The organism is uncultured Thiothrix sp., from assembly GCF_937876535.1.
Classification (GTDB): Bacteria; Pseudomonadota; Gammaproteobacteria; order Thiotrichales; family Thiotrichaceae; genus Thiolinea.
This window is the reverse complement of record NZ_CALFHZ010000013.1, coordinates 114,953-172,211: the sequence shown is the minus strand read 5'-3', so window position 1 is coordinate 172,211 and position 57,259 is coordinate 114,953. Positions and strand designations below refer to the sequence as shown.

Below are 57,259 nucleotides of genomic sequence, written 5' to 3'. Positions count from 1 at the left end.
AATTGGAAGCCACTCATCGGTCAAAAACTTGATAGTTTGTATTATTCCTATTGGGTGAAGTTCCCTGAGAATTTCGATCCGGTTTTAGGCGGAAAATTACCGGGCATTGGTAATGATAATGCGCGCACAGGCGGTGGCAAACCCACAGGGCATGATGGCTGGAGTGTGCGTGTCATGTGGGATCGACATGGAACCTTAGGCCAATATGTCTACCACATGGATCAACGGAGTCATTTTGGTGACTTTTTTGAATGGGATGGTGCTGAGATTCAAAAAGGTAAATGGCAGCAAATTAAAACTTTTGTGAAGCTGAATTCTGCGGGTAAAAATGATGGTGTGATTAAAACTTGGTTGGATGGCAAAGAGGTTTTAGATAAACACGATTTGCGCTTTCAGTCTGGCGATGATTTAAAAATCGAACGCTTCTTGTTTTCGGTGTTTTATGGAGGCTCAGGGCCAGAGTGGGCGCCCGCTTTCGATAATGTGATTTATTTGGATGATTTCACTTTATCAGTGCAGCCTTTATAAGTTTAAGGTAGTTTAGAAAGAAAAAAGCCAGCATCAAGCTGGCTTTTTTGTGTGCTAGAGATTCAACCGCCTTTCGGCCCCGCAACGAACCAAACAATTAAACCAATCAGCGGGAAGAATAAGATAAACAGAATCCACAGCAATTTACTGATACCGCTGGCTGAGCTTTGTGCCACTTTAATAATCGCCCAAATTGCCACGATTAAATGGATTAAGCCGAGTAAACCACCGACTTCAATACCCATGTAGAACTCCTTTACTAGCTATTAGCAGCGTGCTTGGTTTCTAAAAAAAATTATTTAAACTGCCTGCTAGCTTACCTGAGGATGAATTGGGGGTCTAAAAACCGCATTTCCTTTAGAGGGTTTGGCGTGAAGTAGCTTATTTTGCTACTGGCAGCCGCGCACTTTTCTACTTCTTGGGTTAGCTTTGCTTAGTCTGCGGTAGCGCTTTAAGCTTAGATCCATCAACTAACCGCAACCCCCAATGAGGTCAAAATGGAAAACAACAATATCGCCTTACCAAGTTCAACGAGCTGGGTGCTCTTTGTCAAAATCACCTTTGTGGTTGCTTTACTCGCGATGGGAGCGTTTGTGTTTTTCTTAGAAGGCAGCTTATTAACCAAAGGTTATCTGGCTTTAAATTCCTTATTCTTAGTTAGCTCCACCATTATGCTCTCGAAGACTTTACGCGATGAATACGAGGCTGAGCGTTTACTCAATAAAATTAATGAAGCAAAAACTAACAAAATCTTAAAAGAGTACGGTGCTTAATTCAGCGAGGAGTGAAGGCATGTTTTATTTATTAGATAAATTAGCCACTGCTTTACGCGGTGGCACGCGTGAAGTCTTAGAGTCAGCGGTGGATGCAAATGCGCTTCGGATTTTAGCTCAGGAAATTTATGAAGCAGAAGCGGGTGTACGTCAAGCCAAGCAGCATTTAGCTCAAGTAATGGCGAATAAATTAAAGATGCAGCGCCAGTTAGAGCAAAGCCGCCAACGCTTAGCCGCGGAAGAGGACACGATTCGTGAGCATTTAGAGCGTCAAGAGGAACAACAAGCGAGTGCTTTAGCAGAAGATTTAGTCGTGCAGGAAGAGTTAGTCACGCAGCAAACCGAGCAACTGAAGCAACTAGAAGCTTATGAGCAACGTTTGCTGCAAACTCTGAAGCTGACGGCTAGCAAGTTAGAGCATTATCGAGCGCAGTTAGCGATGGCACAAACGACACAACAGGCTCAACAAGCAGCGGGGAAATTGGCGCAACAAAGCAATCGGCATAGTAATAGCTTTGAACGCATGCAAGATAGTTTAGACCGAATTCAAACTCAGCAGTCTGGCTTTGAGGATCATTTGCTAGCGATGGAGCAAATTGATCGTTACCTCAAAACTGGCTCTCAGCGAGGGAATAATAAAGATAAAAAAATCCAAGCAGCTTTAGAGCGTTTGCGCCCGAAAGCTGCTTAATTGATGAGTGAGCTAGGCTAATTGCTGCACTATTTTCGCCAGTGCCGAGGAGTCTAGCTCACCATTGCCTTGTGCTACTAACTGATGCATATAGTGAATCGCCAATTGTGAACTCGGCAGATTCAAACTCAAACTCTGAATGGTATTCGCTGCAATCCGCATATCTTTATCATGCAATTTCGCTTTAAAACCAGGGGTGTAATTATCTTCAATAATGCGTTTCGCATGTACCTCCATTACTTTAGAACCCGCAAAACCACCGGCTAAGGCAGTACGCATTTTCTCCAAATCTACGCCTGAGGCTTGTGCCAGCGCAAAGGCTTCACTGACCGCAATTACGGTTTGCGCAATAATCAAGTTATTACAAGCTTTCACGACTTGCCCCGCGCCATGATCGCCAATCAAGGTAATAGTTTTACCTAAGGCCGAAAGAATAGGGAGCGCTTCTGCAAAATCAGCAGCTTGTCCACCAACCATAATGGTTAGAGTGCCTGCGATTGCACCGGCTTCGCCACCTGAAACCGGTGCATCCAGCATCCGTAAGCCTCGATCTGCTAAACGTTGCGCCATGTCTTTAGTCGTTACGGGGGAAATGGTGCTCATATCAATGATGAGTAAGCCGGCTTGAGCGCCTTGGACAATCCCCTCTGTGCCAAAGACGACAGCCTCCACATCCGGTGTATCTGAAACCATGGTAATAATGACATCAGTTTCAGCAGCTAAGCCAGCGGTATTCGAGTATAGCTTCGCGCCTGAATTGACTAGATCAGTTGCTGTTTCAGGGCGGCGCGCATATACACCTAGGGAATAACCTGCTTTTAACAGATTTAAGCCCATCGGTTTACCCATGATGCCAGCGCCCACTAAACCAATACGTGGCAAATTCGCAGTAGACATAGCCGTTCCAGTGACTTAACAAAGTAAGAAGTTTAACAAAGCTTAGTGAAAACTGCTCTTATATCCCGTTTGGAAAGGCTGCCTTATTTGGGAGCGTGCCGGCTCTCATGTAGAATTAGCACCTAATAAAACTGTTGAGGAGCTATGCATGGAACTAACGCGCAACCAAGTCGAAGCACAATTAGCGAGTATCCAAGATCGATATCTAGGCCAAGATCTCATGGCTGCCAAAATGCTGAAAGAGCTTACTGTAGCTGGCGATCAGGTTACGCTAAAACTTGTGCAAGGCTATCCAGCAGGTGCTTATAAAGCGGAGTTACAAGCAGAGGTCACTCAGAAGCTTCAGCAAGTAGGAGCCACAAGCGTTAAGGTACAGATTGATACTGTCATTAGTGCACATGCGGTGCAGAAAACGGTTAAGCGCCATGATGGGATTAAAAATATTATTGCAGTGGCTTCCGGCAAAGGTGGAGTAGGGAAGTCGACTACTGCAGTGAATTTAGCTTTAGCTTTATTAGCAGATGGTGCCAAGGTGGGGATTTTAGATGCGGATATTTATGGCCCTAGTCAACCACGCATGTTAGGTATTTCTGGGCAGCCAGTCTCTGAAGATGGCCGCAGTTTGCAGCCGATGCAAAATCATGGTCTGAAAGCGATGTCGATTGGTTTTCTAATTGAAGAAGATACCCCAATGATTTGGCGCGGCCCGATGGTCACTCAAGCTTTAGAACAGCTATTGAATGATACCCAATGGGGTGATTTAGACTATTTAGTGGTCGATTTGCCACCCGGCACGGGGGATATTCAATTGACTTTATCGCAGAAAATTCCTGTTTCCGGTGCAATTATTGTTACCACACCACAAGATATTGCACTCCTCGATGCACGCAAAGGCTTAAAAATGTTTGAAAAGGTCGAAGTGCCAATTCTGGGTGTAGTAGAAAATATGAGTATGCATGTCTGTAGTAATTGTGGCCATGTGGAGCATATTTTCGGTTCGGGTGGTGGTGAAGCGATGGCGGAGCAGTATCAAGTAACTTATTTAGGTGGCCTGCCGTTAGATATTCAAATTCGCGAGCAAGCGGATAGTGGTAATCCAAGCGTAGTTGCTGACCCACAGGGTAAAGTGGCTGGTTTGTATCATGAGATTGCCCGTAAAGCTTCAGCCCGCTTAGCACGCCAATCCAAAGACTATAGTGCTAAATTCCCAACGATTAAGATTCAAAACGTCTAGAGCTGTTAATCTTACAGCTCTCCGGCCACGGTTTGCGCCGTGGCCTTTTTGTTTTAGTATGCCTTGAAAAATCAACTGGAAAGCATGTATGAGCATTAAGTCTGATCATTGGATACGGCGTATGGCCGAGCAACAACAAATGATTGAACCCTTTGAACCCAATCAAGTGCGTTCAGTCAACGGTGAAAAAATTATCTCTTATGGTACCTCCAGCTATGGCTATGATGTGCGTTGTGCGAATGAATTTAAAATTTTTACTAATATTAATTCAGCCATTGTTGACCCTAAACACTTCGATGCAAATAGCTTTGTTGATTTTGTCGGTGATGTTTGCATTATTCCGCCTAATTCCTTCGCACTCGCCCGCACCGTTGAATATTTCCGGATTCCGCGTTCAGTTCTGACGATTTGTTTAGGAAAATCCACCTATGCACGTTGCGGAATTATTGTAAACGTCACACCTCTAGAGCCAGAGTGGGAAGGGCATGTCACTTTAGAATTTTCTAATACCACGACCTTGCCAGCTAAAATTTATGCGAATGAGGGTGTGGCGCAAATGCTATTTTTAGAATCCGATGAGGTATGCAGTACCTCATACAAAGATCGTGGGGGCAAATATCAAGGGCAAAGAGGTGTCACTTTGCCACGTACCTAATCAGCGAAAAATGCGCCTACTCCCAGGGGAGAGAGCAGACGCAAGTTGAACCTAAAAAAATGCAACTCCCTGCGCGTTCTTAGTTTTCCTACCAAGATGAGTCGTGGTTCAAAGCTATTTGGTTCAATGATGGATAAATTAATTTTAACGGCCTTTTATTTTAAAAAAAATACCATTTATTTGGTCTTGGCAGGAAAAGAAACAGAAAATTCCCTTATAACTACCTTTTATCTGCTTTCACTGGCAGCTGGTCTGTGATGACAAGAAGCTGAACCCTAGATTAACTAACTTACAAGGAGATGCAGAAAGCTTGAGGCTAGCTTGCATCGGTTTCAATAAAAATTACAGGAGTTCATAATTATGTCGTTTGATATTTCCAAAGGAGCTGGCATTTCTGGTAGCTATGGCGCCGATTTTTCTGCTCAAAATGTCACTCCGATGTCTACCCCTGCGTCTGCTGATATTCAAAAATTCAATGCAGCGATGGGCAAATCATCAGAGTTCTCGATCACCTCTAGTAATGGGGACAGTGCCAGTTTCAGTAGCAGTTTTGGCAGTAATATGTCTACAGCTGATCAAGTAAGCCAAATGAATCAAGCAGGTGCCAGTAATTCAGCTTCAGGCAGTAATAGTGGTAGCACCAATGATTCTAGTAATAACCAGAATCTACAGTCTTTATTGAGTAGTCTAATGAGCTTGCTGTCGCAAATCATTAGTCAGATGCAAGGTGAGAAAAATTCTAGCGGCTCAGGTCAAGAGGGTAGTGCTGGTAATCAAAGTAATACGGGATCGAGTGGCAAATCAGGGTCAAGTGAAGGCAACAAAGGTGCTGGTCAAGCTTCTAATGCCAGCAATAATGGAGCTAACCATGCTAGCTCAAATAGTGCAGCTGCCAATAAAGGTAGTTGTGATTGCAGTAGTACTGATAACACTGATGCGGCTAATAATGCTTCTGCAACTACACCAGTGGCTAATCAAGCTGCTTCTAATAACAGTACGGGAGGTAGCACTAACTCCACGCAAAGTGATCAATTAGCACAATTATTACCCGTTATCATGCAGTTGATTCAAATGTTAGTTCAACAAATGTCGAGCAGTGCAGGTTCTAGCGGCTCATCCTCCTTATCTGCAGGGGCAGGTTTTGGGGCTAATGTAAGTTTCTAAGGTGGCTCACTAGGGCTTAGAAGAAGTCAGTATAATTATAAGTCACTCAACGAATCTGACCTAGTAAGCGCTGCAGTTCTCTTAAGAGGCTGCTGCGCTGCCTCAACTCACTGGCATAGCATAAAGTTTGATAAGTTTGGGTAAAAGCCATGATGTGTTCGGCTTGCTGTGGCAACATCTGTATAGCTAATTGAGCATATTCAGTGGGTGTTTGATCTAAACGCCGTTCACAACCCTTTTTAGCCAAGCGTTCAGTGAAGCGCCGATACAAACGATGCTCCAAGGCTTCAGGATTCGTTTTCCGTGTTAAACCCAGCCATACCATCCAAACCATCACTAAGCAGCCGAATAAGGCCAGTACCAATAAAGCAATTTTAGTAAAGCTTAGTTCGCCTAGCATTTTGCTCAAGAATTGAGTCTGGGTTTCACTGTCATAACTTAAAACCCAACGTTGCCAACCATATTGCATGCTATCTAATTGCTTACGAATACTATTCAGCCAAGCAAATTTACGACTTGAGAACACTGAGTGCTCAAGGAAAGTACCTTCTTTTTTCAAGGCAGCTTCTAAGTTCTGCTCAGTGCGTTCAGGTGCGACCATGCTGGTGGGATCAAAGCGTACCCAACCTTGACCTGATAACCACACCTCAGCCCACGCATGTGCATCGAATTGATGTACAGCGAGGTATTTGCCTGACTCATTCCACTCGCCACCTTGATAGCCAATCACCACGCGGGCTGGAATTCCGACTGCACGCATTAAGAATACAAAACTCCCTGCATAATGCGAACAGAAGCCACGCTGCGAGTCAAACAAGAAGCCATCAATCGTGTCTTTTTCACCCAACAAAGGTGGATGTAAAGTGTAGAAGAATGGTTGTTCTCGAAAGCGATTCAGCACCGTTTGAATATAAGCACGCTCATCACCAGCCTCTGCATATAAACCTTGAGCTAATTGACGGCTACGTATATCGCCTTGCTGGGGCAGTTGTAGAGCTAAATCTTGTAATTTAGGCGCAAGGGTAAGATCGCGAATCGACTCAGGGCGACTCACCGCTCGGATTAACATGGGGCTGTGTAAAGGTTGCTTGGCCATCACCCGATAGTCGGCTGCGCGCAAAACATCGCCTTGGACTTCAGTGCTTGGTGTTAAAGTAAATAACCAAGGCTGCCCAGATTGCTCATAAACCGCTTCATATTCATAGCGTTCACCTTGAATCTTTAGGTTTTGTGGATCATAGGCATAGTCTTGTTTAATTGACCACTGTAACTCTTCTGCAGACTGTTCATTCGCAAACTGCCGCCATTCACGTCCATCGAAATAATTTAAGACTAGACCCTGCCAATACAATTTCGATTGAGCTGGGCGCTCACCTTTAAAGCTCACCCGAAAAGCTAAATCATCTGATTGGCTGAGTTTTTCAATATCCCCCGGAGCCATCCGGTCAGAAATGCCGCGAGTGTTTTGCTCCATCGGCATAGGCAAAGTCCAAAAAGGTTGAAAACGTGGTGCAAAGACGAAAATTAAAACCATTAAGGGCAAGCATTGCAGCAGGATTTGTCCTGCTACCCAAAAGTTAAAGCGTACTTGCTGTGCTGGGGTAAACTCTTCAATGGTTTGCTGCACCCCAACTAGAGCACCCGTAAGAACAATTAGCGATAGAGTTCCATAAAGCCCTGCAATAATCGTTTGGCTATAGAGAAAGTTCAGTGCGACTAGAAAATAGCCGGTGAAAATAACGACTAAGGCATCGCGGCGCTTGACTGCTTCTACGGCTTTAAATGCAAAGCCGAGGAGCAATAAAGCAGACATAGCTTCTAATGAGGGCAAACGTAAACCACTCAGAAAGATAGCTGCAATCCCCATCAATAATAAAGCGGCTTTGATTAGTGTATTGGGTTGTGTGGCTTTACCGGATAAAACCCGTAAACGCCAACCTGCGGCGAAGATCACCACCACAATTAACCAAGCTGGCAGGCTAGTCGTAAACGGCAACATGACAATGAGCTGTGCAGCTAATAGCCAAATCATGCCTGTATAAGTAATAAAATTTTGGGTCTGAGCGGTATGAATTTTAAACATGCTCTACCCCAAACAGAGCTAAAGCTTGTAAGCAGCGTACTTGATGTGCTTCACCTTTAGCAGGCGTAATCGTAATTCCTGGGAGCTTTAAGCCATATTGCTGCTGGGCTTGATGGGCATCCAACACTTGGCGGCATAACTGCGATAAACGTGCTTCAATCCCAGGTAAGTTAAGGCTATCCCAATCTAACCATAAATCGTGACTAGCATAATCAACAAACACTTTAGTATTGAGCTTGCCAGTTTTCGCGTATTGGCCCCAATGAATACGTTTCGGGGTATCACCCGCTTGGTAGCTACGAATCCCACCAAAATCATTAGTTCCGCCACTTAACTCTTTGCCTGATTGTTGCTGATCGGCTGCGGTATTGTGGCTATGCTCGGTGCTTTGATTTTTTGGCGCAGGCGTGGGATACACTAAACCACTCATATCAACCGTTACATAAGACCAGGCCACAGCTAGACCTGTGGGATAATGGGTGGAAATATGAATACGTGGTGGGGTAAAGCGTCCACGTTGTTGGGTGCTATGCGATAGTTTCAGGCGTGTGGTTTGTGTTGCAACCAAATTCACTTGGATCGCATCTTCCTGCGGCCAAGCTAACTCAATAGCGAATTTTTGCTGCTTTGGATCGCAAGCCAGTTCTAATTCAAGTACCGCTTTTTCGCCCGCAAAACAAGGTTGAATATGAATCGCAGTAATACTTAATCTGCTTAAGTTCCGCCATGTATGTAATACATTCACTACTAGCATGGCCAACAACCAAAAACACACGGCATATACCAGCGAATTTTGGAAGTTAATCCCCAGCAAGAACAGCACGATAATCATTACCAGCAAAGCTAAAGCTGTTTTGCTAGGAACAATGAAAATCTTACTTTGATCTAAGACTGTGGTACGCGCACTCGGTAAACGCTGTTTGACCATCTGTTCAAAATAAGCAGGTAGAGTGTCAAACATGCCTTGATCCGATTACATCAACCTTAGATAAAATATGCCGCGCTAATTGTTCACCTTGGGTTTCATGGCGCCCCACTAAGCGATGACCTGCGACTGCAGCGAACACAGCTTGTACATCCTCAGGCAATACATGGGTGCGACCTTGGAGTAAAGCCCAACTTTGTGCACTACGTACTAAGGCTTGTGCGCCACGTGGGGATAGACCTAAATGACATTCTTCACTTTGCCGAGTGTAAGCAATCAAGCGCTGTACATAATCGAGCAGTGTATCGCTGAGCTTAACTTGTGGAACTAAGCTTTGTAGTCCTTGAAGGCGGTTTGGATTTAAAACTGGTTTGAGGCTACTGAGTAAACTGCGGCCATTGCGGCCTTTTAACATTTCGCGCTCAGCTAAAGGATCAGGGTAGCCCAAAGAAATACGTAACAAGAAGCGGTCTAATTGCGATTCTGGCAATGGAAACGTACCAGATTGGCTCTGTGGATTTTGGGTAGCAATCACAAAGAAAGGTTGAGGCAGTTGGTAAGTTTGCCGATCCACGCTTACTTGTTGTTCTTCCATCGCTTCAAGCAAGGCGCTTTGTGCTTTAGGGGTAGCGCGATTTAATTCATCAGCGAGCACTACTTGACTGAATAAAGGGCCTTGATGAAAGCGGAAATTGCCATTTGCGGGTTCAAAAATTGAGGCACCAATTAAATCGGCAGGAAGAAGGTCGCTGGTAAATTGCACCCGTTGATATTCTAAGCCACAGACCTGTGCGAGAGCATGCGCCAAGGTGGTTTTACCCATGCCGGGTAAGTCCTCTAGTAGCAAATGACCATCCGCTAATAAGCAGGTCAGGGCTAGTTTAACTGTATGCTCTTTGCCCAAAATAACAGCATTTAATTGCTGAAGGGCGGCCTGAATTAATTGTGGGGTCGCAGTTGTCATGGGGTTTTATTATTGTTGTGATAAAACCGACTCTAACTGATGAGTGCAAATTTTCCTAGCAGGAGGCGATGATAGGTTGATTCAGTTTGGAGGGCTTCCCTGAGAGGGATCAGCTACTTGCTGGAGTAGCTGATCTGAGGAGGATTTTTATTCTAAAACTGCTTCACCCATTAGGCTTGGGTCACGCCAAACTTCTTCAACGCGGCTAAACCAGGCAAGTTTGCCATCGCGCATGCCGCCGTTATCATCATCGCTCACTTGTACTTCAAGGCCAATCCGATGACCAGGACGTGGGGTAATTTGGATCGATTCCCAGTCGACTGCTAAATCTAAGACATAACGCCCATCAATATATTGACTACGATAATCCACTTTGGCACGTGCTGAGTTTTTGCCGAAAGTAATTTCCCGATCTTTCCAACGATAGAAAATATGCAAATCATCGCGTCCATCGTAGTGGTGCAATTGACTAGCATCCCCATCGAGGAAAATCTCTAAACTATCATCATCCCAAACATTGGGTGAATCCAGTTTCAGTTGGTCATCAGCCACTGCAACTCGTAAATATAAACGCTTAGCATCCCAGCTGGCTTGCCAAATCGCGGCTAAATCCCGGGAATTATCGACTTGGCCTACAATCACTTTACGCAGTTGATAAGCTGAGGCATCTGCCATTGGGTTGGCTGGATCACGAGCTTGAGGAATGACGGCTTTATTACCAAACACATATTTTTCCTGCGCTGGATTATTCATAGACACCAAGACCGGCTGTGAACGCACGGGGGGGATACTTGGCAAATCGGGAGCAGTAGTGTTCGGGGTACTCGGCGTTGTAGTGGGTTTTGGTGGTTCACTAAACGGATCAATTTGTGGGATATTGCCAACAATATCAGTGCCTTCTTTTTCTTCTTGGCTATTTGGTAACGCGGTAGGCATATCACCAGTTAAACGTGATAACTCTGCCGTACTCAAAGCGCGCGGTTTTTGTATCCGTGCTATGGTACTGCTTGAGCAGCTTGGCCACCAACAAGGATTTGCACTAATAAACTGAGTCAGCGCTAAATATTTCGGAGCCTCTTTATCCGGTTGAGTAATATATTCTTTGGTGCCCTTGCTACCAAAGCGGTTGTAAGTCCGTGGTGAGGAGAAATGCACAAATAATTTGCCACCCGCTTGTTTCCATCCATCTAATAGCTGTTTATAGATTTTGCCCATTTCTGGACTACGGTTAGCTGCATAAAATAACTTATTCGGATGTTGGTCATCGGTTTTAGTCTTATCATCAATCAGATGTTGACCACCTTCATAAGCAATCAAATCCACCCCAAATTGGCGCGTTACATCGGCTTGTTTACGTACAGCTTCTAGCACTTTTGGTAAAGAGTGATTGGCATTTTTATTAGTCATTGCGCGGAAAATATCATTCACATTAGAAGCACGCCGCAATTCATTAATATCGCCAAACACATAAGGTGCGACCGCATAAGCATCGGTTTGTTTATAAGCATCACGGAAGGACAACATGGTGGCAGTCATGCCCGGATTACCGTTAAGACCTGCCATTAAACGCACTAAACGTTGTTTGCCGCCAAATACTTGTTCAAAAATATTGAAGATTTCGACGGAGCGTAGTGAATAGAATTTATAGCCCGCTACATAATCGACCGGATCTAGATTGAGCTGTTTGCCGCCTTGTTTCATATAGGCGTGTTGGCTAAAGATCCCATTCCAAGTCTCATTGCTGTATTCAATATAAACTTTCAAATCAGGGTCAAGATTAGCACGTATATATTCAGCGTAACGACGTACAAAATCATTATCAGCGGCATGCGGAATCGTAAACCAAGGGTCAGCATGCAGGCGATTCGCTAGTTCAACCATGACTTCTAATGGAGCACCCCGTACTCCTTCTGCACCGCCCCAAGTGGCTTGTTCAACTAAAGAGCGATCCGACCAATGCTGGATAGGATTACGCGTAATGCCACTCATATTCATGAAGCGCACTACTTTATAATCCTTCATGAATTTCAAATAATCGGGGTTAAAAATAATTTTTTCGTGATTACGTTCAAAATCTAAGAAATCACCCCGAGTACATTGTGAAGCGCCATTGACACGCTGAAAGGGGTTACTCGCGCAAATCCCTCCTTGGGGAATCACATGAATATTGCGAATGTAGTTATCGGGGTTAGTCGCTTTAATTTCTAGTTTGACACTGTATTCATTGTCTTTGCCCGGATCAATCAAGATTACATCCCGTCCGGGTTGGGCTTCTACTAAGCTTGCATCCAAGCCGTATTCAATTTTGCCTTGACCCTCATAGAGAACCGTGTAATAGCCACGGGGAATAGTATTTGCAGGTAGCTTATTGACTAGGCGCGTACCTGCTTGTGCACCGGGTGCAATCGAAGTTGGCCAACCAAAGCGATCGTATTGAACTTGTCCCTTGGTTAAAAAGGGTGCTGCTTCACGGAAAGGTAGAGAGGTTTTAAACAAATCCAGAAAGGGTGCACTGGAGTCATATTCCAGTACTTCATTGGTATTAGTTCCAAGCGGTGAATTAGCATTGTAATAAGCTTGTACCGCAGAGGTTGGCAGTTGCAGTAAAGCCAGCAATGCCGATGCAATGAGGCGATTTCCCCTGAAGAATCGCATTATCATAGTTATTAGCCCCAATGTTTTTATTAGTTCTTTTCATCCGCTTGCTTATTTCGACCCCGCAGCAAGCGGATGATGCGTCCATACTATTAAAATTATAAATGCCCAGAGCTTAGCAATAACTGAAAGCTTGGCTGCTTAATATCACTAATTTAGAGTAATTTGCCTAACCTAAGTTCAAAAGCAATTAGTTTTTTTGATAAATGGTGCTAGCGTGGATAGTTAGGGTAGCTCGGATAATGTGGTGTATTCGGATAGTACTCATACTGCACACTGCCACCTTGTTGGAGCATTTGATCCAAAATACCGCTGGTTTCTAAGTAATAGCCCAAACCAATCATTAAGATCAAAATGGTAATAATCAAAGAGACTATTTTCACTATGCTATAAGGACGTTCGCCCTGAGTCCGTCCGTTACGCCCATTGATGACAAAGCGATAAGTTTGCCCTTGATACCGAAACGCTGCTGACCAGACAGGTAATAAAATATGTTTAAAAGTGGTGTCTGAATAACGCGTATCTAAAGCAGTAATCTGCTGCTGATCTCCGCCAATGTCACGCCGTACCGCTTGTTGGATTGCTTGCTCCATCAATTCACGTGCTTGGTTGAAGCCTTCATCCAAGTCCACTTGGTAGATTTCGCTTTGAAAACCGCTGAGGTAAGCCTCGTTATAATTGACTAAGTTATCTAAATCCCAAGGCTGAATATTATCTAAAATTTTCCGAGGTAGAGAACGCGTCGCACCCACTAAAACATCATCAAAAAATTGGCGGACTTGTCCTGAAACAGGTGTCCAACGAATCTTAGGTACATTGACCACCCGTTGTCGAGTCTGCCCATTCACGACTTCGGTGATGACCTCCTGTTCGTAGTAAATAGTGCCACGCTGACCTTGATAATAGCTATCTGTATGGCTGTCATAAGTCCAATAGGGTACATAAATCCCTAGTAGACGTTCATCACGGGTGGCTTTATTTTTTAAAGCTGAGGGAGCAAACCAAAGTTGCCCAATCCAGTTGTCAAATGAGCTACGTGCTTGCTCTTCAGTAATATTGAAGGGCAGTAAAGATTTCGGTTGAAAAAGCCTAGTTTCTCCCGTGCTAGTGACAACGGGCGTACCACAGAAGGGACAATCACCCGCATGTTGATTCTTCTTCAACTCGAAACTAGCAGCACAGTTCGGACACTTGATAATCGGTGTATTATCTAATGGCCGCTTTTCAGAATGTGCTAAAGCCTCTAAAGCCGAGGAGAAGCTGTATTCTTTAATTTTAGCTGGTGCATCAATAATGGGATTTTCATGCCCACAATACTCACAGCGTAAGGTACGAATACCTGGTTGATAAGTTAAATCGGCTCCACATTCTTCACAAGGGAAGTGTTGCTGTGGAGCCTGATCTAGAGTTGTTGAAGCGCGTTTTGTCGTTTCTGTCATTCTGGCGCTAAAGTTTGATTTAAGGAAGCGGTGGCAAAGGTGGTGGAGACGCTGGTAATAAACTGCTTAAAGCAGAAACCGTTCCGGCCGCTTGCCATTGAGTCATACCGGCTTGCCACACCAAGGTAGAGGCAGTCAAGCTACCGGCTTTAATCATCGCCTGCAATTCCGATAAGCTATGTGGCCCACTACTTTGTTGACCTTGTGCCACATGCCAACTCGCTTGCGGTAAGGGTGGTGGGGGAGTGGGCGCTTCACTAGAACGCATGGCATCTGATAGCTTACCCGCCATCGCTAAACCAACGCCCATGTCCATGACAGCACTGCCATCACTTTTACCTAAATTTTCGGCAGCTTGATATTGAAGATAACGGTCTAAATTCCCAATCATCCCCATACTGGTGCGCTTATCTAAAGCTTGCTCAACCTCATCGGGCAGAGAAATATTCTCCACCAAAACTTGGGTGAGGGCTAAGCCATAGGCTTTAAATTCAGGAGCAATTTTAGCAGTAATGAATTGACTAAACTGTTCAGTATTGGCGGCCATATCTAAGACTGGAATATTGGCTTGCGCAACGACAGTGGAAAAGCGGGTAACAATTAAATTGCGTAGTTGATCGCTAATCTCTTCAACACGGAAATTGCTATCTGTACCCATAATCTCTTGCATAAAGAGTTTAGGGTCAGTAATTCGCATGGAATAAGTACCAAAAGCGCGTAAGCGGACGGCGCCAAACTCACTATCCCGCACCATGATCGGGTTACGTGTGCCCCATTTTAGATTCGTGAATTGGCGTGTATTGAAAAAATACACTTCAGCTTTAAACGGACTGCTAAAGCCATGATCCCAGTGTTGTAAAGTCGAAAGAATTGGCAGGTTGCGGGTCTCGAGCACATAAAGGCCTGGATTTAATACATCCGCTACCTCACCTTCATTAACGAAAATAGCCACCTGAGACTCACGTACCGTGAGTTTAGCACCGTACTTAATCTCATTACCCTGCCGTTCAAAGCGGTGCACCATAGTGTTGTTGGTATCATCAGTCCAGTCGATAATATCAACAAACTCACCCATTAATTTATCCCATAATCCCATCATGAGACTCCTTAGTTAGCGTGGATTAGCCGCAGCGATACGGGATTTAGCAGCCACTAGAGCTTCGCGTAATTCGCCTTCCATCACTTGTAATTCTTCCTCAGCACGGGCGCGCATGGCTTTGCCTTCATCTGCAATTCGTAAGGAATCATTGATGGTATCGATTAAGGTGCGATTGGCTTTCTTCACTGACTCAATATCAAACACCCCACGTTCCATTTGCTTACGAGTTTCGGCATTGCCTAAGCGCAGGGTTTCAGCATTCTTTTCAAGCAATTCATTGGTTAAGTCACTGGCTTTTTTCACCACTTCGGCCGCATCACTCATGCGGAAAATGGTAACTGCTTGCGCTAATTGGTTTTTCCATAGGGGGACAGTATTCACCAACGTGGAGTTAATTTTATTCACTAAGGTTTTATCGTTTTCTTGCACTAAACGAATGCTCGGCAAGCTTTGCATAGCAACTTGGCGTGTTAAGCGTAAATCATGTACACGGCGCTCTAAATCATCACGTGCACTGCGCAGATCACGTAAATTTTGCGCCATGACCATATCACTTGGATTAGCTTCTACTTGCGCAACAAAAGCTGGAATATCGTGACTATCTAAACGCTTCAGTTTTTCATCGCCCGCAGCAATATAGTTCTCAAGTTTGTGGAAGAAGTCGAGGTTAGCTTCGTAGAGTTTATCAAGGGTGATAATGTCAGTCAGTAGTTGAGTTTTGTGACCTTCCATTTCATCCGTGATGGAGTCAATTTGCTTGCGCACTTCTTCGTATTGGCTTAGGAATTCAACGACGGGTTTAGCTTTACCTAACAACTTTTCCCACCAACTAGGCTCATCGTTTGGATTGAGGGCATCAATATCGAAGCCTTTAATCGCCGTAATCATATTAGTTAAGGACTTACCCGCTAAGCCAATATCCTTATTTTTAACGCCTTCCAGCATCTTTTCAGAAATGGTGGTCATTTGTTCTTGGGTTTTAGTGCCAAAGAACATAATGCTGCTACGATCTTTTAAGTCGATTTCACCAATTAAATTTTCAATTTCTTGCTTAACTGCAGGGGGGGCTGCAGTGTACGGAGTAACCTCTGCTTGAATAGCGGGCGCAGGTGCGATTTCAGTTCCTGGAATAACTGCTAAAGCAGTCGTGGCTGTGGTGGTCTGCAGGTCAGTGTTGCTCATTTTTATCTCCTCATTAATTCTTGAAGTTTGCTTAATAGCATGCAGAAGGTTTAATTATGCTTAAAACACACCTTCGCGTTTTAATTGTTGCTCCAGCACTGCAATCTGAACATCTAAATCGAAATTATTGTTCTCTAAAAGTTTAGTTTGCTGCTCTTGAAAAGTTTGTTCAATCGAATCTAAAACTCGATTAAAATCAGTATCTAAGGTAGTCGTCATGCCCTCTTTATTATTCTGGCTTTTCGCATAACCTTGGGCGACTTTTTCTGTGCCATCTAGATAGACTTTCAGGAATTTACGTGCCCTTGATAAGCGTGTCGGATCATCTTCAATCGTGGTGAGAATTTCCCGTGCTTTCGAAGTGATACGATCTAAACGTTGATTATAGTCAGGGTTACGAATCGAACGACGAGCATCTTCAATCGACTTAATCCGAATTTCAGCTGCGTCCAAAGCATCGATAATCTCATCGGCAGTCACGCCTAAGGAAATATTGCCCGCTTTATCGCGCCGTGGATCAAGTCCATAGGACAAGGCAAATGCCAAGAAGGTAGCAGCTGCCATCACAATGGACTCAATGGGGCCATATTTTGCACCTAACCAAGCCAATACTCCGGTAGTAACAGAAGTAAAAATCGCTGCAACTGTCTTGAAAGGTGTTTTAGGGGCACGCGCAATTTTACGGCGTTGATATTCTGCTTCTAGTTTAAATCCACGTCGGGCAATAGTAGCGGCAATCATATAGGCAGCAAACGAACCACCTAAGAGTAAAGTACTGCCTACATTACCTGCTACTAAAGCTGCAATGGCACCAATGAGTAAAGGAAAGGGTAAAAAGTACAGTAATAAACCTTTAATGTTGGTGCGTACTTGGTGGGCTGCTTCACTCGCAGTGGCGGCAGCAACCGGTGCATAGCGCTGAGCTTTAGAGACAGGATTAGGCATTGGACTCCTCACACAAATACATGATAGACGGACTGCAAGCTAACTAAACCAATGGTGGCTGTTAGTAATAAAAACCCCACGGTTTTTTTCACTGCGTAAGTCATAGTGGTTACCTTTAGGTTATACCTGTTTAAATGCTAAATCTGTTATTTGTATCTAGGTATATAATTCTAGGTAATACTAGGTAAAGCTAAAAGAAACTACAAGTAGAACTAAGGTTACCATACCGTTAAGCTTAAGTTTTTAACGAAACAACTAGATAAAAGCGAGGGATTTTGCATGAACTGCAAAGCATATGCGCAAGGCTTAGGCGCGCTGTTTTTATTAGCCCATTTATCTCTTGGCTCAGCAGCTACCCAAGAAGCAGGTTTTCCATTTAAATTTACTCCAATAGCAGGTAAAGATGTCACGATTGATCAGCCAACGGGTTCAGAGGTGGTTGCACATTTACCAAATGGTAAGCAACAGTCTTTGGCAGTGGTTGAAACCTATGAGGCTAGTGATGGCATCAAATACGTAGCATTGACCAATGATTTTAATTTTGATGGGGCACAAGATTTAGCTCTTTTAGAGAGCAGTGGCTATGGGGGCGTGAATGCTTTCTATCAATTGTTTTTTTGGGATCAGCAAGCCCAAGAATTTAAAGCATTTGGTGAGACGGTTAGTAATCCCGAAGCGGATGCCAAGCAGCAGGTGCTAACTACGTCCACCCGTAGTGGCCCAATCTGGTATACCACTAAATATAAACTGGAGCAGGGTAAACTTTATCCGGCTGTAGAATGGGAGCCAATTACAGTAAATGATGGCTATTGGCAGCGTTTAACCTTTAAAAATCCACAAGGCAAAGTCATTGGGCACAAAGTAATCAACAGCCAAGATGAGCAAAGTGGCGACGCTGGGGATAATTTACCCTTTGTTGTGGCGTCGATTAAAGTCAAAAAAGCAGCACTTTATGATAAACCGAGTGCGGCTACTAAAACCAAAATGTATTTAGTGAAAAAAGATGAAGTAACCTTACTCGATTGGCAGCCTACAGAAGGTGATCCTTATGTAGGAGAGGGGTGGTTTTTAGTCCATTATGAAGGCAAAAAAGTAGTTGAGAAGTGGATTGAGGGTAGTGCTTTAGTTAAACCGCACTGATTAGCTGAAATTAGCTGATTTAGGAAAGCCAGTTTTCGTGGCTTTCTTAAATAGGTGTTTATTACTTATATTTTATGTTATGTAAAATTAATTAGGAAATTAGTCTATCAATACCAGCTCAAAACTTAATTCAAACCAAATTATCAAAAGGTAGAATTTGTACTTGAGTACCTGCTTCAAGATCACCCCATGCTCGCTCTAAAACAATAAAACAATTAGCTTGACTCATAGAACGCAACAGATGGGACTCTTGTTTGCCGGTCGTTTTAACTTCGTAACCTCTTTCTGTGCTTGTGTAAATTCCACGCTGAAAGTCTTTGCGACCCGGCGTTTTTTTCAAGGGAGTTAGTGTTTTTGCAGTATAAGTAACCGGCTGAGTGACTATGTGACCGGCTAACTTCAAAATAGCAGGGCGGGCAAACAGTAAGAAAGTTGCCATCACTGATACAGGATTGCCCGGTAAGCCAAAAAATAGACAATTGCCTAATCTGCCATGTGTGAGTGGCTTACCAGGTTTCATAGCCATTTTCCAAAAATTGACTTGTCCTAGTCGACTTAACGTGCTGGCAACAAAGTCGGCATCTCCGACTGAAACACCACCACTAGTGATTAATAGATCAGACTGAGCTTTTGCCTGTAGAAAAGCTTGCTCTACTGCTTCCGCTTGATCAGGAATAATGCCTAAATCTAGAATATCTACAGGAAGGTTCTGGAGTAAGGCATTCAGGGTGTAACGGTTGCTATCGTAAATTTCACCCCAAGCTAAGGGCATACCTGCTAGTTTTAATTCATCGCCGGTGGACAAAAAGGCAATACGTGGTTTACGCAGTACGTTTATATGTGATTTTCCCAAAGATGCAATTAGCCCAATATCGGCTGCAGTGAGCTTACGCCCATTTGTGAGGATAGTTTCTCCTTGCTTTAGATCATCACCGGGATAGCGCACATTTTCACCTAACTTGGGTGAGCTATGCATAATAATTTGCTCGCCAAGCTTCTCAGCATTTTCTTGCATCTCAACGGTATCAGTACCTGCTGGTAAACAAGCTCCCGTCATAATGCGTACACACTCACCTAGTTGAACGGTACCTAGATAAGGGCGTCCCGCCCAGGAAATACCTATCTGAGTTAAGTTAGTGTGGGTTGTTAGGCTTTGATGTGCAAAGGCATAACCATCCATAGAAGAATTGCAATGGGGTGGTACATCGAAGTCTGCCTGAAGATCTTCAGCAAGTATCCGCCCATGTGCCTGTTTGAGGTCGACTAGCTCAATTTCAGTGATAGCAGTAATACCATCTAAAATGCGCTCTTGAGCCTGCTCAACACTGAGGACACCCTCTGGTAAAACATCACAAGTCACACTGGTTGACATCTAGCTCATCCACAATCTTTGGCAAAGTATTAGTGTCGCTAGCTGTGTTTGGCTAAGCAAGTCTTGTTTTTAGTTTTTATTAAGGTTTAGCATACCTAAATGGATAGTTAGGTGTTGTTTTGGTGTTTAATTTTTCGAATTTTCTAAGGGTGAAGAGTGCGTATGTGCTAGCGAGTGATTGATATTTAATTCTTTTTAAAATTTTGATCAATTTTATTAAAAGCCCAATAACTACGCATATAAAATAAATTGTGAATTTGAATAAACTATGTCATTTATAAGTCACTATATCTAAAATCTTTAAAAGAAACAAAAATATACATGTAGAGCGAGGTGTAAGGTGAGGGTGGTAGTTTTAGGAAGTTATGTTCATGCTCACTGTTTGACAGTACCTGTTTTGCCCATGAGTGGTGCTTCTATTCAAGCAACTGATTGCTGGCATGGGCATGGTGGAAAAGGGCTTAACTTAGCTGTCGGTATGCATCGTTTAGGTTTAGAGGTTTGCCTATTGTTAGCTATTGGTAAGGATAGTGCAGGTAAAGCTATTCACTCCTTTTTAGCAACAGAAGGGGTAAATACTAAGCATGTCTTAACTTTGGGTGAGCAATCAGGCTTTGGTATTGGGTTAATTGGCGCTGATGGGCAAAATGTGATTGCTATCTATGCAGGTGCTAATAGTCTATTGGCGGATGTACATATCGCCACCTTAGAAGAAGATGTGCAGCAATCTGACTTGATTTGTGCACAGTTTGAAATTCGACAACCTGTGATTTTAAGTGCTTTTCACTTAGCCAAGCGTTATCAGTTAACAACTATGTTGAATCCTTCACCTTGGGAAACACCCAGTCCTGAGTTATTAGCACTAACAGATATTTTAATTCTCAATGAGTCTGAAGCAGCTTGCATGTTTGAGTTTGAGGGCGATGGTAGTTTAAGTGTTGAGGCTTGGTGTGAGATAGCTTTAGAGCTGTACTGGCAGGGTGAATTACTTATCATCACTTTAGCCGAGCGAGGAGCTATTTTATTTCAGCGTGGGCAAGCACCTTTGCATGTGCCTGCATGGTCGGTAAAGCCAGTTGACCCAACGGGTGCAGGTGATGCTTTTGCTGCCGGGTTTGCTTATGCTTTATTAACACAAGGTCAGTATCCACAAGCTACGCGGTTTGCTAATGCCTGTGGAGCTTTATTAACCCAACAAAGAGGGGTACTGGATGCTTTACCGTTTCTCAGTGCAGTGGAGGTTTTTATGCAGCAGAATCATTGGCCACATTTAGTGTAATACGATAGGTATAAGCATCCCCACGAAAGGTGCCTTCTACATATTCGACCATTTGTCCTGTCGTGGTATAGGTTCGACGTTTTAGCAGCAAACAAGGACCAGGTTCACGAAATTCGAAACATTCCATTTCTTCTGAATTGCTCATGGCTGCCTCAATGGATTGTTCGCCATGCTGTAAGCTTAGAGCACAATGATTTTGGAGGAAGCTATACACCGAGCCACTCATATCATATTTAGCTAAATCTGGGGCAAGGGTCAGATCATACCAAGCAACTTCGCGGGTCATGGGCAGATCATTGGCTAAGCGCAACCGAACTAGTTTTAAAAAGCGGGCAGTTGAAGGCCGATTAAAAATAGAAGCAATTACACGATCACTGACAACACGTTGTTCCAGAATGCGAGTAGAAGGCTCCATACCAATCTCACGCATTTCCTCAGTAAAACCTTTGAGCTTACCGATTTCAGGATTAATCCGTGGGGGCGCTTTAACCATGACTCCAGCGCGACCGTGGGTACTGATATAGTCTTGATCACGCAGTTCATCGTAGCAGCGACGAATAGTAGTGCGGCTTAGTTTTAGGGCTTCAGCTAAAGTGCGTTCAGAGGGTAAACTGTCACCATCTTGTAACTCTCCCGTCTGAATCATCCCAATAATTTGACGTTGTAATTGCCGATAGACAGGCTCAGAGATACCTACATCAGGTTTTAAACGGCGAATAAATGCAGCACTATCATTGGCAGCTTGCACAGGGTTATTAGCTAATTGATTGCGCGCAATTACAGTCATGGTTGTGAACCTTTATTCTAAAGTCGATGGTCAGTCTTAAGCCTACCATAAAAAATAGTAAAAATTGTAACAGACCGTGGAAATTGTGAGGGATTTAAATGGATTCGACGACTTAAGTCATAAAGAAGGGTGGCCACAAGTACCATGCGACTCTTGTTATTTTTAATAAATGCAGGTACTCGTAGCTGAGCAAGAATTATTGTTAGAATTATACACCTATCCAAGTGCGACCCTGGTTTTCCCTACGTTCTAGCCCTTAGCGTATAAGATATAAGTGCTTTAGATTTTTGTTGGATTTAACTCTATGATTATAAAAGCTTATCCGACTTATTGTTTTTCGTTGTTCACTATCCGTTGCGTTATTTTTATTCCACGTGCGCAGAATAAAACTAAAGCGCTTAATTAAAACTTAATCGCTGAGCATTGAATTTTGTGAGTTTTTACACAATTCGGTGGCTCACGAATTTGCTCATGTCATCGAGAATTTCCCAGCCACGCCGGAAACCTAAACCACAACCCTCCCATGCATAGAATACTCCAGCCTGATAACTCCGGCCTTCTCGATCTTGTGGGAACTCTGCAAATTCTTGATAAACTTTACGATAGTTATCGTATTCACCGCCTAAGGACTTAATGATTCGGCCAGCCGCATCTAGAATAGTGGTATTAGCACCTTCACGGCCAAACATGGTTTTAGCGACTTGCTTTTTCCCTTGCAAGGGTTGCGTGCGGGTTTCAAGCAAGTAAGGTGAGTTTGGAAATAATTCGTAGAGAACTTTCATAATACCTTTGCTTTGGAACAGTAAGGTATAGGCAGGATTGAGAAGGATACAAGCCTGATTACGGCTAATATCTTCTAAAAGTCCTGTAATACCATCTGTTTGTAGCGCAATGTCTTCCCAAGGATATAGTTTGAACCAGTAGTCAAAACGGGTATTGCTTTGATTAAACACACCTTCATCTGAGAAGGCTGCTTCATTCATATAACAGTAGTCAGTTTGAAAACCAGCATCAGAGGCCATCTGCTGCAAGAAACGGGTAGTGCGTTCGTCCTCTGGTAAGCCACCAATGCTAGAGAATAAAATATTCTGGTATTGGTAATAGTTAGCAAAATTTTCGGGAGCATCATTGCCGGTTAGCAAGCGCTGGAAGTTCTTCTGAATCGCTTCATAGACATTATTAAACTGACTTTCTTCATCCATGCCATTGGCTTTGAGTAAGGCCCATTGCACTACTGCAGTCTCGAACAAGCTAGTCGGCGTATCAGCATTGAATTCGATCAACTTAATCGGTAAGCCATCAATTCCACCAGCTAAGTCAAAGCGGCCATAGAGATGCAATTCATCCTGCTCCCAACTACGCTTAATTTGTGAAACCAAATTAAACGGAATGTCGAGCTCTAGAAATAGCTCATTGTCAATGACGTGCTGAGCAGCTTGCACATACATCTCATAAAGCTCATTGGCAGCAGTATAATAAGCCTCAGCTTCAGCTTGGGTGACGGCAATAATCTCATTCATGATATAGGGTGTGCCGTCAGAGTCGGTATGCCAAGTCATGCCAACTTCTTCCATCAAAGCATTACTGATGGGTTTAACGCTTTCTGTTTGAATCATGCCTTAGCCCCCAAAGCTACTACCGCCACTCTTACTACTATTACTCGGATTACCTTGATTTCCACCAAAGAAACCAGAGCGTGGTTGAGATTTATTTTGGCTGGTATTGTTAGTTTGTGCAGGATTACGGGTGCTGCTCATTGTGCTTTGAGCACGTTGGTTTTGTTGTTGTTGATGTTGCTGATAGTTTGAATTACTCATGAGTTTATTCGCGATCATTCCACCAATTAAAGCACCTGCCGCAGAGGCTAAGATAGTCTCACCTAAGCTCAAGCCTTGGTTCTGGGCGGTTGGTTGAGATAATTGTGAACTACCCTCTTCAAAACGCTTAGCCTCAGCTTCAGCTATTTTCTTCAACTCTTCTTCATTAAGAATTTTCTCGCTGCCATCTAAGCCTTTTAAGATGGCTCGAGTACCTTCTGAAGAGGGGTATTTTTCCTTAAGTTCATAAGTATCAGGATTAGCGCCTGTTTGCTGAATGACCATAAACAAGCCTTGCCCAGCTGCATCTGCAATTGCGTTATTCGTAGTATTAGCATTGTTGGTAGGTGTGCCACTGTCACAACCTTGTAAGCCTGCTACAAAGGTCAGCCCTAAGCTACCCACCATCGAATAAGAGAGAATTTTTTTAATGTAATGTTGCATGACTAGTTCCTAAACTTCGGATAGATAAAGGTTAAAGAAACTAGCCATAAAAAGCTATTACTACTGATTGCAGGCCGGTTATCAGTTGAGTTTAGATTATTAATTTTAATTATGGCAAAGTTTGCAAAGTAATTTAAAACCCCAATTAAAAATAATCACAAGGAAAAACAATGAAACGCCTACTTTCTATTATTTTAGTTGCCAGCTCCTTATTTACTACTAACGCCTTTGCAGAAATGGTCAATATTAATAAAGCGAGTGCTGAGGTGATGCAAAAGAATCTAAAAGGTATTGGAGTTAAAAAGGCTGAGGCGATTATTAGTTATCGCACTGAGCATGGTGAGTTTAAAAAGCTCGAAGATATTAAAGAGGTTAAAGGCATTGGTGATGCCTTATTTGAAAAAATCAAAGCCGATATTTCTTTAGATCAAGGTTTAAGTGTTGAAGGTGCTGCTGGTGCTGAAGGCAAAGCAACTACTGAGAAAAAATCAGAAGAAAAGGTGGCTAAAAGTGAAGATAAAGCGGCTAAAGAAGCTAAACCTTCAGCTAGCAAAGCAACTGATAAAGTCGAATAGGCGGTATTTAAGCTTTTAAACCTATAGTCTTGATTAGTAGAGCTAGGTAAAGTACACCTCTGCTAATCAAGAGTTAAAATGATGACAAAGAAACAAACCATCTTGGTCACTGGTGGAGCTGGTTACATTGGCTCACATACCTGTATTGAACTAATTCAAGCTGGCTATCAAGTTATAGTGGTCGATAATTTATCTAATAGCTCACAAGAATCCCTTAAAAGAGTTGCTACGATTGTGGGTTGTGAGCCTGTAGTTTTTTATTCGGTCGATATTCGTGATCAACAGGGTTTAGAGCAGGTGTTTAGCGAGCATGCTATTGATAGTGTGATCCATTTTGCTGGTTTAAAAGCAGTAGGCGAGTCAGTACAGCAGCCCGTTGCTTATTACGATAATAATGTAAGCGGTACAGTGACTTTATTAAAAGTCATGCAGAAATATGCCGTTAAGCAGTTAGTGTTTAGCTCATCCGCAACAGTATATGGCGACCCACAGACGGTACCTATCCAAGAGCATTTTCCGCGTTCTGCCACTAATCCTTATGGGCGTAGCAAGCTGATTATTGAAGATATTCTCATGGACTTACAACAGTCAGCACCCGAATGGCAAATAGCCTTATTGCGTTATTTTAATCCAGTCGGCGCACATAGCAGTGGACAAATTGGTGAAGACCCGCGCGGTGTGCCGAATAATTTAATGCCTTATATTGCACGGGTGGCGGTCGGTACTTATCCACAATTATCTGTGTTTGGTAATGATTATCCAACACCTGATGGCACTGGAGTACGCGATTATATTCATGTGGTTGATCTAGCCAAAGGGCATGTGGCTGCTTTACACGCATTCCACAATCCTCAAGTGCCCCATTTATTAGCAGTCAATTTAGGCACGGGACAAGGTTATTCAGTTCTTGAAATGATTAAGGCCTTTGAGCAAGCAAGTGAATGTAAGATTGCGTATCAGATCGTGGAGCGTCGTGCGGGGGATGTGGCCGCTTGTTTTGCCGACCCACAATTAGCTAAAGAGCTGCTAGCTTGGCAGGCAGAAAAATCATTAGTTGAGATGTGTGCAGATGTTTGGCGCTGGCAACAGCAAAATCCTAAGGGTTATCGCTAACACGAACATTTAATCGGCTCATTAGAGATATGGCATTAAGCTCCCATAATTATTAAGACTGTCTTTAATAAAATCCTCTTATCGGTTAAACAATTCCATTACCCCAGATGGCATTCGCTTTAAGCGTGATGCCCTCTTAGTCTGCAATGCATAACAAAATCCTTTACGGAGTTAACTATGCATCGTCCAGCCCAGAATTTAGCTTTCATCAGTATCTGTCTTACCCTAAGCGCTTGTGCTGCCAAAACACCCAACTACCCAGCTCCACCTTTATTTGCTTCAACGGTAACTGCTTATAATCCAAGTGTAGTACCCTTAGCTCCGAGTGCTAGACCTGTACCAGTGGCTCCAATGGTCATTCCTACAGGTTTACAAGAAGTGGGTAGTGATTTAATCGGTGAACAGGATTTATTAGATATTACAGTTTTCAAAGTGCCCGATTTAACACGCAGCGTAAGGGTGGATGGACAAGGCTATATTACTTATCCCTTAGTAGGCAAATTGCGTGCTAAGGGCTTACGGCCTGCACAATTAGAAGCTCAATTAGCGAAGCTACTTGAGCAATCTTACATGCAGAATCCACAAGTGACAGTCCTCGTGAAGGAGTCAACACAGAATCGGATTACGGTTGAAGGTGCAGTACGTTTACCGGGCGTGTTTCCAGTAGTGGGAAGTATGACTGTGTTGCAAGCTTTAGCGAAAGCAGGCGGTTTAACCGAGCAAGCTGACAGTCGGCGTGCTGTCTTATTACGTAAAGGCTCTAATGGGCAAGTCAGTCAGCAGCCGATTGATATTGCTGCAATTCGTCAAGGTCGCTTACAAGATTTTACTCTGCTACAAGATGATCGTATTGTCGTACAAGACGCGATTTATAACCGCTTTACAGTCAGTGGTGCAGTGGGGCAACCTGGTGTCTACCCACTTAAAGAGGGGATGACTGTAATGCAAGCAGTGGCTACTGCGGGTGGTATGACACGTTTAGCGAATAAGTATAAAGCGATGATCTTTCGGCGTGGTTTAGATGGGCGCGAGCAACGTTATGCAGTGAATCTGGATGCGATTTATCGCGGTACCAGTTTAGACCCGATGATTCAGCAAGATGATCGCATTGTAATTTTAGAAGCACGGGAAAAAGTGATTTATGATGAAGCAACCCGTTTTGTTGGCCCTGTGACCTTGTTCTAACTAGTTTTTCTGGGAAGCTGGTATTTGGGGCTGGTTAATCGAACTAGCTCCCTTTTTTCGGCGCAAGACCTGCTATAATGTCGCTTTCGATTTGAGTGTCTTAGATTTCAACATGCAAGCAAGCACACCTTTTTTTATTGGGATTTGCGGGGGCAGTGGGAGTGGTAAGAGCGAGTTAGCACGGGCTTTGGTGGCTGCTTTACCTGAGGACCAGTCCGTACTGGTCGAGCTAGATTCTTATTATCATGCGGCCATTAATTTCCCTACCAAAATCAAAGGTAACTATGACCATCCTTTATCCTTGGACGAGCCTCGTTTAGTCGAAGATCTGCTTAAACTCAAAGCTGGCGAGATGATCCATAAGCCTTGTTATGATTTTACCGTACATAATCGCGCCCGCTTTTCTGAACGGGTTTACCCTACACCCTTTATTATTATTGATGGGATTTTGTTGTTTGCTTTACAGCAAGTAGCTAAATTAGTGGACTTATCCGTATTTGTGGATACTCCTGCAGATATTCGTTTAGCCCGCCGCTTGTTACGAGATGTACGTGAGCGTGGTCGTACTTTAGATGATGTATTAGCTCAATACCTCAATACTGTGCGCCCGATGCATGAGCAATATGTCGAAATTCACAAAACAAAAACAGATATTTTAGTCTCAGGAACTGACAGTATTCAGGCAGAAGTTGCTGCCGTTTTAGCAGCCCTTCCGAAATAAGCTTCCAAACTTCAGCTTTAAGCTTTAGGGCTTGGTGGTGGTGAACCTTCTTCAAACGTGGGTACATTAGGATCCATAAAATCCCAAGCCGGTTTATTTCGATTATAAACAATTCGATCAGGTTTAAACCAATCGTGTTTAGCAAAGGCTCCGACTGCTACGCCCAAAACTCTGGGACGCATAGTGGTTTTGCCAAATAAGCGACTTCCACAGCTAGGGCAGAAATAACGGGTATTCGTGCCACCTGTATCTGTGGGAGATGCATAGCTTTGTGGATTACCTGTAATTTGCACCTTAGTTTCTGGAAAAAAGGCTAAGGACATATGCCCTGTCCCAGAGGCACGTTGACAATGATCACAGTGGCATTGCCCGGTTAAAATTGGTGCACTACTTACCGTAAATTGCACAGCACCGCACAAACAATGCCCACTGGCAAAAATAGGTTCTGACATTTGCTACTCCTCAGTTAGTCAGTGTATCTAACTTACGCTCTGGCCATTGACTGATCAAGATACCGGCTAACATTAAACTACAACCGAAAAGTTGTTTAGCATTCACAGCTTCTTCTAAGAACAGCCAACCCACTAATAAAGCAAATACCGATTCACAAGAAAGAATTAAAGCCGCCACACTCGCATCGACAGTACGTTGGGCAATAATTTGTAAGGTAAAGCATAAACTACTCGCGATCAGACCTGAATATATTAAAGGCCATAAAGCCATTTGATAATTCACCCAAGTGGGTTGCTCAATGGTTACTGCTAGTAGACTTGACCAGAGGGCAGCCACCGCAAATTGCACTACTGATACACCAACTAGGTCGCTGACTCGCCGTGAAATCCAACCCAATGTAATCACATGCCCAGCCCAGAAAAAAGCACCCATAAATTCTAGCCAATCACCTCGGTTGATATGAAAGTCCGGCCCTACCGACAAAGCATATAAGCCTACAACCGCTAGAATAATTCCTACCCAAGTGAGGAGGCGGGTAGTTTGCCCAACTAATAAACCCAATAAAGGTACGATCACGATATACATGCTAGTAATAAAACCAGCATTACCCGCAGTGGTATAAAGAAGGCCAGTTTGTTGAAAGGCAAAACCAATTGACATGACAGTGCCAGCTAAGAAACTACCAAGCCAAAATAATTTAGTTTCACTTGCTGGTGGCTTAGCTTGGCGTTGACGCATAAACCACCAGACCGGTAATAAGGAGAGGGTCGCTAAAATAAAACGTCCTGCATTAAAGCTGAAGGGTTCTAAACTGGCTAAGCCTAAGCGTTGGGCAACGAAGCCACTACCCCAAATAGCGGAAATCAACACTAAAATAAAATGAGCGGAGGTGAATTGAGCCATGAATAACCTGTACTGCTCAAAAGCTTTGAGCAAAAGGTTTGATTATTCAGGAATTAATAAGGTTAGCAAGGAAAATATAGAGGGAAGCTTGAAAAGTGGGACGGCTCCAAGAAGTCGTGTGAAACTTCAGCCTTGAACCAAAGGTTCAAGTGGGTGCTTGTTTTAGTTTATAAGGCTTACCGCCGAAGCAGTCATGCACACAAAACTAAAAGGTCGCTCCCGGGATAACAAAATAGGCTCAAGGATTTATCCACTTCATCACGAGTATCCCAGATGACCGTCCTTAAATACATACTATTACAATTATGCAGCGCTGGGAAGTCCTAGCAAGATTAACTAATCGAGGATTAGCCTGATGCATACTTCTGGTATTGCTCTAAAGCAGCAGTAACTTGGGTTTGAATCTGCTCCACCTTTGCCATTGTGTCAGCGTATAAGGCTTGATCACTCCCTAAATATTGATGGTTGATTAGCTCATGCGCCAAGTTTAATGCGACCATCACTGCAATTCGATCCGTGCCTAACACCTTACCTGCCTCGCGCACCTGCCGCATTTCTTGATCAACCCGTTTGGCTGATAAGATTAGTGCTTGCTCTTGACCTTCCGGACAAGCCACGGTGTATTCTTTATCAAATATTTTGACCACTACCGGGACAATTAGACACTCTTCCATTGCATTAGTCCTCGATGGATTTAGCGGATGCAGGGCGTTTCAGGGCAGCTAGGATTTCCTCAATTTGCTGGCTGGCAAGCCGATTCTTATGTTGTAGACGCTCACAATCAGCCATGAGTACTAATTCACGTTCTACTAAACGCTGTTTATCCGCAGCTAATTGTGCGACTACGACTAACAATTGTTGTAGATCTTGTTCTAGGGTTTTAAGTTGATTTTGCAAAGCCATAAGGGATCATGCATGCTCGTTGTTTTCGGGGCGATGGATGCGAAATGCTCCTCTTCGGCTCATAATACACGCATAAGTATAGGAGACGCATGTATTGGATACACAATTGCCTGAATTTTATACAATAGAAGATAGTTTATTACGGGTTGAAGCTGATTTTACCGCTTCAGAAGTGCATGGAATCGCTTGCGCCGTGTTAGCATTTAATAATCAATACGCCGAAAAAGCTTGGCAGGTTCAAGTTTTAAAAGGTGATGCGCAGGATTTTTATATTCAAGAAGCACGGCGATTATTAAAGCAACTGTTTAAGGCCACTCTTGCCCAATTAAACTCAGGTGATTTAGATTTTGAATTATTATTACCCCCCGAACAAGACAGCCTAGAAGCACAAGTTGCTGCTTTACAGAAGTGGTGCCAAGGCTTCGCCTTTGGTTTGGCGCTGTCTGGTTTGAAAACCATGCAAGATTTACCCGAAGATACTCGTGATTGGGTACAAGATGTGGTCAAAATTGGTGCTGCCGGTGAAATGGATGTGCATGATGAAGATGAGTCTGAAACAGCATTTTTCGAGCTCGCTGAGTTTGTACGCGTCGGCGTATTACTGATGAATGAAGAATTACAACCCGTGCGCGGTAGACCACAATTAACTGAGACTTCACAGGAGCTGATAGAATAATGAAAACTGCCCCTACCATTCCTGCTAGTGAATTTGCTGAGCGTCGTCAGCGGTTATTAACAGCTCTAGGTGAAAATGCTATTGCGATTATTCAATCCTCTAGTGTCGTGATTCGTAATCGGGATGCTGATTTTCCTTTTCGCCAAGATAGCGATTTTTTGTATTTGACAGGGTTTAATGAACCTAATGCGGTGGCAGTGTTTATTCCAGGGCGGGCGGAAGGCGAGTATGTCTTATTTTGCCAAGCTAAAGACCCTGCTATGGAGCGTTGGACAGGTAAACGCGCCGGTGTCGAGGGTGTCGTTAAGGACTATGGTGCAGATCAAGCCTTCAAAATTGAAGAGCTGGATCAGCAAATTATCAAGCTCTTAGCAGGGCGTAGTGAAGTTCATTATCGGATTGGCTTTGAAACCGAGTTTGATTTGCAAGTATTGAGTTGGCTGAATGTATTACGCCGTCAAGCACGTAATGGTGTAGCTGCTCCTCATACCTTTAAACTACTGGATACCTTAGTGCATGAAATGCGTTTGTTTAAATCGCCGGCTGAAATCGCCATGATGCGTTATGCCGCACAAACCGCAGCCCGAGCACACACTAAAGCGATGCAAACTTGCCGTTCGGGCTTATTTGAGTTTGAAGTACAGGCTGAGATTGAGCGCGAGTTTCGTAAAGATGGGATGGAGCCATCCTATACCTCGATTGTGGGTGGCGGGGAAAATGCCTGTATTCTGCATTATGTCGAGAATCGTTCCGAACTAAAGTCTGGTGATTTGCTGCTGATTGATGCCGGTAGCGAACATCAGGGCTATGCGAGTGATATTACCCGTAGTTTTCCGGTGAGTGGCCGCTTTACTAAGGAGCAAGCACAGCTTTATCAAGTGGTATTAGATGCGCAGAAAGCGGCAATTGCAGTTGTCAAACCGGGGAATAATTGGGATGCCCCCCATCAAGCTGCTGTGCGCAGTTTAACTGCAGGCTTAGTTAACTTAGGTTTATTGCAAGGGGAGGTGGATGAACTTATCAAAGACCCACCTAAACCCGCAGATGGCACTGCCCCACAAGAAGCGCCATATCGACAATTTTATATGCATAAAACCGGACATTGGTTAGGGCTAGATGTGCACGATGTCGGCGATTATAAGGTGAATGGTGAATGGCGGACTTTAGAGCCAGGGATGGTGCTAACCGTAGAGCCAGGTTTATATGTTTCACCTGCGGACAATGTTGATCCGAAATGGTGGAATATTGGGATTCGCATTGAAGACGATGTGCTAGTTACTGCTGAAGGCTGTGAAGTGCTCACGGCTGGAGTAGTAAAAGAAATTGCGGATATTGAAGCCTTAATGGTGCAATAGTTGGCTTAAGAGCGATTGGATTAAAGTATGTGGGATGTCGTGATTGTGGGTGGTGGGATGGTTGGGGCAAGCTTAGCACTTGCACTACAACCTTTGCAGTTAAAAGTCGCGCTGATTGAAGCAGTCGCTTTTGGCAGTAGTTCACAACCTGCTTATGATGATCGTTCAGTCGCTCTTTCTTATGGTTCTAGTCGCATTTATCAAGGCATGGGTATCTGGAGGGAGCTGCAAGCGCAAGTGGCTCTAATTAAACAAATTCATGTCTCGGATCGAGGTTATTTTGGCGCGACGCGTATTCGTGCGGAGCAAGAAAACGTACCTGCTCTTGGCTATGTAGTTGAAAGCCGTGTATTGGGGCAGGTTTTGTTCAATGCTTTAACCAGCAGCTTCCTAGAGATTATTAGCCCTGCGACCGTTTATGAGTTTGAGCAACAGGCTGATTATGTCGAAGTCAAACTTGAACGGCAGGGTGTCGTTGATAGCTTGCAGTCAAAGTTACTGGTGATTGCTGATGGTGCTAAATCCCCCTTACGCGAGCAATTGGGGATTGAGGTTAAAGAACGCAACTACCAACAAACCGCTATTATCGCTAATGTCAGCACCGATCAGCCCGTGCAAGGGGTGGCTTATGAGCGTTTTACGAGTTCAGGGCCTTTAGCTTTATTGCCGATGACTCAAGAGCGTTATTCATTGGTCTGGACACATAAAACCAGTGAAGTGGAAGCGACTTTAAGTTTGACGGATGCTGAATTCTTACAAAAGCTACAGGAGGCTTTTGGGTATCGGCAAGGACGCTTTATTAAAGTCGGTAAGCGTTCAAGCTATCCTTTGAGCTTAGTGAAATCGGTGGCTGAGGTGCAAGGTCGTGCAGTCTTGATTGGCAATGCTTCGCATACTTTACATCCGGTCGCAGGCCAAGGTTTAAATCTAGCCTTGCGAGATGTAGCGACTTTAAGTGATCTTTTAGCGACTCAAGCACAGCAGCAAAGTGATTGTGGCTCAGCAGAGTTATTGGACGCTTATCAAACAGCGCGCCAAGCCGATTATAAGAGTGTAGTCGGTTATACCGATTCGTTAGTGCGCTTATTTTCTAATGATTTTACGCCCTTAGGCCATGCGCGTGCAGGCGGTTTATTAGCAGTGGATCGGATTGCACCGCTGCGTAAGCTCCTGACTCAACAAAGTATGGGCTTACGCTTTCGGCAATCGCGCTTAGCACGTGGCTTAGCATTAAAGCCTTAAGCGAGTAAAAACTGACTGGCAAAGAAAACGGCAACGCCTACCGCAATCGTTAATAAGGGCTTTTTAAAGCTTAAACCAATGATAAAAGCGGCTAAACCTCCCAATAGCCACGGATTATGCCAGCTCAAATCGACTTGCTTATTTGGCATCAGCATCATTGGCATAATAATCGCGGTTAAAACAGCTACGGGTACATAAGCCAACGCTTCCTCAAGCCAAACCGGTAGTTGTATTCGATGAGCACGCGCATACAGTACAAAGCGAATGCTAAAAGTGACCACAAACATGCCGAAGATAGTCAAAATAAGGCTTAAAGTATCAGGCATGTTGATCATCCTTGGTTTTAGTTAAATGTGCTTGTAAATGTTGCACAGCGACTCCAGCCAGTACACCTAATAAGGCTGCCAGTAGCATGCCTAGATTATTCGGTAGTTTATATAGAAAGAGGGCTGCAGTTCCCGCCACAACGAAGCTAATCCAATAAGCACTATTGCGTAAGTAGGTGGTAATAATACCTAGAAAGGTAGCGACCATCGCAAATTCCAAACCCCATTCGCTCATGCCCGGAATCAGTTCACCTGCGACTACGCCAATAATCGTGGTGAGATTCCACATGGTATAAAAGGCTACTACTGAGCCTAAATAAGCCCAATGCCCCGTCGTTTCATCTAATTTACCATTCACAAAATAGGGTTTAGTGGCTGCATAGGTTTCATCGGTGAGACCAAAGGCTAACACCGCACGCCATGCCATAGGTAAGTGTTTGACATATTTCATGTAATCGGCGGAATACAACAGATGGCGTAAATTGACGATAAAAGTCGTAAAAATAATAATTAAAATCGGTGTACTCACTGCAAATAAACCTAAGGCCACGAATTGTGCTGAGCCTGCAAACACAATTAAAGACATCGCAATTGGCACCCAAGGATCTAAGCCTTGACTCACAGCTAGAGAGCCAAAGATCATTCCAAAGGGTAGATTGCCGAGCATCATTGGTACTGAAACTAGTGCGCCAAAGCGCATCGCTTCCCATTTAGTCATAGTGGAACTGCCTTAAAATTAAGGGCAAAAAGCTAACGCCTATACTTGTTGCCTGTGGTGATTAGTGGGCAGGTTTATACCAATCTCTTTGGAAAGATTCCAGACGGTTTGCAAGCCATGCTATTCTAAAGGCAAGAGAATATCGCTTTTTTAACAACCGACGAAGGTATGAATGGAACTCGAACAACTGCAAACTTTAGTGCTCGCTAGTCTTGACGATATGAAAGCCCGCGATGTAACTGTTTTAGATGTACGCGGCAAATCAACTATTACGGATGTTATGATCATTGCTTCGGGCACCTCCTCCCGCCATGTCAAATCCCTTGCAGATAGTGTTGCTGCCAAAGCCAAAGAAGCTGGCCACCAACCCTTAGGCGTGGAAGGTGAACGCGATTCGGATTGGGTCTTGGTCGATCTGGATCAAATTATTCTACATGTGATGTTGCCAACGGCGCGTGATTTCTACAATTTAGAGAAATTGTGGGGTACGGCCAGTGAAGCTCGCAATGAGTTACGCCTAGGAGCTGCCTAGTTGCGTATCCACCTATTAGCAGTCGGCACGAAAATGCCGGCTTGGGTGGTGACGGCAACAGAAGACTATCTGGCGCGGATGCCAGCCCATTGCCAAGTGCTAGTACGTGAATTAGCCGCAGAAAAGCGTACCAAAAGCTCTGATTTGCATCGAATTTGTGAGCTTGAAGGTGAGAAGCTATTAGCGGCTATTCCTACTGGGAGTTTGGTGATTGCTCTAGATGTTTTGGGGAAAGCCTGGTCGACCGAGCAATTAGCGGGTCAAGTCGATCAATGGCTCGCCTCTGGGCAGGATGTTGCCTTATTAGTCGGTGGGCCAGAAGGCTTATCGAAAGCTTGCTTACAACGTGCAGATTTAAAGTGGTCTTTATCCGCCTTAACTTTTCCGCATCCGTTAGTGCGAATTATTGTGGCTGAACAATTATTCCGCGCTTGGAGCATTCTTTCTAATCACCCTTATCACCGTGGAGGTTGAATGTCTAAACCACAATTGATTTTGGCTTCAGCCTCACCACGGCGACGTGAATTGCTTGAGCAAATTGGCATTAGCTACCGAGTTCAAACGGCCGATATTGATGAAAATCCTTGGCCGGATGAAGACCCTTGCACTTTAGTGCAGCGTTTGGCTAAAGAAAAAGCTCAAGCTATTTGGGAGGTGAGTGATAAAAGCTTACCTGTCTTAGGTGCTGATACCTTAGGGGTTCTAGAGGGGCAATTATTAGTAAAACCGGATGATTTTGTATCAGCACGGCAAATGTTATTATCCATGTCAGGGCGTGCGCATACGATTTACAGTGCGGTTGCTCTCTATCATCAAAATGCTTATGAGCTCGCAGTCAGCGAAAGTAAAGTCTGGTTTCGTATGATGACTGAAGCTGAAGTCGAGGCTTATTGGCAACACGGCGAACCGCATGATAAAGCGGGGGCTTATGCCATTCAGGGGTTAGGCGCTATTTTTGTTGAGCGTCTAGAAGGCTCGTATTCAGGGGTAATGGGTCTACCTCTATTTGAAACGGCTCAGCTATTAGCCAAGGCTGGAATACGCGTATTATAAGCTAGCGCTTATTAAAATAAATCTAACCACTTGCGCCATTAGAGAGGAACGCATGAGTGCAGAGCTGCTAATTAATATTACCCCGCAGGAGTCGCGTGTCGCCCTGTTGGAAAATGGCGTGCTACAAGAAGTCTTAATTGAGCGTCTGTCACGTCGGGGGATCGTGGGCAATATCTATAAAGGTCGCGTGTCGCGGGTTTTACCAGGAATGGAAGCTGCGTTTATTGATATTGGTCTCGATAAATCAGCATTCTTGCATGCTTCCGACCTAACAGCACCCCCGATGGAAGATTTACATACTGAGGAGCTTCCCAAAAAACAACCTCCACCCCAAATTCATGAGGTTTTGTATGAGGGCAAGCAGCTACTGGTACAAGTGATCAAAGATCCTTTGGGCAGTAAAGGTGCACGCCTCACCACGTATATTACGTTACCTTCACGTTTTTTGGTGTTGATGCCTGATAATCAGACTGTGGGGATTTCAGGAAAAATTGAATCCGCTGAAGAGCGTGAGCGTTTACGTACTCTAGTGTTAAAAGTCCGTGCTGAATTTAGTGAGCAATTTGGCTTTATTGTGCGCACGGCCGCTGATGGGATCAACGAAGAAAGCCTACGTCAAGATATGCAGTTTTTGCTGCGCTTGTGGAGCAGTATTGAGCAAAGTGCTACGGCAACTTCACAGGCAAAATTGGTCTATTCGGATTTGCCTTTAGTGTTAAGGGTCTTGCGTGATATGGTGGGTGAACCCATTCAAAAAGTATTGATTGATTCGCGCGAAACAGCAGCAAAAGTACGTGAGTTTAGTGAAAAATATATTCCCGATTTAGCTTCACATATTGAGCATTATCCGGGAGAGCGCCCAATCTTTGATTTACATGGGGTAGAAGAAGAGATCCAAAAATCCTTGCAACGCAAAGTGCCCTTAAAGTCAGGCGGGTATCTGATTGTCGATCAAACCGAAGCCATGACGACGATTGATGTGAATACGGGCGGTTTTGTAGGCAGTCGTAACCTAGAGGAAACCATTTTCCGGACTAATCTTGAAGCAGCGCAGGCTATTGCTCGCCAATTACGGTTACGCAATTTAGGTGGGATTATTATCCTCGATTTTATTGACATGATGCAGAGTGATCATAAGCAGCAAGTCATAAAAACTTTAGAGAAAGCCCTTGAAAAAGACTATGCCAAAACCTATATCAGTGAAGTATCACCGCTTGGCTTAGTCGAGATGACTCGCAAGCGCACCCGCGAAAGCTTAGAGCATATTCTGTGTGAGTCTTGTTCCACCTGTAATGGGCGGGGCTATATCAAGACAGCGGAAACAGTGTGCTATGAGATTTTTCGTGAAATTTTGCGTGCGGTGCGCCAGTTCGATGCTAAAGAATTGCTAGTTTTAGCCTCGCAAGAAGTAATTGATCGCTTGCTGGATGAAGAGTCGGATAGTTTAGCCGAGTTGCAAGAGTTTGTAGCGGTTGGAGTACGTTTACAGGTAGAGGCTTTGTATAATCAAGAGCAGTTTGATGTAGTTTTGCTGTGATGCCGTTTAAGATCTAAGTCAGTAGCGTCTGCCGTTTGCAATTAGAGTCGTTATAAAAATCAACGTATACTCAAGCAATCAGTCGGATGGGAGCGGAGAATGAAAGCAATTGCTGCTTTACAAATGGCATCAGGCCCACAAGTACAAGCCAATTTAATGGAAGCAGGGCGCTTAATTGCTGAAGCTAAAGCTGCGGGTGCAGGTTTAGCGGTACTGCCCGAAATGTTTGTGATCATGGGGCAAAACGACCAAGCGCGGGTACAAGTGACCGAAACGGATGGTTCAGGCCCGATGCAAGAAGCCTTAGCTCGCCTAGCCTGTCAGCATAAAATGTGGATTCTAGCAGGGACAATCCCATTGCGCTCAGCCGATGAGGGACGGCCCTATGCAGCTTCCTTGCTGTATGACGATCAAGGTCGAGTGGTGGCGCGCTATGACAAAATTCATTTATTTGATGTAACGGTAGGCGAAAGTGCTGAGGTTTATACTGAAAGCGATACGAATACGCCGGGTGCTCAACTGGTAGTTGCTGATACACCTTTCGGCAAGATTGGGATGAGTGTTTGTTATGATTTACGTTTTCCTGAATTATATCGCGAATTAGCCCGCCAAGGGGCTGAGATTCTAGTAGTGCCTTCTGCCTTTACGGATGTGACTGGGCAAGCTCATTGGGAAGTCTTGTTGCGGGCGCGTGCTATTGAAAATCTCTGTTGTGAGTGGGCGCACTACCTATGGGCATTCTATGGTTATTGACTATTGGGGGCGAATTCGTGGTCAACTTAATAAAGGTTCTGGTGTAGTACTGATTGAGCCAGATTTAGAAGCTCAACGTGCATTACGCCAACGCTTTCCCGTGTTATCACATCGCCGCTTGCTGATGTGAAATTGAATAAGGACTAAAACATGCAAGATGCCATGGCTTATGCTCGCGCTGAGTTTCTGACTCCAGGCGGGCTAAATCAATCTGCTTTAGATAAAGTATTTACTGAGCTAATCAGCACCGATACCACTATTGCTGATTTATATTTTCAAGCAGCGCGTTATGAGTCTTGGGGCTTAGAAGAGGGGATTGTCAAAAGCGGCAGCTATAGCATTGAGCGTGGTGTCGGGGTGCGCTCGGTCTGTGGTGAACAAACGGGCTTTGCATACAGCGATGAAATCAGCCTGCAAGCGCTCTTAGAATCAGCTCGTGCTGCGCGTGCGATTAGTCGTGCCGGGCAAACGGGTAAAATTCAAGCTTGGAAAGCACAAATCCCGGCTCGCCATTTATATGGACTTAGCGACCCACTCGCTTCTTTAAGTGAGTCTGACAAAATCGATTTATTGCAGCGCATGGATACTAAAGCGCGAGCCGTAAGTCCGTATGTTAAGCAAGTGATGGCGAGCCTAGTCGCGGTACATGAAATTATTTTGGTAGTCGATGAACAAGGACGGATGACTGCAGATGTGCGACCTTTAGTCCGTACTAATGTATCTGTGATTGTGGAGCGTAATGGCCAAACAGAGAGTGCGTCATCGGGTGGCGGTGGCCGCTTTGATCTTGATTATTTTATGAATAATAATCGTGCTGATGAATTCGCTGAAGAGGCCGTGCGTCAAGCTTTAGTGAATTTGGATGCACAAGCAGCTCCTGCAGGTACGATGACAGTTGTGCTCGGTTCAGGTTGGCCAGGTGTGCTCTTGCATGAGGCAATTGGGCATGGCCTAGAAGGTGACTTTAATCGCAAAGGGACTTCTGCTTTCTCGGGGCGGATTGGTGAGCAAGTGGCTAGCAAAGGGATTACTGTGGTCGATGATGGTACTTTAGAACAGCGCCGTGGCTCTTTAACAGTGGATGATGAGGGTACTGAAACTCAATGTACTACCCTGATTGAGGATGGCATTCTTAAAGGCTATATGATGGATCGACAGAATGCAGCATTGATGGGTACACACTCCACTGGCAATGGTCGGCGTCAATCCTATGCTCATTTAACCATGCCGCGCATGACTAATACTTATATGCAGGCAGGTGAATATGATCCAGAAGAGATTATTGCTTCGGTAGACAGAGGTGTCTATGCAGTGAACTTTTCTGGGGGGCAGGTAGACATTACTTCAGGTAAGTTTGTTTTCTCAGCCTCTGAAGCTTATTTGATTGAAAATGGCAAAGCGACACGCCCACTGAAAAATGCTACTTTAATCGGCAATGGCCCAGATGTACTGACAAGAGTCAGTATGGTTGGGAATGATTTAGCTTTAGATACAGGAATCGGTGTGTGTGGTAAAGATGGGCAAAGTGTGCCAGTTGGTGTCGGCCAACCCACTTTGCGCGTTGATGGACTCACTGTAGGCGGTACTGCTGCTTAAGCCTGTAGGGAATAAAAAATTATGATCGAATTAGAAAATCGACAAGCTTTAGGGTGTGAATTTCAAGAGCTTGCAGAGTTTGTCCTGAAAGCAGCCAAAGAACGTGGTGCGAGTGCTGCTGAAGTCGGCATTGATAAGGGCACGGGTTTATCGGTGGAAGTGCGGATGGGTAAAGTCGATAAACTCCAATATCACCGTGACCAAGGTGCCAGCCTAACGGTCTACTTTGGGCATAAAAAAGGTTTTGCCTCAAGCGGTGATTTCTCACGTAAAGCACTGGAAGATACCCTAGATGCAGCGTGCCGGATTGCGCGTTATACGGCAGAAGATGAGTTTAATGGTTTAGCTGATCCAGAACTGATGGCGAAAGACCCAATGGATTTAGATTTATATCATCCTTGGGACATTGATGCAGATCGCGCGATTGAATTAGCCCTACAAGCCGAAGGCGCTGCACGTGCGTACGATGCACGTATTTCCAATAGCGATGGTGCTAGTGTTGATAGCTATGCAGGTTTAGGTGTCTATGCGAATTCAAATGGTTTCAATGGTCTGAATAGCAGTACGCGCCATTCCTTAAGTTGCTCGGTTGTTGCTCAAGAAAATGAGGCTATGCAACGCGATTATTGGTACACAACTTCCTGTGTGGCGGAAGCATTAGACTCTGCTGAGTCTGTTGGCAAAGAAGCTGCACTGCGCACGGTACGCCGTTTAGGTGGTAAATCCATTCCAACCTGTGAGGTGCCAGTCTTATATGCGCCTGAATTGGCACGTGGCTTGATTGGGCATTTGGTGTCTGCTTTAAGTGGCGCTTCACAATATCGTAAAGCGAGCTTCCTCTTGGATTCAGTTGGTAAGCAAATTTTCCCTGAGTTTTTACAGTTACGTGAAAGCCCACATATTCCACGTGCACCCGGTAGCCGTGCTTGGGATGCTGAAGGAGTAGCAACGTATGAGCGGGATATTATTCTGAATGGTCAAGTGCAGGGCTATTTCTTGGGCAGCTATTCAGCGCGTAAATTAGGTCTACGTACCACCGGTAGTGCAGGTGGTAGCTCTAATTTACTTCTGAGCCACACTGAGGCCTCTTTCCAAGATTTGCTCAAACAAATGGGACGTGGTTTATTAGTGACTGAGTTGATTGGCAGCGGCATTAATATGATTACAGGTGATTATTCTCGGGGCGCCGCTGGCTTCTGGGTGGAAAATGGCGAGTTGCAATATCCAGTCGAAGAAATCACTATTGCTAGCAACTTGAAAGATATGTATCTCGGTATTCAAGGTGTTGGTACTGATATTGATCAGCGTGGCAGCATTCAAACTGGCTCTATTCTAGTAGATCGCATGACGATTGCTGGGCAATGAGTCTTATCAGAGCCAGCTCATAAGGTAGCTGGCTCACTATTTTAAGTTCTCCGCTTATTCCAAACCAAACTCTTGTTTGATACTGGTTTGCATTTGTGGGCTTAACATTTCACTAGCAGCACCAGTTAATCGGGCTTGTTCAATTAATTGTTTAGCCATGTTTTTTAACTGTTCTTGGCTAGCATTCAACTTTTTTGCTAAACGCAAATAGTACAATCCTGTTTGTAAGTGACCATTCTTAATTGCTTCACTAGCGCGCTCTAAATGCATGCCTGCTTGCGGGCTGGGAGGGGTGGTTGGTACTTGAGTTATAGAGGAGGATAGTATTACAACTGAGCTGGCTAACGGTTTAGTCTTATCTACTTGAGTTGTTGGTTCTACTAAATCAGGCTCTTTTATCTTTGTTGCGCTGATGCTAACAGGCTTCAAGGTTTCCTGTGTTTTTGTAGTCTCAACGGGGGCAATCATTGGTTCTAGTTTGGCTGCGACCGCTAAGTTAATAGGTTCAATAGGCTTTGTCGGTTCGATGGCGGTCTCTAAATGGGTGTTTAGTTCATTAGGGACTAGCGGTTTATCTAGTTCACTTATCATAACTGGAGAGGCCACAGTCACTGGCACTGGTTTACTAAGATTGGCGAATTGATATAAACCTAAACTACTGGCAGCCACTAAACCAGCACCACCTAATAAGATCAAGGGCAAGACACTAGGCCTTTTATTGATGGGCACAGGTGCTTGTGGTTGGAGTAAGTTAGGTGATTTGTCGGCTAAGGTTTGGAGTTCAGTTAGAAAGCTAGTACCCAGTAAATGTAAATCCCCCGTGGGCGCGACCAGAAAGAGCGAGGAGTCCAGCCCTTTAGTTACTAAGCCTTGTTCAATTAATTGTTGGGTAATATCTAAGGCTTTTTGATGTAAATTCGTGGGTTGCCCCTGTAGTGCAGGTAAGACAGTTAAGGACCAAGCTTTAGGTACTTCCATGACAAAAAATACTTCAGTCTCTGACCAAGCGCCATCTAGAACTTTTAATACTGAAGTATTCGCCTTGTGGCCTAGGTTTTGTAAACTACTGAGACTTTGCTTTAAAGCAGTATTGCTTAATAACTGTCTAGGCAGATAGTGAATTAAGAAGCGCTGATTGGTAGTGGCTTGTAAATCGCGCCCAAGAAAAAGCTCACCAAGCGTATTGGAAAATAAACGCTCGCCGGCCTTGTAGTGTTTATGTAGCACACTTTCCATAAGTCCCTACCTTGCTTCTCAGCTAGATTCATTGTTTTTGCAATGATTCGACAGTTTTCCAATGATTAGCGAGATGCTTATCCATAATCGCATCATACTCACCAGAGTCTTGAATAGCTTTTAAGCCTTTATTTACATAATTCAACAAGATAGTGGCACGCGGATGAGTTTTGTGGACGAGCACATGTAAACCCTCAACAGATAGTTCACGAGGCAGTGCTGCGACTTTATCTTGTAAGCCCATTTTTGCGACCGTTTCCCGACCTGTGAAGTCATTCATAGCGACGGCATCTACTTTGCCCGCCATGAGCATTTCAAAACACTCTTTAACCGATTGAGGTTGCTCCAGTTTGATCAGGTTTTTCTTCAGCCATTCACGGCCAGGGCGTTCTAGGTCATGGGTAAAATAACCACTTGGACGGCATAAAGTATGCCCAATCATGTCATCATCTTTTTCAAAGACTAGAGGTTTATCATTGCGGGTATAAAGAACTTCAAGCATCTGAAAAATGGGGGTTGAGAATAAAAATTGGCAGCGAAAATGCTCAACATTAGGGCAACCAGGATTTAACCAAGGAAATCCCATATCATATTTTTTCTCTTTTAATAAAGGATCAAGATGAGAAGCCCAGTCATTAATCCAGGTAACTTTATAACCAACGTGTTGCTGTTTAAGAGCGGCCTCGACCAATTCAGTAATTAAACCACCATTGGGTAAGGAGGGATCAGTAAAAGGTTGGTAATCCCCAGCCGTTAGTAGCTGAACTTCAATTTTATTTTCGGGAGTCACTGCAGTAGGTTCAGTAGTCTGTGTTTGCGTAGCGCTTGCGGCTGCGGTTGAATTAGTTGTCGTGGTGGTCGAGGCATTTTCTTGGGTAGGGCTGGTAGCAGCACTGGTGCTTTGTTCGTCTAAACAGGGAATACGTAACTCTTGCCCAACTTGTAATATAGCAGGGCCGCTAGTGAGGGTTTTTGTATTTGCATAATAAATCATGCTGTATTTGCCAGCACTACCATAAGCACGTTGAGCGATAATGCTTAAATTATCACCCTTAGCGACAGTATAGGGTTTAGTGCAATCCAAATTTTCTGCATGAGCTTGTTGAGCGAGTAACACCAAGAGTAGAAAAGTGAAACAACTTAAGTTGCTTCTGAGTCTTGGAAAAAATTTCCACATACGCCAACCTCACAAGATTTCTTATTAAAAGTTTTAGTTTTCGGCTGAATCTTAAATTAACGACACCTAGCGTCGATATAAGCATTGTTAGCAAATTTGGTCAAGTCTGCGATAAATTTTTATGAAAGGTACTGATTTCCCCTACAAAATTTCCAGTTGTCCGCAGCTAGCTAGATGGGGATAATAGCCGGCTCTTTTTAGCGTTCAGCAATATAAATAGGTAATGCTTAGATGGCAGGTAAAATTTTCATCGAAACCCACGGCTGTCAAATGAATGAGTATGATTCGGCGAAGATGCTGGACGTGCTGCATGCACATGAGGGCTTGGAGTTAACCACGAATCCTGAAGAAGCTGATGTGTTGTTGCTGAATACTTGTTCGATTCGTGAGAAGGCGCAAGAGAAAGTTTTCTCACAAGTTGGACGTTGGCGCGCAATTAAAGAAAAAAATCCACATGTGATTATTGGTGTGGGTGGTTGTGTCGCCAGTCAAGAAGGCGAGGCTTTGCGTGAACGTGCCCCTTTGGTGGATGTGGTGTTTGGTCCGCAAACCTTGCATCGCTTGCCCGAGATGATTAAGCAAGTGCGCACCGAGCATAAACCGGTCGTCGATATTAGTTTTCCTGAAATTGAGAAGTTCGATTATCTGCCCGAACCCCGTGCAGAAGGCCCAACCGCGTTTGTGTCAATCATGGAAGGCTGCAATAAATACTGCACGTTCTGCGTTGTGCCTTATACCCGTGGTGAAGAAATCTCGCGCCCTTTCGATGATGTGATCGCGGAAGTAGCGCAATTAGCGGCGCAAGGTGTGCGTGAAGTTAATCTATTGGGGCAAAACGTCAATGCCTATCGCGGACAAATGCACGATGGCGAAATCGCCGATTTAGCGCTGTTGATTCAATATGTTGCTGCTGTGGAGGGGATTGACCGGATTCGTTTTACCACTTCGCACCCAAATGAGTTTAGCGAGAGTTTGATTAATGTGTATGCGCAAGTGCCTGAATTGGTGAGCCACCTACACTTACCAGTACAAAGTGGTTCAGATCGCATTTTAGCGGCCATGAAGCGCAATCATATGGCGATTGAGTACAAGTCCAAGATTCGCAAAATACGCCAATTGCGCCCAACGATTAGCATGTCGTCCGATTTTATTGTCGGCTTCCCTGGTGAAACCGATAAAGATTTTGCTGATACCATGAAGCTGATTGACGAAATCGGCTTTGATCATAGTTTTAGCTTTATCTATAGCGCACGCCCCGGCACGCCTGCTGCAAGTTTGCAAGACGACACGCCGATGGAGGTAAAAAAGCAGCGTTTGCAAACCTTGCAAAGCCGCATTTTGGAAAGCGCCCATGCGATTAGTCAAAGTATGGTCGGTACGGTGCAGCGCGTATTAGTCGAGCGTCCTGCGAAGAAAGACCCGAATCAATTAGCGGGGCGTACTGAGAATAATCGTGTGGTGAATTTTGATGGTAATGCGCGCTTAATTGGGCGTTTTGTCGATCTGCAAATTACGGAGGCCTTACCAAACTCCTTGCGCGGGCGTGTCGTTGCGGTGGAGCGTGAAGCAGGTAGCATGGATATGCAGGCGGTTTGAAGCTTCCGATTCTTTATCAAGATGAGTATTTAGTTGCCATCAATAAACCTTCGGGTTTATTAGTGCATCGCAGTTTAATTGATAAGCACGAAACCCAATTTGCGGTGCAATTGCTGCGCGATCAAATGGGTCAGAAAGTTTATCCAGTGCATCGTTTAGATCGACCTACCTCCGGCGTGTTGCTATTTGCTTTGGATGCGAATAGCGCACGTGCTTTAACTGAGCAATTCACCCAAGGCTTGGTACAAAAAACGTATCTCGCTTTGGTGCGCGGCTTTTGTGAGCCAGTAGGTGTAATTGATTATGCGTTGAAAGAGGAATTGGATGAGCTTGCCGATGCCAAAGCTGATCCTAATAAACCAGCTCAAAACGCCATTACCCATTACCGAACACTGGAACAATTTGAACTTCCATTTCCGTCAAATAAGCATCCAACCAGCCGCTATTCACTCCTAGCATTGCAGCCAAAAACGGGGCGCAAGCACCAATTACGTCGCCACTTAAAGCATATTTTTCATCCCATTGTGGGCGATACCACCCACGGCGATGGCAAGCAAAATAAGTTATTTCGGGAGCAGTTTGGTTGTGAGCGTTTATTGCTGCATGCGCAGGCATTGCAAGTGCATCATCCAAGTAGTAAAGCGATCTTAAATTTGCAAGCACCACTAGCTGAGGATTTCTCACAGGTTTTACAATCCGTTGCTAGCAGTCATTTAATGCAAGGTAATGCAAATGTACCTTGGGAAGGCAAATGGAAACTGAGCCAGAATAAAGCTAGCCCTGAATATCAGGGGATGATTGACGGTTTAAGCCAAACCCAACCAAGTAGCTGATGCACTGACTTTAGCTGCCACGATGCAAAGCCTCAAGTCTGCCCATTAGGAGGATAGGCGCGGCCGTTGGAAGGATTTAAGCTTAAAACTTTCTTCTAAGCGAGGAGTGATTATGGTGGAGCAAACCTTGTCGCAAGAGCGGCGTATTTTAATGGCACTGCGCAAGACTTTAGCCAGTATTGTACGCGATTTGACGCCTAAAGACCCGCATCAGCCTTATCCCTTGAGCACCGCTACGGTTGAGGATATGAAAGCCTGCTTTGATTTGATTGCAGCACGCGAGCGTGAATTGGCGGCGCAAGCTGGCCTAAATACAAAGGAGCTGCCGCGCTTTACTGACGAACCACGTGCCGCTCAAGTTATTTCGGTTACTCAGTTAAATAAAAAACAGTGATCTGCCTTGGAATACCCTAGCACTGGTCTTTTGGGCTGAAATGAATCACGGTACAGATGGGGTGCGCACAGAAAATACGGGTGTGAATCGGATTCAAATTCGCTGGGGTAAAGTGACTAGCATTCAGATGTATACGGTACAGTGTTATTAACTAATGCCTTGAAGCGCTTAGCTTTAGCTGGAAATGCAGAAGCAAGTAAAGCTGCGAGTGTGTCTTGATGGTATAGCCTATATCCCTGTGCATAAGCCCTAATCTAGTATCCCCCCCGCGCTTTTGCTACATTACCGCCTTTCTTTGATCTGAGAGTATCCCCTCATGGCAAACCCAAGTGTATTTTTTGACGTGTCCATCGGCGGTCAGCCAGCTGGACGTATCGTATTTGAATTATTCGCAGATGTAGTGCCAAAAACTGCTGAGAACTTCCGTGCACTTTGCACTGGTGAGCAAGGTTTTGGTTATAAGGGTTCTAGCTTCCACCGTGTGATTCCTGAGTTCATGGTACAAGGCGGTGATTTCACCAATCATAATGGCACTGGCGGCAAGTCGATTTATGGCAATAAATTTGCCGATGAAAACTTTAAGTTGAAGCATGATCGCGCTGGCTTACTGTCAATGGCGAATGCTGGCCCGAACACCAATGGTTCACAGTTCTTCATCACCACGGTGGTAACACCTTGGTTAGACGGCAAGCATGTGGTCTTTGGCCAAGTCACGGAAGGCATGGATGTGCTGAAAGCGATTGAATCGAATGGCACTCGTAGCGGCAGCACCAAAGCAGCCATCAAAATCGACGATTGCGGCCAACTCTAAGTTGGGCAACTGATGCCGGTCACGGATCGGCATCCAACCCCTCCATATTCTCCTCTAGCACACCATTCACTATGCAAGGTTTAAATCCTCAACAACAAGCTGCGGTCGTGCATCTTGGCTCACCTTTATTGGTATTAGCGGGTGCTGGCAGCGGAAAAACCCGTGTAATCACCCAAAAAATTGCATGGTTGATTCGCAAGGCTGAGCACGAAGCTAAAACCATTGCAGCGATTACCTTCACTAATAAAGCAGCGCGTGAAATGCGTGAGCGCGCAGGACAATTGCTGAGCAAAGAAGAATCTAAAGGCTTAACGGTTTCCACTTTTCACACTTTAGGCTTAACTATTCTCAAGCAAGAAGTGAAAAAACTTGGCTATAAACCCGGTTTTTCGATTCTGGATGCGCAAGATAGTGATTTAGTGCTGCGAGAATTAGCCATTAAAGAAGATATTGGCGAGGCGGATGATATTCGTTGGCAGATTTCGCGTTGGAAAAATGATTTCCTAAGCCCTGAGCAAGTCATGCAGCAAGCCACCGATGAATTAGGCCAGCGCGCCGCCCGTTTATATGAACAATATCAGCGCCAAATCAAAGCGTATAATGCAGTCGATTTCGATGATTTAATTGTGCTGCCGGTGCAATTATTCCAACAATATCCCGAAGTTTTAGAAAATTGGCAGAAGCGCTTACGTTATTTATTGGTGGATGAATATCAAGACACCAATGCTTGCCAATATCAATTGATTCGCCAATTAGCAGGGGTACGCGGTGCATTAACGACCGTAGGCGATGATGATCAGTCGATTTATGCGTGGCGTGGGGCGCGTCCGGAAAATATTGTGCAATTACAGCACGATTATCCGACTTTAAAAGTGATTAAGCTGGAGCAGAATTATCGCTCCACCAAACGTATTTTGGACAGTGCGAATTATTTAATTGCACATAATCCGCATATGTTTGAAAAGAAATTGTGGAGCACTTTAGGCGAGGGCGATCCCATTCTCGTCATGCCTTGCCGCTCGGTGGAACATGAGGCGGAAAAAGTGGTTGGCGAGATTATGAAACGCCATTTTCGCGAGCGTGCTGAATATAAAGATTTTGCAATTTTATACCGTGGCAATCACCAAAGTCGTGTATTTGAAACCTTGTTACGCCAGCAAAATATTCCTTATCAAATTACTGGCGGCACTTCGTTTTTCGAGCGCACGGAAGTTAAAGATATTTTGGCTTATTTGCGTTTAATCAGTAATCCAAATGACGATGCTGCGTTTCTGCGCGTGATTAATACCCCGCGCCGTGAAATTGGTACCAGCACTTTAGAAAAACTGGGTGATTATGCCCACGAGCGTAAAAATAGTTTATTTATTGTGGCGCAAGAAATGGGTTTTGCTGAGCGGATTAGCACCAAATCACGGCATCGTTTAGAGCATTTCACGTCTTGGCTAAATGACTTAATGGAGCAGAATAAAACCGAGCATCCGGCGCATGTGGTGAAGCGCATTATCACTGATATTCACTACGAAGATTGGCTCTTGCAAAATTCCAGTTCGCCAACTATGGCCGAAAAGCGTATGGCGAATGTGCATGAAGTGGTCGATTGGGTGAATAAACTCTATGACGATGGGGTGGGCAAAGAAACACTAGCGGAAATCGTGGCACACATGAGCTTGGTCGATTTGCTGGAGCGCAATAGCGAAGAAGCCGAACAAAATGCGGTGACTTTAATGACTCTGCACGGTGCGAAAGGTTTGGAATTTCCTTATGTGTTTTTGATTGGTGCAGAAGAAGAAATTTTGCCGCATTTGAATAGTATGGATGAAGCTGGTATCCAAGAAGAACGACGCTTGGCTTATGTGGGGATTACCCGTGCACAAAAGCACTTGACGATTAGTTATGCGAAAACCCGCTCGCGCTATGGGGAGAAAATGGCCTGTGACCCCAGTCGATTTTTAGCGGAGCTTCCCGAAGAGCATTTACTTTGGGAAGATCGGAAAGTCAGCACACCTGAAGAGCGTCAGGCTACCGCGAGTGCGTATATTTCTAGCCTCAAGGATTTACTTGGCTAAGTTTTTTGTTTAGCCAAATCCAGCACAGCAGCAATAATACCGTCCTTGGTCGTTAGCGTGGCTGCATAAGCGGGGCAGGTGGCGATGAAACTATCTTCTGCCGTGAGCCATGCTTTAGGCATAGGTAAATTTTCCTCGAGCCAAGTCATTAAACCTTCGGATAGATTACCACTACGGCGGCATTCATCCACGACTAAAACTTTGCTCACACTTTGCAAAGCTATTTTTAAAGCGGCCTCTGGCAAGGGCACTAACCAACGTCAATCAATCATCCGTAGTTCAATGCTGTGTCGTTTACGCAAAACCCTTTCTGCAATTTTAGTGTCACTCAATAAATTCTTCTGAATCAACAGGTTGGCTGAGTACAGCAAAGGATCATGCGCTTCCCAAGCTTTACATTCGGCTTGAGACCGAGGGCACGAAAGATAGCGAATGCAAGTTTGCGTTCTAAGCCCTGCCTTAGATCGTTCTTGTTATTTACAGACTTGCCCCCATTTTATTTAGTCTAACCCTCGCTCTTCTTGAGGCTAAAGCGAGCAAATCTAAGAGGTTTTTTTATGACTATTCGTCCTATTCAGCAGTTAATTAGAGCACAAGCAGTACGTGAGGGGGCAGGTGTCACCGTGCATCGTAGTATTGGCACGCAGTCTTTACGCCACCTTGATCCTTTTTTAATGTTGGATCATTTTGGGAGTGACAATCCCAATGAATACATTGCGGGCTTTCCATCTCATCCGCACTGTGGTTTTATCACTTTTACTTATATGCTGGATGGGCAAATGGAGCATCGCGATAGTATGGGGAATCGTGGTGAATTAGATTCGGGTGGTGTGCAATGGATGAAGGCCGCGAGTGGTGTCATTCACTCCGAAATGCCGCGCCAAGTGGATGGCTTATTACGTGGGTTTCAGCTATGGATTAATTTACCCGCTGCCGAGAAAATGTCTGACCCTGCTTATCAAGAATTTCCGGCGAGTAAAATTCCTGAAGTACAGACAGCAGGTCAGTCTGTACGTGTTTTAGCCGGTGAATATCAAGGCCAAGCGGGTGTAATTAAGGATCCGAATACTCAAGTCTGTTATTTGGATGTAGGTTTAGATGCGCAGGCGAATTTCAATTTAGCCGTGCCTAAAGAGCATCAAGGGTTTATTTATGTGTTTGAAGGTAGTGCCACTAGCCAAAATCAAGCTTTGCCTCAACATAGTTTGGCAGTTTTAGGGCAAGGGGATGAAGTCGCTGTGACTGCAGGTGAAACCGGTGCGCGCTTTATTTTAGTCACGGGTAAACCTATTGGTGAACCGATTGTTCAATACGGCCCCTTTGTAATGAATACCCGCGAAGAAATTGGCCAAGCGATGAATGATTATCAGCTAAATCAGCTGGTTAGGAAGAAAGCGGTTTTTAATGCCTAAAGTTTTTTGAACCTTTATTCGAAGCACTGAGAGTATCAACAAGACGACAGGTACTGATTTCTGTACCTGTCGTTGGCGGGAGTTTCTAGGTTTTAGCGGGTTTGTAGATATGTGCAATGGCGGCTGTTTTCACATGCCCAAAGCCTTTAATACCGCTAACTGTTTCTAAACGCGCTTGAGTTTGCGCTAAGTTCTCAAGTTTCAGACCTTGTGCGACTTCTTTAATTAAACCCGTATAGTCTTTAATTAGCTCACGCTCTTGTTTACGCTCAGTGGTATAGCCAAACACATCTAATAAAGTTCCACGCAGGCCTTTTAGCTTTGCCAATTGCGGCATGAGTTTAAACATCCATTGTCCATATTCAGTTTTAATTGGATTGCCTTGGCTGTCATGCTTAGCAAAGAGCGGTGGGGATAGATTCAGTTTAATGCTGTAATCTTGACCGGGTTCACCTTCAAAGTTTTTGTGTAGTTGCTCGAGAAATTCAGGTTTAGAGTACAGGCGTGCTACTTCATATTCATCTTTATAAGCCATCAGGCGTGCGAGATTTTGCGCGGCAATTCGGGTCAAAGGCAGTGATGTATCTGCACCTAATTGCAATTCTGCTTGGCGTAAAGGCTCTAAAGTTTGCTCATAACGCTTAGCGTAAGCAGTATTTTGATAATCAGTCAGCCATTGCTTATTAAAGCTTAAAATACTGGCTAAATCAGCTTCAGGTTTAGGTGCCAACGGTTTAGTTTGGAGTAGTTCTTGAGCATTGCCAAAGTGGGCGAAGTGACAACCCCATAAAAAGGCCGCTTTATTTTTCTCAACTTGTGTGCCATTCAATTCGACTGCTTGCATCAAGCTTTCGCGTTGTAGTGGAATCCAACCTTTTTGCCAAGCAAAGCCCAAGACCATCATATTAGCGAATAGGGTATCGCCTAAGAGTTTTTGCGCTAGGTCATTAGCATTTAAGAATGCACAATTGCTACCGATACTGTTTTGTAAATCATAAGCAATCGATTGTCCGGGGAACATCCAGTTGCGGTTAGTAATAAATTCGGCAGTTGGGGTTTCGCTGGTGTTTACAATCGCCTGAGTTTGCCCGTTTAAGGTCATGGACAAAGCTTCTTGCGAGGCGGAAACAATCGCATCACAGCCTAAGAGTAGATCGGCTTCACCGGTGGCAATTTTGCTAGCATTGAGTTGACTGGGGAGTTGAGCAATCTGCACATGGGATAAGACCGCGCCACCTTTTTGGGCTAAACCGGCCATGTCGAGCACAGTAACGCCCTTTTGTTCTAAGTGCGCCGCCATGCCTAATAAAGCGCCAATGGTGACAATGCCCGTTCCGCCTACTCCAGTAATTAGAATCCGATGGGGTGTCTCCAAAGCAGGTAAGACTGGAGGCGGTAAATCTTCGTGGCTAGGTTGCTCGATTTTAGCCGGTGCGGGCTTACGTAAACTTGCACCTTCTAAAGTCACAAAACTCGGGCAAAAGCCTTTCACACAGGAAAAGTCTTGGTTACAGGTTGATTGATTGATTTGCCGCTTAGTACCTTTAGGGGTTTCCACTGGTTCAATCGATAAGCAATTGGAAGTTTTGGAGCAATCACCACAGCCTTCACACACTTCGGTATTAATAAAGGTGCGCTTTTTCAGCTCCGGCATAATTCCACGTTTACGCCGCCGCCGCTTTTCGGTCGCACACATTTGTTCGTACACCAAAATCGTAGTGCCTGTGGTATCACGTAGACGCTTCTGCACCGCATCTAATTCATCACGATGCACAATTTCAATTGAAGCAGGTAGGCGATTTTCCGCGATTTGATATTTTTCAGGATCATCGGTGACGACAATGGTTTTGGCCACCCCTTCCGCTTCGACCTGATTAACCAACATCGGCAGGGTCAAGGTGCCATCAATCGGTTGCCCACCCGTCATCGCTACCGCGTCATTAAAGAGGATTTTGTAGGTGATATTGGCTTTGGCGGCAACGGCGGCACGAATAGCTAATAAGCCAGAATGGAAATAAGTACCATCACCTAGGTTGGTAAATACATGCTTATCATTAGTGAAATGCATTTGCCCGAGCCATGCCACGCCTTCGCCCCCCATTTGGCTGAAGGTCTCGGTATTACGATCCATCCAAATGGTCATATAGTGGCAACCAATACCGGCTAAAGCGCGTGAGCCTTCTGGTACACGCGTCGAGGTATTGTGTGGACAACCGGAACAGAACCAAGGTTTCCGTTCGGCGGTGACCCGTGGGCGCGCCGTTTCGCGTTCTTTGGCTTCAATAATGCGAATACGTTCATTGACATGGGTGCGAAGATCTTCGGGTAAGTCCATCGTTACCAAACGTTTAGCAATGGCTTTAGCGACAATGGCGGGATTAAGTTCCGACATGGCTGGTAACAACCAATCGCTGCGTGGTACTGACCATTCGCCACCATCTTGGTCACGTGAGGCAAATTTTCCATAAATATTGGGGCGTACATCGGCGCGCCAGTTATACAGTTCTTCTTTGAGTGCATATTCAAGGATTTGGCGCTTTTCTTCTACCACCAAAATCTCGTCCAAACCTTCAGCAAAATGGCGGGCATCATGTGCATTCAAAGGCCAAACACAGCCAACTTTCATCACTCTTAAACCAATCCGCCGACAAGCCTCGGTATCTAAACCCAAATCATTTAAAGCTTGGCGTACATCTTGATAGGCTTTACCGCCAGTGATAATCCCAAAGCGTGCTTGGGGTGAGTCAATCACGATACGATTCAGATTATTAGCACGTACATAGGCTAAAGCGGCATACCACTTGTAATCCATAATGCGCGCTTCTTGCACTAAAGGAGGATCAGGCCAGCGAATATTGAGGCCACCTTCAGGCATTTGGAACTCTTCATCAGTCGGCAGAATAATGCGTACTCGATCAGGATCAAGCTCCACTGATGAGGAGGTTTCAATGACTTGAGTTACGCATTTTAAACCCGTCCATAAACCAGAAAAACGACTCATCGCCCAACCGTGTAAACCAAAATCAAGAATTTCTTGTACATCAGCAGGATATAAAACGGGGATACCAGCAGCCGCCAGTAAGTGCTCAGATTGATGGGCGATAGAGGAGGATTTAGCGGCATGGTCATCACCAACCACCATGAGTACCCCGCCATGTTTGGAAGTACCTGCATAGTTGGCATGTTTCAGTGCATCAGTGGAGCGGTCAGCGCCAGGGCCTTTGCCATACCACATGCTAAACACGCCATCGAATTTCGCATTCGGATAGAGATTAAGTTGTTGTGAACCCCATACTGCGGTAGCGGCTAAGTCTTCATTTAAGCCAGGTTGGAAAACAATATCATGCTCAGTGAGATGCTTGCGGGCTTGCCAAAGTTGCTGGTCAAAACCCGCTAAAGGTGAGCCGCGATAGCCGGAAATAAAACCGCTGGTATTCAAGCCCATGCGTCGATCATTGGCTTTTTGCAACATGGGTAAACGCACTAAGGCTTGTTGCCCACTCATATAGGCACGACCTTGTTGCAGGGTATATTTGTCGTCTAGAACCAGATTGCTCGGTAATTTAGCGGTCATGGGGTGCTCCTCAACTCTTCTCTTTTATATATGAGTAGAATGCTAAGGAATTCCGTTTGTATCGTAAAATTATTTAAAATGACTTGAGGTATGCGAAAAACGCATAACTTAAAATTTTGTAAAAATCTACTTTGCTAGCAAGCTAAGCCTTACTAATCAGCTATAAATTAGCTAATCAGCAGAAACTTGTTACATTAATTCTTAGCTTATCGTTCGTTATTAAACCTAATGTTTGCAATTACTTAATAAGGACTGAGAGTGACATGCCCAATTCAAATCTAGTTAATTTACAAGAAGACCTAGTCGTCCAGATGACTGGCATCAAGGGCTTGCAAATTCCCTTGTGGGGTTTGTTCATTATGGCGGTATTAGGTGTGCTGTATTTTGCCAAAGCGGTGTTTATCCCGATATTTTTAGCGATTATCTTTTCATTTGTCTTAATGATTCCAGTTAAGCTTTTGGAAAAGTTGCGCATTCCCCAAGCCTTTGGCGCTTTGATTGTCTTATTAGTGACTTTGGGAGCCTTAACTGTTTTAACTTATTACATGTACGAGCCAGGTAAAGTTTGGGTCGAGCGTTTCCCCACAGAAATTCAGAAGATTGAAACCAAAGTAGCAGAACTGCGTCATTCGCTGAATGATGTACAAAAAACTACCGAACAAATTGACCAAAAGATTACCGACTTGACAGGCTCAACTACCAAAGGCTCAGACACTCAAGAGGTGGTTGTGAAGTCGGGCAGCCGCTTATATACCCTGATGGATAACACACAAGCTTTTATTGTGGGTTTCATGTCATTTCTATTATTGCTCTATTTTCTCATGGCTTTTGGGGAATCCCTGATTAAGGGGTTGATGATGACTTGGAAAGATCGAGCGCATCGCATTACTTTCTTAAGAATTACGCAAGAATCGCAATATCAAATCAGCTACTACTTATTACTGATCACTATCATCAATATTGGCTTAGGGATTGTGACCGCTTTAGGGATGTGGCTGATTGGCATGCCAACGCCTTTACTCTGGGGGTTCTCAGCAACCATTCTGAATTATATCCCTTATATTGGCCCACTAATTAATATGATCCTCGTGACTTTTGTGGGTTTGGTAACCTTTGATAATTTATCAACAGCGATGTTGCCTGCTTTAATTATTCTGGTGCTGAATATTATTGAGGGTCAAATGGTACAACCTCTGTTCGTAGGCAAGATGTTCACTATCAATCCAGTCTATGTGTTTATCTCAGTCGCTTTCTGGGGCTGGCTTTGGGGGGTAGCAGGGATGTTTATGGCCGTACCTTTACTAATGATTTTGAATATTTTTGTACTAAAAATGCGTGAACTAGCTGCGGCTGCAGAAGCTTCCAAAGCAGCGGCTGTTGCTGCTGCGGTTGAAGCGGCAGCGGCTGAGGAGGCCGCCAAAGATGAGGTGAAAATCATCCTCCAATAAAGCTTATGAGCAAAGACATTAGCCTACGTCAACTCAGATATTTTATTGCTGCGGCTGAAACAGGGCAGCTTTCGATGGCCGCTAAACAGGTGCATGTCGCTCAATCGACGGTGACGAATGCAATTTTGCATTTGGAGGATTCTATGGGGGTGAAGCTATTTGAGCGCCATCCCCAAGGCGTTACTCTGACTGCTGAAGGCTATAACTTTTATCATCGCGCCAAACAGATTCAAGAAAACCTTGATATTGCGCTCAGTGAGCCTCATTTCCAGCGACATCATTTAACTGGTGCTGTGCGCATGGGAGCCTCTTATGCCTTGCTTGGGTATTTTCTGCCGCCATTACTCGCACGTTTTCGGCAACATTATCCAGATATAGATCTGGATTTGCATGATATGGAGCGTCCTGACATTGAGCAGGCCGTTCTAGGTGGTGAACTAGAGCTAGGTTTAGTGTTAATTTCCAATACCAGTCAGCGCGAACGCTTTAACCATCATGTTCTCTTGCGTTCACGTCGCCAATTATGGACTTCGGCGAACCATCCTTTATTAGCTCAGCCCTTTGCTTCTTTAGCAGATGTGGCGCAATACCCTTACATTCAACTAACGATGGATGAAGGCGAACCTGCAACTCAACGTTATTGGCAGTCACAAGGTTTAAAAGCCAATATCGCTTTTCGTACCAAATCGATGGAAGCGGTGCGTGGTTTAGTTGCCCATGGCTTTGGCGTTACCATCCTGGCGGACATGGTGTATCGACCGTGGTCTTTGGAGGGTGGGAAAATTGAAACTTTACCAGTACTAGGCGTAGTGCCACATTTGGAAAGCGGCATGATTTGGCAAAAAGGTATTGAGCTAGCCAAACCTGCCGAGGCTATGCGCCAGTTTTTGATTCATAGCTGTGGGAGTTAAGTATTATATCTCATCAGGGCGCCAAAATTTCTTTCGACAGTTTCTGCAAAAACACAAGATTTTTTTAAAGTGAATGATTTTTTGGAAGAAAGAGCGTGGTACTCGTACCCATAACTCACTGGAGCAATGAGGACATACTTGTTTACCCAAATCCTTTGGAGCACTGTCTGGAGTTGGCTCCAAGTGCATTTGCTGAGTTTGCATCCTTGCCTCGCTTAAATGCTTGTTAGATGTGTTCTATGTTTGTTTTAGTTTAACCGAAGTTAAATTAAAAAATGCTTAAAATTCGTTCTTTCTAATCTTTATATATGATCACTGTCCCGTATTTTCAGAAAAAACTACTCATAGCCAGCGGTAACATTAGAGAAAAAATTTACCCTCAAGTTACTTTTACTGATAATACAGGGCATTTATTCCAACAAGATTAAACTCTATGCTCAAAATTGCTGAACGTATTGCGCAGGAGCTAGCTGTTGCTCCACGCCAAGTTACTGCTGCTATTCAACTATTGGATGAAGGCTCTACAGTGCCATTCATTTCTCGTTACCGTAAGGAGGTCACGGGTGGTTTAGATGATACTCAGTTGCGAGGTTTGGAAGAGCGGTTAGGCTATTTGCGTGAACTAGAAGAGCGTCGTACCGCAGTACTAAAAACTATCGAAGAGCAGGGGAAGCTGACACCCAGTTTAGCCGCTGCGCTTCAAGAGGCTGATACGAAAACAC

General features: G+C 44.4%; 57 protein-coding genes and 1 other RNA gene (2 of these 58 cut by a window edge). 33 read left to right on the top strand and 25 right to left on the bottom strand.

Annotated features, from left to right (window positions below; genetic code table 11):
* Positions 1-528, top strand: the 3' end of a protein-coding gene (locus Q0230_RS07430) for a polysaccharide lyase (RefSeq protein ID WP_298609250.1). It extends 603 nt beyond the left edge of the window; 528 of the gene's 1,131 nt are visible here — the last part of the coding sequence; its start codon lies off the left edge, out of view; it ends in the stop codon at positions 526-528.
* Positions 529-590: 62 nt separating this feature from the next.
* Here the strand turns inward: Q0230_RS07430 and Q0230_RS07425 are convergent, their stop codons facing one another.
* On the bottom strand, positions 591-773 hold the full coding sequence (locus Q0230_RS07425) for a PLDc N-terminal domain-containing protein (RefSeq protein WP_298609249.1): 183 nt from the start codon (positions 771-773) through the stop codon (positions 591-593).
* A gap of 252 nt (positions 774-1,025) precedes the next feature.
* Here Q0230_RS07425 and Q0230_RS07420 point away from each other — a divergent pair, with 252 nt between their 5' ends.
* Entirely contained in the window at positions 1,026-1,301 is a 276-nt protein-coding gene (locus Q0230_RS07420; protein WP_298609248.1) for a YiaA/YiaB family inner membrane protein, read from the top strand.
* Positions 1,302-1,320: 19 nt separating this feature from the next.
* Positions 1,321-1,992 carry a PspA/IM30 family protein gene (locus tag Q0230_RS07415; RefSeq protein WP_298609247.1) on the top strand — a complete coding sequence of 224 codons (672 nt, stop codon included), beginning with the start codon at positions 1,321-1,323 and terminating at the stop codon, positions 1,990-1,992.
* Between the two features lie 12 nt (positions 1,993-2,004).
* Here the strand turns inward: Q0230_RS07415 and Q0230_RS07410 are convergent, their stop codons facing one another.
* Positions 2,005-2,889: an NAD(P)-dependent oxidoreductase gene (locus Q0230_RS07410; RefSeq protein WP_298609246.1), complete on the bottom strand. Its 885-nt coding sequence runs from the start codon at positions 2,887-2,889 to the stop codon at positions 2,005-2,007.
* 148 nt (positions 2,890-3,037) lie between these two features.
* On the opposite strand from Q0230_RS07410, the gene apbC reads away from it, so the two are divergent.
* The 4 genes from apbC to Q0230_RS07390 all read left to right on the top strand — a co-directional run bounded on the left by apbC (position 3,038) and on the right by Q0230_RS07390 (position 5,942).
* On the top strand, positions 3,038-4,123 hold the full coding sequence (gene apbC, locus Q0230_RS07405) for an iron-sulfur cluster carrier protein ApbC (RefSeq protein ID WP_298609245.1): 1,086 nt from the start codon (positions 3,038-3,040) through the stop codon (positions 4,121-4,123).
* Positions 4,124-4,211: 88 nt separating this feature from the next.
* On the top strand, positions 4,212-4,778 hold the full coding sequence (gene dcd / locus Q0230_RS07400) for a dCTP deaminase (RefSeq protein WP_298609244.1): 567 nt from the start codon (positions 4,212-4,214) through the stop codon (positions 4,776-4,778).
* A gap of 45 nt (positions 4,779-4,823) precedes the next feature.
* Positions 4,824-5,036 carry a hypothetical protein gene (locus Q0230_RS07395; RefSeq protein WP_298609243.1) on the top strand — a complete coding sequence of 71 codons (213 nt, stop codon included), beginning with the start codon at positions 4,824-4,826 and terminating at the stop codon, positions 5,034-5,036.
* A 102-nt stretch (positions 5,037-5,138) separates the two neighbouring features.
* Positions 5,139-5,942 (top strand): hypothetical protein, encoded by an 804-nt coding sequence (locus Q0230_RS07390; protein ID WP_298609242.1) that lies wholly within the window; start codon positions 5,139-5,141, stop codon positions 5,940-5,942.
* 46 nt (positions 5,943-5,988) lie between these two features.
* On the opposite strand, the gene Q0230_RS07385 is transcribed toward Q0230_RS07390, so the two are convergent.
* The 8 genes from Q0230_RS07385 to Q0230_RS07350 form a co-directional block, all read right to left on the bottom strand.
* Complete coding sequence (locus tag Q0230_RS07385) at positions 5,989-8,025, bottom strand: DUF3488 and transglutaminase-like domain-containing protein (RefSeq protein WP_298609241.1); 2,037 nt, start codon at positions 8,023-8,025, stop codon at positions 5,989-5,991.
* The gene (locus Q0230_RS07380; protein ID WP_298609240.1) at positions 8,018-8,986 is read right to left on the bottom strand and encodes a DUF58 domain-containing protein; all 969 of its coding nucleotides are present in this window, start codon (positions 8,984-8,986) and stop codon (positions 8,018-8,020) included. Before Q0230_RS07380 ends, Q0230_RS07385 begins: the two co-directional genes overlap by 8 nt.
* Complete coding sequence (locus Q0230_RS07375; RefSeq protein WP_298609239.1) at positions 8,979-9,914, bottom strand: MoxR family ATPase; 936 nt, start codon at positions 9,912-9,914, stop codon at positions 8,979-8,981. The genes Q0230_RS07380 and Q0230_RS07375 overlap by 8 nt, the downstream gene beginning before the upstream one ends.
* A gap of 147 nt (positions 9,915-10,061) precedes the next feature.
* Positions 10,062-12,575 (bottom strand): sugar-binding protein, encoded by a 2,514-nt coding sequence (locus Q0230_RS07370; protein WP_298609238.1) that lies wholly within the window; start codon positions 12,573-12,575, stop codon positions 10,062-10,064.
* A gap of 206 nt (positions 12,576-12,781) precedes the next feature.
* Complete coding sequence (locus tag Q0230_RS07365) at positions 12,782-14,008, bottom strand: primosomal protein N' (replication factor Y) - superfamily II helicase (protein WP_298609237.1); 1,227 nt, start codon at positions 14,006-14,008, stop codon at positions 12,782-12,784.
* Between the two features lie 19 nt (positions 14,009-14,027).
* Positions 14,028-15,107: an SPFH domain-containing protein gene (locus Q0230_RS07360; RefSeq protein ID WP_298609236.1), complete on the bottom strand. Its 1,080-nt coding sequence runs from the start codon at positions 15,105-15,107 to the stop codon at positions 14,028-14,030.
* 12 nt (positions 15,108-15,119) lie between these two features.
* Positions 15,120-16,289, bottom strand: a complete 1,170-nt coding sequence (locus Q0230_RS07355) for a toxic anion resistance protein (protein ID WP_298609235.1) — start codon at positions 16,287-16,289, stop codon at positions 15,120-15,122.
* Positions 16,290-16,349: 60 nt separating this feature from the next.
* Positions 16,350-17,234 (bottom strand): 5-bromo-4-chloroindolyl phosphate hydrolysis family protein, encoded by an 885-nt coding sequence (locus tag Q0230_RS07350; RefSeq protein WP_298609233.1) that lies wholly within the window; start codon positions 17,232-17,234, stop codon positions 16,350-16,352.
* Between the two features lie 279 nt (positions 17,235-17,513).
* Here Q0230_RS07350 and Q0230_RS07345 point away from each other — a divergent pair, with 279 nt between their 5' ends.
* Entirely contained in the window at positions 17,514-18,374 is an 861-nt protein-coding gene (locus Q0230_RS07345; RefSeq protein WP_298609232.1) for a hypothetical protein, read from the top strand.
* Positions 18,375-18,504: 130 nt separating this feature from the next.
* Here Q0230_RS07345 and glp read toward each other — a convergent pair whose 3' ends face one another.
* Complete coding sequence (gene glp, locus Q0230_RS07340; protein ID WP_298609231.1) at positions 18,505-19,746, bottom strand: gephyrin-like molybdotransferase Glp; 1,242 nt, start codon at positions 19,744-19,746, stop codon at positions 18,505-18,507.
* 382 nt (positions 19,747-20,128) lie between these two features.
* Here glp and Q0230_RS07335 point away from each other — a divergent pair, with 382 nt between their 5' ends.
* Positions 20,129-21,025 carry a PfkB family carbohydrate kinase gene (locus tag Q0230_RS07335; protein WP_298609229.1) on the top strand — a complete coding sequence of 299 codons (897 nt, stop codon included), beginning with the start codon at positions 20,129-20,131 and terminating at the stop codon, positions 21,023-21,025.
* Here Q0230_RS07335 and Q0230_RS07330 read toward each other — a convergent pair.
* The 3 genes from Q0230_RS07330 to Q0230_RS07320 form a co-directional block, all read right to left on the bottom strand.
* Positions 20,991-21,812: a GntR family transcriptional regulator gene (locus Q0230_RS07330; protein ID WP_298609228.1), complete on the bottom strand. Its 822-nt coding sequence runs from the start codon at positions 21,810-21,812 to the stop codon at positions 20,991-20,993. The two genes, Q0230_RS07335 and Q0230_RS07330, sit on opposite strands and share 35 nt — an antisense overlap.
* Positions 21,813-22,252: 440 nt before the next feature.
* Positions 22,253-23,428, bottom strand: a complete 1,176-nt coding sequence (locus tag Q0230_RS07325; RefSeq protein WP_298609227.1) for a glutathionylspermidine synthase family protein — start codon at positions 23,426-23,428, stop codon at positions 22,253-22,255.
* Positions 23,429-23,431: 3 nt separating this feature from the next.
* Positions 23,432-24,073: a hypothetical protein gene (locus Q0230_RS07320; RefSeq protein ID WP_298609226.1), complete on the bottom strand. Its 642-nt coding sequence runs from the start codon at positions 24,071-24,073 to the stop codon at positions 23,432-23,434.
* A 170-nt stretch (positions 24,074-24,243) separates the two neighbouring features.
* On the opposite strand from Q0230_RS07320, the gene Q0230_RS07315 reads away from it, so the two are divergent.
* From Q0230_RS07315 to udk, 4 genes are all read left to right on the top strand, one after another.
* The gene (locus tag Q0230_RS07315) at positions 24,244-24,648 is read left to right on the top strand and encodes a helix-hairpin-helix domain-containing protein (protein WP_298609225.1); all 405 of its coding nucleotides are present in this window, start codon (positions 24,244-24,246) and stop codon (positions 24,646-24,648) included.
* Positions 24,649-24,729: 81 nt separating this feature from the next.
* Positions 24,730-25,761: a UDP-glucose 4-epimerase GalE gene (gene galE, locus Q0230_RS07310; protein ID WP_298609338.1), complete on the top strand. Its 1,032-nt coding sequence runs from the start codon at positions 24,730-24,732 to the stop codon at positions 25,759-25,761.
* A 177-nt stretch (positions 25,762-25,938) separates the two neighbouring features.
* Positions 25,939-26,946, top strand: coding sequence for an SLBB domain-containing protein (locus Q0230_RS07305; protein ID WP_298609224.1), 1,008 nt, complete (start codon positions 25,939-25,941; stop codon positions 26,944-26,946).
* Between the two features lie 112 nt (positions 26,947-27,058).
* Positions 27,059-27,667: a uridine kinase gene (gene udk, locus Q0230_RS07300; protein ID WP_298609223.1), complete on the top strand. Its 609-nt coding sequence runs from the start codon at positions 27,059-27,061 to the stop codon at positions 27,665-27,667.
* 17 nt (positions 27,668-27,684) lie between these two features.
* Here the strand turns inward: udk and Q0230_RS07295 are convergent, their stop codons facing one another.
* The 5 genes from Q0230_RS07295 to Q0230_RS07275 all read right to left on the bottom strand — a co-directional run bounded on the left by Q0230_RS07295 (position 27,685) and on the right by Q0230_RS07275 (position 29,926).
* Complete coding sequence (locus Q0230_RS07295) at positions 27,685-28,119, bottom strand: GFA family protein (protein WP_298609222.1); 435 nt, start codon at positions 28,117-28,119, stop codon at positions 27,685-27,687.
* A gap of 10 nt (positions 28,120-28,129) precedes the next feature.
* Complete coding sequence (locus tag Q0230_RS07290) at positions 28,130-29,023, bottom strand: DMT family transporter (RefSeq protein ID WP_298609221.1); 894 nt, start codon at positions 29,021-29,023, stop codon at positions 28,130-28,132.
* Between the two features lie 100 nt (positions 29,024-29,123).
* Positions 29,124-29,302, bottom strand: a non-coding RNA gene (gene ssrS / locus Q0230_RS07285) — 6S RNA.
* A gap of 68 nt (positions 29,303-29,370) precedes the next feature.
* Entirely contained in the window at positions 29,371-29,697 is a 327-nt protein-coding gene (locus Q0230_RS07280; RefSeq protein ID WP_298609220.1) for a cell division protein ZapA, read from the bottom strand.
* Positions 29,698-29,701: 4 nt separating this feature from the next.
* Positions 29,702-29,926, bottom strand: a complete 225-nt coding sequence (locus tag Q0230_RS07275; RefSeq protein ID WP_298609219.1) for a hypothetical protein — start codon at positions 29,924-29,926, stop codon at positions 29,702-29,704.
* Positions 29,927-30,020: 94 nt separating this feature from the next.
* Between Q0230_RS07275 and Q0230_RS07270 the strand changes: the two genes are divergently transcribed.
* Genes Q0230_RS07270 through ubiH form a run of 3 tightly spaced genes read left to right on the top strand, consistent with a single transcriptional unit; the run spans position 30,021 to position 33,199 of the window.
* Positions 30,021-30,602 (top strand): YecA family protein, encoded by a 582-nt coding sequence (locus tag Q0230_RS07270; protein WP_298609218.1) that lies wholly within the window; start codon positions 30,021-30,023, stop codon positions 30,600-30,602.
* Positions 30,602-31,957 carry a Xaa-Pro aminopeptidase gene (gene pepP, locus Q0230_RS07265; RefSeq protein ID WP_298609217.1) on the top strand — a complete coding sequence of 452 codons (1,356 nt, stop codon included), beginning with the start codon at positions 30,602-30,604 and terminating at the stop codon, positions 31,955-31,957. Before Q0230_RS07270 ends, pepP begins: the two co-directional genes overlap by 1 nt.
* A 27-nt stretch (positions 31,958-31,984) precedes the next feature.
* A complete protein-coding gene (ubiH, locus tag Q0230_RS07260; protein ID WP_298609215.1) occupies positions 31,985-33,199 on the top strand; it encodes a 2-octaprenyl-6-methoxyphenyl hydroxylase in 1,215 nt (404 codons plus the stop codon).
* On the opposite strand, the gene Q0230_RS07255 is transcribed toward ubiH, so the two are convergent.
* Both Q0230_RS07255 and Q0230_RS07250 read right to left on the bottom strand, forming a co-directional pair.
* On the bottom strand, positions 33,196-33,525 hold the full coding sequence (locus Q0230_RS07255) for an AzlD domain-containing protein (RefSeq protein ID WP_298609214.1): 330 nt from the start codon (positions 33,523-33,525) through the stop codon (positions 33,196-33,198). The genes ubiH and Q0230_RS07255 overlap by 4 nt on opposite strands.
* On the bottom strand, positions 33,518-34,243 hold the full coding sequence (locus tag Q0230_RS07250) for an AzlC family ABC transporter permease (protein WP_298609213.1): 726 nt from the start codon (positions 34,241-34,243) through the stop codon (positions 33,518-33,520). The genes Q0230_RS07255 and Q0230_RS07250 overlap by 8 nt, the downstream gene beginning before the upstream one ends.
* Positions 34,244-34,415: 172 nt before the next feature.
* Here Q0230_RS07250 and rsfS point away from each other — a divergent pair, with 172 nt between their 5' ends.
* The 8 genes from rsfS to pmbA all read left to right on the top strand — a co-directional run bounded on the left by rsfS (position 34,416) and on the right by pmbA (position 41,079).
* Positions 34,416-34,775, top strand: coding sequence for a ribosome silencing factor (gene rsfS, locus Q0230_RS07245; protein ID WP_298609212.1), 360 nt, complete (start codon positions 34,416-34,418; stop codon positions 34,773-34,775).
* Positions 34,776-35,249, top strand: a complete 474-nt coding sequence (gene rlmH, locus Q0230_RS07240) for a 23S rRNA (pseudouridine(1915)-N(3))-methyltransferase RlmH (RefSeq protein WP_298609211.1) — start codon at positions 34,776-34,778, stop codon at positions 35,247-35,249.
* Positions 35,250-35,828 carry a nucleoside triphosphate pyrophosphatase gene (locus Q0230_RS07235; RefSeq protein WP_298609210.1) on the top strand — a complete coding sequence of 193 codons (579 nt, stop codon included), beginning with the start codon at positions 35,250-35,252 and terminating at the stop codon, positions 35,826-35,828.
* Between the two features lie 52 nt (positions 35,829-35,880).
* Complete coding sequence (gene rng, locus Q0230_RS07230) at positions 35,881-37,365, top strand: ribonuclease G (RefSeq protein ID WP_298609208.1); 1,485 nt, start codon at positions 35,881-35,883, stop codon at positions 37,363-37,365.
* 99 nt (positions 37,366-37,464) lie between these two features.
* The gene (locus Q0230_RS07225) at positions 37,465-38,118 is read left to right on the top strand and encodes a carbon-nitrogen hydrolase family protein (RefSeq protein WP_298609207.1); all 654 of its coding nucleotides are present in this window, start codon (positions 37,465-37,467) and stop codon (positions 38,116-38,118) included.
* A complete protein-coding gene (locus Q0230_RS07220) occupies positions 38,108-38,248 on the top strand; it encodes a hypothetical protein (protein ID WP_298609205.1) in 141 nt (46 codons plus the stop codon). Before Q0230_RS07225 ends, Q0230_RS07220 begins: the two co-directional genes overlap by 11 nt.
* 20 nt (positions 38,249-38,268) lie before the next feature.
* Positions 38,269-39,714 (top strand): metalloprotease TldD, encoded by a 1,446-nt coding sequence (gene tldD, locus Q0230_RS07215; RefSeq protein WP_298609203.1) that lies wholly within the window; start codon positions 38,269-38,271, stop codon positions 39,712-39,714.
* Between the two features lie 21 nt (positions 39,715-39,735).
* Positions 39,736-41,079 (top strand): metalloprotease PmbA, encoded by a 1,344-nt coding sequence (gene pmbA / locus Q0230_RS07210; protein ID WP_298609202.1) that lies wholly within the window; start codon positions 39,736-39,738, stop codon positions 41,077-41,079.
* A gap of 54 nt (positions 41,080-41,133) precedes the next feature.
* Here pmbA and Q0230_RS07205 read toward each other — a convergent pair whose 3' ends face one another.
* Both Q0230_RS07205 and Q0230_RS07200 read right to left on the bottom strand, forming a co-directional pair.
* On the bottom strand, positions 41,134-42,315 hold the full coding sequence (locus Q0230_RS07205; RefSeq protein ID WP_298609201.1) for a hypothetical protein: 1,182 nt from the start codon (positions 42,313-42,315) through the stop codon (positions 41,134-41,136).
* Positions 42,316-42,343: 28 nt separating this feature from the next.
* On the bottom strand, positions 42,344-43,492 hold the full coding sequence (locus tag Q0230_RS07200; RefSeq protein ID WP_298609200.1) for a transporter substrate-binding domain-containing protein: 1,149 nt from the start codon (positions 43,490-43,492) through the stop codon (positions 42,344-42,346).
* Between the two features lie 231 nt (positions 43,493-43,723).
* Between Q0230_RS07200 and miaB the strand changes: the two genes are divergently transcribed.
* The 5 genes from miaB (at position 43,724) to rep (ending at position 49,192) form a co-directional block, all read left to right on the top strand.
* Positions 43,724-45,088 (top strand): tRNA (N6-isopentenyl adenosine(37)-C2)-methylthiotransferase MiaB, encoded by a 1,365-nt coding sequence (miaB, locus tag Q0230_RS07195; protein ID WP_298609198.1) that lies wholly within the window; start codon positions 43,724-43,726, stop codon positions 45,086-45,088.
* On the top strand, positions 45,085-45,921 hold the full coding sequence (gene truC, locus Q0230_RS07190) for a tRNA pseudouridine(65) synthase TruC (RefSeq protein WP_298609197.1): 837 nt from the start codon (positions 45,085-45,087) through the stop codon (positions 45,919-45,921). Before miaB ends, truC begins: the two co-directional genes overlap by 4 nt.
* Positions 45,922-46,033: 112 nt before the next feature.
* Entirely contained in the window at positions 46,034-46,315 is a 282-nt protein-coding gene (locus Q0230_RS07185; RefSeq protein WP_298609196.1) for a segregation and condensation protein A, read from the top strand.
* A 316-nt stretch (positions 46,316-46,631) separates the two neighbouring features.
* On the top strand, positions 46,632-47,126 hold the full coding sequence (locus Q0230_RS07180; RefSeq protein WP_298609195.1) for a peptidylprolyl isomerase: 495 nt from the start codon (positions 46,632-46,634) through the stop codon (positions 47,124-47,126).
* 71 nt (positions 47,127-47,197) lie between these two features.
* Complete coding sequence (rep, locus tag Q0230_RS07175) at positions 47,198-49,192, top strand: DNA helicase Rep (protein WP_298609194.1); 1,995 nt, start codon at positions 47,198-47,200, stop codon at positions 49,190-49,192.
* On the opposite strand, the gene Q0230_RS07170 is transcribed toward rep, so the two are convergent.
* Positions 49,189-49,443 carry a hypothetical protein gene (locus Q0230_RS07170; protein ID WP_298609193.1) on the bottom strand — a complete coding sequence of 85 codons (255 nt, stop codon included), beginning with the start codon at positions 49,441-49,443 and terminating at the stop codon, positions 49,189-49,191. The genes rep and Q0230_RS07170 overlap by 4 nt on opposite strands.
* A gap of 306 nt (positions 49,444-49,749) precedes the next feature.
* Here Q0230_RS07170 and Q0230_RS07165 point away from each other — a divergent pair, with 306 nt between their 5' ends.
* Positions 49,750-50,604 carry a pirin family protein gene (locus tag Q0230_RS07165; RefSeq protein WP_298609191.1) on the top strand — a complete coding sequence of 285 codons (855 nt, stop codon included), beginning with the start codon at positions 49,750-49,752 and terminating at the stop codon, positions 50,602-50,604.
* An 85-nt stretch (positions 50,605-50,689) separates the two neighbouring features.
* Here the strand turns inward: Q0230_RS07165 and Q0230_RS07160 are convergent, their stop codons facing one another.
* Positions 50,690-54,178: an indolepyruvate ferredoxin oxidoreductase family protein gene (locus Q0230_RS07160; protein WP_298609190.1), complete on the bottom strand. Its 3,489-nt coding sequence runs from the start codon at positions 54,176-54,178 to the stop codon at positions 50,690-50,692.
* 263 nt (positions 54,179-54,441) lie between these two features.
* On the opposite strand from Q0230_RS07160, the gene Q0230_RS07155 reads away from it, so the two are divergent.
* The 3 genes from Q0230_RS07155 to Q0230_RS07145 all read left to right on the top strand — a co-directional run.
* Positions 54,442-55,626 (top strand): AI-2E family transporter, encoded by a 1,185-nt coding sequence (locus Q0230_RS07155; protein WP_298609189.1) that lies wholly within the window; start codon positions 54,442-54,444, stop codon positions 55,624-55,626.
* 5 nt (positions 55,627-55,631) lie between these two features.
* Entirely contained in the window at positions 55,632-56,537 is a 906-nt protein-coding gene (locus tag Q0230_RS07150; protein ID WP_298609188.1) for a LysR family transcriptional regulator, read from the top strand.
* Between the two features lie 433 nt (positions 56,538-56,970).
* On the top strand, positions 56,971-57,259 hold the 5' portion of the coding sequence (locus Q0230_RS07145; RefSeq protein WP_298609187.1) for a Tex family protein. It continues 2,051 nt past the right edge of the window; 289 of the gene's 2,340 nt are visible here — the first part of the coding sequence; it begins with the start codon at positions 56,971-56,973; its stop codon lies off the right edge, out of view.

Coding starts and splice junctions, on each gene's coding strand:
- Q0230_RS07325 (WP_298609227.1), bottom strand. CDS start 23,428: ATGATTCAAACAGAAAGCGTTAAACCCATCAGTAATGCTTTGATGGAA.
- dcd (WP_298609244.1), top strand. CDS start 4,212: ATGAGCATTAAGTCTGATCATTGGATACGGCGTATGGCCGAGCAACAA.
- rsfS (WP_298609212.1), top strand. CDS start 34,416: ATGGAACTCGAACAACTGCAAACTTTAGTGCTCGCTAGTCTTGACGAT.
- Q0230_RS07345 (WP_298609232.1), top strand. CDS start 17,514: ATGAACTGCAAAGCATATGCGCAAGGCTTAGGCGCGCTGTTTTTATTA.
- Q0230_RS07165 (WP_298609191.1), top strand. CDS start 49,750: ATGACTATTCGTCCTATTCAGCAGTTAATTAGAGCACAAGCAGTACGT.
- Q0230_RS07320 (WP_298609226.1), bottom strand. CDS start 24,073: ATGCAACATTACATTAAAAAAATTCTCTCTTATTCGATGGTGGGTAGC.
- Q0230_RS07200 (WP_298609200.1), bottom strand. CDS start 43,492: ATGTGGAAATTTTTTCCAAGACTCAGAAGCAACTTAAGTTGTTTCACT.
- rng (WP_298609208.1), top strand. CDS start 35,881: ATGAGTGCAGAGCTGCTAATTAATATTACCCCGCAGGAGTCGCGTGTC.
- pepP (WP_298609217.1), top strand. CDS start 30,602: ATGAAAACTGCCCCTACCATTCCTGCTAGTGAATTTGCTGAGCGTCGT.
- Q0230_RS07425 (WP_298609249.1), bottom strand. CDS start 773: ATGGGTATTGAAGTCGGTGGTTTACTCGGCTTAATCCATTTAATCGTG.
- Q0230_RS07305 (WP_298609224.1), top strand. CDS start 25,939: ATGCATCGTCCAGCCCAGAATTTAGCTTTCATCAGTATCTGTCTTACC.
- apbC (WP_298609245.1), top strand. CDS start 3,038: ATGGAACTAACGCGCAACCAAGTCGAAGCACAATTAGCGAGTATCCAA.
- Q0230_RS07250 (WP_298609213.1), bottom strand. CDS start 34,243: ATGACTAAATGGGAAGCGATGCGCTTTGGCGCACTAGTTTCAGTACCA.
- udk (WP_298609223.1), top strand. CDS start 27,059: ATGCAAGCAAGCACACCTTTTTTTATTGGGATTTGCGGGGGCAGTGGG.
- Q0230_RS07225 (WP_298609207.1), top strand. CDS start 37,465: ATGAAAGCAATTGCTGCTTTACAAATGGCATCAGGCCCACAAGTACAA.
- Q0230_RS07380 (WP_298609240.1), bottom strand. CDS start 8,986: ATGTTTGACACTCTACCTGCTTATTTTGAACAGATGGTCAAACAGCGT.
- Q0230_RS07160 (WP_298609190.1), bottom strand. CDS start 54,178: ATGACCGCTAAATTACCGAGCAATCTGGTTCTAGACGACAAATATACC.
- Q0230_RS07370 (WP_298609238.1), bottom strand. CDS start 12,575: ATGATAATGCGATTCTTCAGGGGAAATCGCCTCATTGCATCGGCATTG.
- tldD (WP_298609203.1), top strand. CDS start 38,269: ATGCAAGATGCCATGGCTTATGCTCGCGCTGAGTTTCTGACTCCAGGC.
- Q0230_RS07360 (WP_298609236.1), bottom strand. CDS start 15,107: ATGATGGGATTATGGGATAAATTAATGGGTGAGTTTGTTGATATTATC.
- Q0230_RS07275 (WP_298609219.1), bottom strand. CDS start 29,926: ATGGCTTTGCAAAATCAACTTAAAACCCTAGAACAAGATCTACAACAA.
- glp (WP_298609231.1), bottom strand. CDS start 19,746: ATGTCAACCAGTGTGACTTGTGATGTTTTACCAGAGGGTGTCCTCAGT.
- pmbA (WP_298609202.1), top strand. CDS start 39,736: ATGATCGAATTAGAAAATCGACAAGCTTTAGGGTGTGAATTTCAAGAG.
- Q0230_RS07390 (WP_298609242.1), top strand. CDS start 5,139: ATGTCGTTTGATATTTCCAAAGGAGCTGGCATTTCTGGTAGCTATGGC.
- Q0230_RS07280 (WP_298609220.1), bottom strand. CDS start 29,697: ATGGAAGAGTGTCTAATTGTCCCGGTAGTGGTCAAAATATTTGATAAA.
- ubiH (WP_298609215.1), top strand. CDS start 31,985: ATGTGGGATGTCGTGATTGTGGGTGGTGGGATGGTTGGGGCAAGCTTA.
- Q0230_RS07205 (WP_298609201.1), bottom strand. CDS start 42,315: ATGGAAAGTGTGCTACATAAACACTACAAGGCCGGCGAGCGTTTATTT.
- galE (WP_298609338.1), top strand. CDS start 24,730: ATGACAAAGAAACAAACCATCTTGGTCACTGGTGGAGCTGGTTACATT.
- miaB (WP_298609198.1), top strand. CDS start 43,724: ATGGCAGGTAAAATTTTCATCGAAACCCACGGCTGTCAAATGAATGAG.
- Q0230_RS07235 (WP_298609210.1), top strand. CDS start 35,250: ATGTCTAAACCACAATTGATTTTGGCTTCAGCCTCACCACGGCGACGT.
- Q0230_RS07180 (WP_298609195.1), top strand. CDS start 46,632: ATGGCAAACCCAAGTGTATTTTTTGACGTGTCCATCGGCGGTCAGCCA.
- Q0230_RS07420 (WP_298609248.1), top strand. CDS start 1,026: ATGGAAAACAACAATATCGCCTTACCAAGTTCAACGAGCTGGGTGCTC.
- Q0230_RS07255 (WP_298609214.1), bottom strand. CDS start 33,525: ATGCCTGATACTTTAAGCCTTATTTTGACTATCTTCGGCATGTTTGTG.
- Q0230_RS07410 (WP_298609246.1), bottom strand. CDS start 2,889: ATGTCTACTGCGAATTTGCCACGTATTGGTTTAGTGGGCGCTGGCATC.
- Q0230_RS07185 (WP_298609196.1), top strand. CDS start 46,034: ATGGTGGAGCAAACCTTGTCGCAAGAGCGGCGTATTTTAATGGCACTG.
- Q0230_RS07295 (WP_298609222.1), bottom strand. CDS start 28,119: ATGTCAGAACCTATTTTTGCCAGTGGGCATTGTTTGTGCGGTGCTGTG.
- rep (WP_298609194.1), top strand. CDS start 47,198: ATGCAAGGTTTAAATCCTCAACAACAAGCTGCGGTCGTGCATCTTGGC.
- Q0230_RS07365 (WP_298609237.1), bottom strand. CDS start 14,008: ATGACAGAAACGACAAAACGCGCTTCAACAACTCTAGATCAGGCTCCA.
- Q0230_RS07290 (WP_298609221.1), bottom strand. CDS start 29,023: ATGGCTCAATTCACCTCCGCTCATTTTATTTTAGTGTTGATTTCCGCT.
- Q0230_RS07315 (WP_298609225.1), top strand. CDS start 24,244: ATGAAACGCCTACTTTCTATTATTTTAGTTGCCAGCTCCTTATTTACT.
- Q0230_RS07355 (WP_298609235.1), bottom strand. CDS start 16,289: ATGAGCAACACTGACCTGCAGACCACCACAGCCACGACTGCTTTAGCA.
- Q0230_RS07385 (WP_298609241.1), bottom strand. CDS start 8,025: ATGTTTAAAATTCATACCGCTCAGACCCAAAATTTTATTACTTATACA.
- Q0230_RS07330 (WP_298609228.1), bottom strand. CDS start 21,812: ATGACTGTAATTGCGCGCAATCAATTAGCTAATAACCCTGTGCAAGCT.
- Q0230_RS07350 (WP_298609233.1), bottom strand. CDS start 17,234: ATGCCTAATCCTGTCTCTAAAGCTCAGCGCTATGCACCGGTTGCTGCC.
- Q0230_RS07375 (WP_298609239.1), bottom strand. CDS start 9,914: ATGACAACTGCGACCCCACAATTAATTCAGGCCGCCCTTCAGCAATTA.
- Q0230_RS07155 (WP_298609189.1), top strand. CDS start 54,442: ATGCCCAATTCAAATCTAGTTAATTTACAAGAAGACCTAGTCGTCCAG.
- Q0230_RS07415 (WP_298609247.1), top strand. CDS start 1,321: ATGTTTTATTTATTAGATAAATTAGCCACTGCTTTACGCGGTGGCACG.
- Q0230_RS07150 (WP_298609188.1), top strand. CDS start 55,632: ATGAGCAAAGACATTAGCCTACGTCAACTCAGATATTTTATTGCTGCG.
- Q0230_RS07220 (WP_298609205.1), top strand. CDS start 38,108: ATGGTTATTGACTATTGGGGGCGAATTCGTGGTCAACTTAATAAAGGT.